At 44.2% G+C, this 56,937-nt stretch carries 60 protein-coding genes and 5 pseudogenes (1 of these 65 only partly in view); 31 read left to right on the plus strand and 34 right to left on the minus strand.

Going from position 1 to position 56,937, the window contains the following annotated elements; all coding sequences use genetic code 11:
* Positions 1-199: hypothetical protein (locus L693_RS31115; RefSeq protein ID WP_231503542.1), on the plus strand; the 199-nt coding region annotated here is incomplete at its 5' end.
* 287 nt (positions 200-486) lie between these two features.
* On the opposite strand, the gene L693_RS0105745 is transcribed toward L693_RS31115, so the two are convergent.
* On the minus strand, positions 487-1,911 hold the full coding sequence (locus L693_RS0105745; protein WP_025716446.1) for an MDR family MFS transporter: 1,425 nt from the start codon (positions 1,909-1,911) through the stop codon (positions 487-489).
* Between the two features lie 106 nt (positions 1,912-2,017).
* Between L693_RS0105745 and L693_RS0105750 the strand changes: the two genes are divergently transcribed.
* From L693_RS0105750 to L693_RS31120, 3 genes and pseudogenes are all read left to right on the plus strand, one after another.
* Positions 2,018-2,596, plus strand: a complete 579-nt coding sequence (locus L693_RS0105750; RefSeq protein WP_025716447.1) for a TetR-like C-terminal domain-containing protein — start codon at positions 2,018-2,020, stop codon at positions 2,594-2,596.
* A gap of 188 nt (positions 2,597-2,784) precedes the next feature.
* Complete coding sequence (locus L693_RS0105755; protein WP_025716448.1) at positions 2,785-4,164, plus strand: FAD-binding oxidoreductase; 1,380 nt, start codon at positions 2,785-2,787, stop codon at positions 4,162-4,164.
* A gap of 56 nt (positions 4,165-4,220) precedes the next feature.
* Positions 4,221-4,427: pseudogene (locus L693_RS31120) on the plus strand (uracil-DNA glycosylase); the annotation flags it as partial.
* A gap of 112 nt (positions 4,428-4,539) precedes the next feature.
* Here L693_RS31120 and L693_RS0105765 read toward each other — a convergent pair.
* A complete protein-coding gene (locus tag L693_RS0105765) occupies positions 4,540-5,109 on the minus strand; it encodes a DUF4062 domain-containing protein (RefSeq protein WP_025716449.1) in 570 nt (189 codons plus the stop codon).
* Between the two features lie 123 nt (positions 5,110-5,232).
* Here L693_RS0105765 and L693_RS0105770 point away from each other — a divergent pair, with 123 nt between their 5' ends.
* The 4 genes from L693_RS0105770 (at position 5,233) to L693_RS0105785 (ending at position 7,228) form a co-directional block, all read left to right on the plus strand.
* Positions 5,233-5,559 carry a hypothetical protein gene (locus L693_RS0105770; RefSeq protein ID WP_025716450.1) on the plus strand — a complete coding sequence of 109 codons (327 nt, stop codon included), beginning with the start codon at positions 5,233-5,235 and terminating at the stop codon, positions 5,557-5,559.
* A gap of 127 nt (positions 5,560-5,686) precedes the next feature.
* Positions 5,687-6,016: an ArsR/SmtB family transcription factor gene (locus L693_RS0105775; RefSeq protein ID WP_025716451.1), complete on the plus strand. Its 330-nt coding sequence runs from the start codon at positions 5,687-5,689 to the stop codon at positions 6,014-6,016.
* Positions 6,013-6,432: an SRPBCC family protein gene (locus tag L693_RS0105780; RefSeq protein ID WP_025716452.1), complete on the plus strand. Its 420-nt coding sequence runs from the start codon at positions 6,013-6,015 to the stop codon at positions 6,430-6,432. Before L693_RS0105775 ends, L693_RS0105780 begins: the two co-directional genes overlap by 4 nt.
* 331 nt (positions 6,433-6,763) lie before the next feature.
* A complete protein-coding gene (locus L693_RS0105785; RefSeq protein WP_025716453.1) occupies positions 6,764-7,228 on the plus strand; it encodes a hypothetical protein in 465 nt (154 codons plus the stop codon).
* Between the two features lie 97 nt (positions 7,229-7,325).
* Here L693_RS0105785 and L693_RS0105790 read toward each other — a convergent pair whose 3' ends face one another.
* From L693_RS0105790 to L693_RS0105820, 8 genes and pseudogenes are all read right to left on the minus strand, one after another.
* The gene (locus tag L693_RS0105790) at positions 7,326-7,670 is read right to left on the minus strand and encodes a hypothetical protein (RefSeq protein ID WP_155983772.1); all 345 of its coding nucleotides are present in this window, start codon (positions 7,668-7,670) and stop codon (positions 7,326-7,328) included.
* Between the two features lie 164 nt (positions 7,671-7,834).
* On the minus strand, positions 7,835-8,413 hold the full coding sequence (locus tag L693_RS0105795; protein ID WP_025716455.1) for an alpha/beta fold hydrolase: 579 nt from the start codon (positions 8,411-8,413) through the stop codon (positions 7,835-7,837).
* 533 nt (positions 8,414-8,946) lie between these two features.
* On the minus strand, positions 8,947-9,123 hold the full coding sequence (locus L693_RS31125) for a hypothetical protein (RefSeq protein WP_231503543.1): 177 nt from the start codon (positions 9,121-9,123) through the stop codon (positions 8,947-8,949).
* A gap of 49 nt (positions 9,124-9,172) precedes the next feature.
* Positions 9,173-9,601, minus strand: a complete 429-nt coding sequence (locus L693_RS0105800; protein ID WP_049825070.1) for a TetR family transcriptional regulator C-terminal domain-containing protein — start codon at positions 9,599-9,601, stop codon at positions 9,173-9,175.
* Between the two features lie 113 nt (positions 9,602-9,714).
* The gene (locus L693_RS0105805; protein WP_025716456.1) at positions 9,715-10,290 is read right to left on the minus strand and encodes an HD domain-containing protein; all 576 of its coding nucleotides are present in this window, start codon (positions 10,288-10,290) and stop codon (positions 9,715-9,717) included.
* A gap of 159 nt (positions 10,291-10,449) precedes the next feature.
* A pseudogene (locus L693_RS31130) lies at positions 10,450-10,848 on the minus strand (IS4 family transposase); the annotation flags it as partial.
* Positions 10,849-11,389: 541 nt separating this feature from the next.
* Complete coding sequence (locus L693_RS0105815) at positions 11,390-11,638, minus strand: hypothetical protein (protein WP_025716457.1); 249 nt, start codon at positions 11,636-11,638, stop codon at positions 11,390-11,392.
* An 88-nt stretch (positions 11,639-11,726) separates the two neighbouring features.
* Positions 11,727-12,260: a TetR/AcrR family transcriptional regulator gene (locus L693_RS0105820; protein WP_025716458.1), complete on the minus strand. Its 534-nt coding sequence runs from the start codon at positions 12,258-12,260 to the stop codon at positions 11,727-11,729.
* Positions 12,261-12,377: 117 nt separating this feature from the next.
* Here L693_RS0105820 and L693_RS0105825 point away from each other — a divergent pair, with 117 nt between their 5' ends.
* Complete coding sequence (locus L693_RS0105825; RefSeq protein WP_025716459.1) at positions 12,378-13,424, plus strand: SDR family oxidoreductase; 1,047 nt, start codon at positions 12,378-12,380, stop codon at positions 13,422-13,424.
* A 616-nt stretch (positions 13,425-14,040) separates the two neighbouring features.
* Here the strand turns inward: L693_RS0105825 and L693_RS0105835 are convergent.
* Positions 14,041-15,084, minus strand: a complete 1,044-nt coding sequence (locus L693_RS0105835) for a zinc-binding alcohol dehydrogenase family protein (RefSeq protein WP_025716461.1) — start codon at positions 15,082-15,084, stop codon at positions 14,041-14,043.
* Positions 15,085-15,210: 126 nt separating this feature from the next.
* On the opposite strand from L693_RS0105835, the gene L693_RS0105840 reads away from it, so the two are divergent.
* The 8 genes from L693_RS0105840 (at position 15,211) to L693_RS0105880 (ending at position 22,621) form a co-directional block, all read left to right on the plus strand.
* Positions 15,211-15,588: a winged helix-turn-helix transcriptional regulator gene (locus L693_RS0105840; RefSeq protein ID WP_025716462.1), complete on the plus strand. Its 378-nt coding sequence runs from the start codon at positions 15,211-15,213 to the stop codon at positions 15,586-15,588.
* 429 nt (positions 15,589-16,017) lie between these two features.
* Entirely contained in the window at positions 16,018-16,602 is a 585-nt protein-coding gene (locus L693_RS0105850) for a TetR/AcrR family transcriptional regulator (protein ID WP_025716464.1), read from the plus strand.
* A 201-nt stretch (positions 16,603-16,803) separates the two neighbouring features.
* A complete protein-coding gene (locus L693_RS0105855) occupies positions 16,804-17,664 on the plus strand; it encodes an NAD-dependent epimerase/dehydratase family protein (protein WP_025716465.1) in 861 nt (286 codons plus the stop codon).
* Between the two features lie 72 nt (positions 17,665-17,736).
* The gene (locus L693_RS0105860) at positions 17,737-18,996 is read left to right on the plus strand and encodes an alpha/beta hydrolase (RefSeq protein WP_025716466.1); all 1,260 of its coding nucleotides are present in this window, start codon (positions 17,737-17,739) and stop codon (positions 18,994-18,996) included.
* Between the two features lie 57 nt (positions 18,997-19,053).
* Positions 19,054-19,521, plus strand: a complete 468-nt coding sequence (locus L693_RS0105865; RefSeq protein WP_025716467.1) for a nuclear transport factor 2 family protein — start codon at positions 19,054-19,056, stop codon at positions 19,519-19,521.
* Positions 19,522-19,782: 261 nt separating this feature from the next.
* On the plus strand, positions 19,783-20,334 hold the full coding sequence (locus tag L693_RS0105870) for a hypothetical protein (RefSeq protein WP_025716468.1): 552 nt from the start codon (positions 19,783-19,785) through the stop codon (positions 20,332-20,334).
* A 19-nt stretch (positions 20,335-20,353) separates the two neighbouring features.
* Entirely contained in the window at positions 20,354-20,611 is a 258-nt protein-coding gene (locus L693_RS0105875; RefSeq protein ID WP_025716469.1) for a hypothetical protein, read from the plus strand.
* Between the two features lie 510 nt (positions 20,612-21,121).
* Positions 21,122-22,621: a malate:quinone oxidoreductase gene (locus L693_RS0105880; protein WP_025716470.1), complete on the plus strand. Its 1,500-nt coding sequence runs from the start codon at positions 21,122-21,124 to the stop codon at positions 22,619-22,621.
* Between the two features lie 310 nt (positions 22,622-22,931).
* On the opposite strand, the gene L693_RS0105885 is transcribed toward L693_RS0105880, so the two are convergent.
* Positions 22,932-24,197, minus strand: coding sequence for a hypothetical protein (locus tag L693_RS0105885; RefSeq protein ID WP_025716471.1), 1,266 nt, complete (start codon positions 24,195-24,197; stop codon positions 22,932-22,934).
* Positions 24,198-24,519: 322 nt separating this feature from the next.
* On the opposite strand from L693_RS0105885, the gene L693_RS0105890 reads away from it, so the two are divergent.
* Both L693_RS0105890 and L693_RS32060 read left to right on the plus strand, forming a co-directional pair.
* A complete protein-coding gene (locus L693_RS0105890) occupies positions 24,520-25,413 on the plus strand; it encodes an SMI1/KNR4 family protein (protein WP_025716472.1) in 894 nt (297 codons plus the stop codon).
* Between the two features lie 164 nt (positions 25,414-25,577).
* A pseudogene (locus L693_RS32060) lies at positions 25,578-25,649 on the plus strand (heme-binding protein); the annotation flags it as partial.
* Between the two features lie 64 nt (positions 25,650-25,713).
* On the opposite strand, the gene nudK reads toward L693_RS32060, so the two are convergent.
* Positions 25,714-26,688: a GDP-mannose pyrophosphatase NudK gene (gene nudK, locus L693_RS0105895; protein ID WP_025716473.1), complete on the minus strand. Its 975-nt coding sequence runs from the start codon at positions 26,686-26,688 to the stop codon at positions 25,714-25,716.
* Between the two features lies 1 nt (position 26,689).
* Positions 26,690-27,874 (minus strand): MerR family transcriptional regulator, encoded by a 1,185-nt coding sequence (locus tag L693_RS0105900; protein ID WP_025716474.1) that lies wholly within the window; start codon positions 27,872-27,874, stop codon positions 26,690-26,692.
* A gap of 565 nt (positions 27,875-28,439) precedes the next feature.
* Between L693_RS0105900 and L693_RS0105905 the strand changes: the two genes are divergently transcribed.
* From L693_RS0105905 to L693_RS0105915, 3 genes are all read left to right on the plus strand, one after another.
* Positions 28,440-28,868, plus strand: coding sequence for a MarR family winged helix-turn-helix transcriptional regulator (locus L693_RS0105905; protein ID WP_025716475.1), 429 nt, complete (start codon positions 28,440-28,442; stop codon positions 28,866-28,868).
* 188 nt (positions 28,869-29,056) lie between these two features.
* Positions 29,057-30,079 (plus strand): NADH:flavin oxidoreductase/NADH oxidase, encoded by a 1,023-nt coding sequence (locus tag L693_RS0105910; RefSeq protein WP_025716476.1) that lies wholly within the window; start codon positions 29,057-29,059, stop codon positions 30,077-30,079.
* A 285-nt stretch (positions 30,080-30,364) separates the two neighbouring features.
* Positions 30,365-30,649 carry an alpha/beta-type small acid-soluble spore protein gene (locus L693_RS0105915; protein ID WP_025716477.1) on the plus strand — a complete coding sequence of 95 codons (285 nt, stop codon included), beginning with the start codon at positions 30,365-30,367 and terminating at the stop codon, positions 30,647-30,649.
* Between the two features lie 151 nt (positions 30,650-30,800).
* On the opposite strand, the pseudogene L693_RS32315 reads toward L693_RS0105915, so the two are convergent.
* Positions 30,801-30,950 (minus strand): annotated as a pseudogene (locus L693_RS32315) (sugar diacid utilization regulator); the annotation flags it as partial.
* Positions 30,951-31,235: 285 nt separating this feature from the next.
* Positions 31,236-32,264, minus strand: a complete 1,029-nt coding sequence (locus tag L693_RS0105920; protein ID WP_231503544.1) for an RDD family protein — start codon at positions 32,262-32,264, stop codon at positions 31,236-31,238.
* A 512-nt stretch (positions 32,265-32,776) separates the two neighbouring features.
* Between L693_RS0105920 and L693_RS0105925 the strand changes: the two are divergent.
* Positions 32,777-34,249 (plus strand): annotated as a pseudogene (locus tag L693_RS0105925) (fructose-specific PTS transporter subunit EIIC); the annotation flags it as partial.
* A 239-nt stretch (positions 34,250-34,488) separates the two neighbouring features.
* On the opposite strand, the gene L693_RS0105930 reads toward L693_RS0105925, so the two are convergent.
* On the minus strand, positions 34,489-35,391 hold the full coding sequence (locus L693_RS0105930) for a DMT family transporter (RefSeq protein ID WP_025716480.1): 903 nt from the start codon (positions 35,389-35,391) through the stop codon (positions 34,489-34,491).
* A 110-nt stretch (positions 35,392-35,501) separates the two neighbouring features.
* Between L693_RS0105930 and pdxR the strand changes: the two genes are divergently transcribed.
* The gene (gene pdxR, locus L693_RS0105935) at positions 35,502-36,881 is read left to right on the plus strand and encodes a MocR-like pyridoxine biosynthesis transcription factor PdxR (RefSeq protein WP_025716481.1); all 1,380 of its coding nucleotides are present in this window, start codon (positions 35,502-35,504) and stop codon (positions 36,879-36,881) included.
* Positions 36,882-36,979: 98 nt separating this feature from the next.
* Here pdxR and L693_RS0105940 read toward each other — a convergent pair whose 3' ends face one another.
* Entirely contained in the window at positions 36,980-37,867 is an 888-nt protein-coding gene (locus tag L693_RS0105940) for a phosphatidate cytidylyltransferase (RefSeq protein WP_025716482.1), read from the minus strand.
* 241 nt (positions 37,868-38,108) lie between these two features.
* On the opposite strand from L693_RS0105940, the gene L693_RS0105945 reads away from it, so the two are divergent.
* Together L693_RS0105945 and L693_RS0105950 are read left to right on the plus strand one after the other, a co-directional pair.
* Positions 38,109-38,975 carry an SDR family oxidoreductase gene (locus L693_RS0105945; RefSeq protein ID WP_025716483.1) on the plus strand — a complete coding sequence of 289 codons (867 nt, stop codon included), beginning with the start codon at positions 38,109-38,111 and terminating at the stop codon, positions 38,973-38,975.
* Positions 38,976-39,226: 251 nt separating this feature from the next.
* On the plus strand, positions 39,227-39,568 hold the full coding sequence (locus tag L693_RS0105950) for a zinc ribbon domain-containing protein YjdM (RefSeq protein ID WP_025716484.1): 342 nt from the start codon (positions 39,227-39,229) through the stop codon (positions 39,566-39,568).
* An 11-nt stretch (positions 39,569-39,579) separates the two neighbouring features.
* On the opposite strand, the gene L693_RS0105955 is transcribed toward L693_RS0105950, so the two are convergent.
* Positions 39,580-40,335 carry an AIM24 family protein gene (locus tag L693_RS0105955; protein ID WP_025716485.1) on the minus strand — a complete coding sequence of 252 codons (756 nt, stop codon included), beginning with the start codon at positions 40,333-40,335 and terminating at the stop codon, positions 39,580-39,582.
* 241 nt (positions 40,336-40,576) lie between these two features.
* Here L693_RS0105955 and L693_RS0105960 point away from each other — a divergent pair, with 241 nt between their 5' ends.
* Positions 40,577-41,629 carry an LLM class flavin-dependent oxidoreductase gene (locus L693_RS0105960; protein ID WP_025716486.1) on the plus strand — a complete coding sequence of 351 codons (1,053 nt, stop codon included), beginning with the start codon at positions 40,577-40,579 and terminating at the stop codon, positions 41,627-41,629.
* A gap of 147 nt (positions 41,630-41,776) precedes the next feature.
* Entirely contained in the window at positions 41,777-42,229 is a 453-nt protein-coding gene (locus L693_RS0105965; RefSeq protein WP_025716487.1) for a VOC family protein, read from the plus strand.
* Positions 42,230-42,397: 168 nt separating this feature from the next.
* On the opposite strand, the gene L693_RS0105970 is transcribed toward L693_RS0105965, so the two are convergent.
* The 5 genes from L693_RS0105970 to L693_RS0105990 form a co-directional block, all read right to left on the minus strand.
* Entirely contained in the window at positions 42,398-42,913 is a 516-nt protein-coding gene (locus L693_RS0105970) for a DUF1036 domain-containing protein (protein WP_025716488.1), read from the minus strand.
* Between the two features lie 81 nt (positions 42,914-42,994).
* Positions 42,995-44,503, minus strand: a complete 1,509-nt coding sequence (locus L693_RS0105975) for an aminotransferase class V-fold PLP-dependent enzyme (RefSeq protein ID WP_025716489.1) — start codon at positions 44,501-44,503, stop codon at positions 42,995-42,997.
* Positions 44,504-44,637: 134 nt separating this feature from the next.
* Positions 44,638-45,114, minus strand: a complete 477-nt coding sequence (locus tag L693_RS0105980) for a DsrE/DsrF/DrsH-like family protein (RefSeq protein ID WP_025716490.1) — start codon at positions 45,112-45,114, stop codon at positions 44,638-44,640.
* Positions 45,115-45,213: 99 nt separating this feature from the next.
* Positions 45,214-46,029, minus strand: coding sequence for an NAD(P)H-binding protein (locus L693_RS0105985; RefSeq protein ID WP_025716491.1), 816 nt, complete (start codon positions 46,027-46,029; stop codon positions 45,214-45,216).
* Positions 46,030-46,096: 67 nt separating this feature from the next.
* A complete protein-coding gene (locus L693_RS0105990) occupies positions 46,097-46,543 on the minus strand; it encodes a MarR family winged helix-turn-helix transcriptional regulator (RefSeq protein ID WP_025716492.1) in 447 nt (148 codons plus the stop codon).
* A gap of 227 nt (positions 46,544-46,770) precedes the next feature.
* Here L693_RS0105990 and L693_RS0105995 point away from each other — a divergent pair, with 227 nt between their 5' ends.
* Positions 46,771-47,730 (plus strand): radical SAM protein, encoded by a 960-nt coding sequence (locus L693_RS0105995; protein ID WP_025716493.1) that lies wholly within the window; start codon positions 46,771-46,773, stop codon positions 47,728-47,730.
* Between the two features lie 206 nt (positions 47,731-47,936).
* Here the strand turns inward: L693_RS0105995 and L693_RS0106000 are convergent, their stop codons facing one another.
* The 4 genes from L693_RS0106000 to L693_RS0106015 form a co-directional block, all read right to left on the minus strand.
* Positions 47,937-49,877: an ABC transporter permease gene (locus L693_RS0106000; RefSeq protein WP_025716494.1), complete on the minus strand. Its 1,941-nt coding sequence runs from the start codon at positions 49,875-49,877 to the stop codon at positions 47,937-47,939.
* Positions 49,867-50,628: an ABC transporter ATP-binding protein gene (locus L693_RS0106005; protein ID WP_025716495.1), complete on the minus strand. Its 762-nt coding sequence runs from the start codon at positions 50,626-50,628 to the stop codon at positions 49,867-49,869. The genes L693_RS0106000 and L693_RS0106005 overlap by 11 nt, the downstream gene beginning before the upstream one ends.
* A 102-nt stretch (positions 50,629-50,730) precedes the next feature.
* The gene (locus L693_RS0106010; protein ID WP_025716496.1) at positions 50,731-51,735 is read right to left on the minus strand and encodes a sensor histidine kinase; all 1,005 of its coding nucleotides are present in this window, start codon (positions 51,733-51,735) and stop codon (positions 50,731-50,733) included.
* Positions 51,728-52,423: a response regulator transcription factor gene (locus L693_RS0106015; RefSeq protein WP_025716497.1), complete on the minus strand. Its 696-nt coding sequence runs from the start codon at positions 52,421-52,423 to the stop codon at positions 51,728-51,730. The genes L693_RS0106010 and L693_RS0106015 overlap by 8 nt, the downstream gene beginning before the upstream one ends.
* 165 nt (positions 52,424-52,588) lie before the next feature.
* On the opposite strand from L693_RS0106015, the gene L693_RS0106020 reads away from it, so the two are divergent.
* Positions 52,589-53,221, plus strand: coding sequence for a YfbR-like 5'-deoxynucleotidase (locus L693_RS0106020; protein ID WP_025716498.1), 633 nt, complete (start codon positions 52,589-52,591; stop codon positions 53,219-53,221).
* Between the two features lie 93 nt (positions 53,222-53,314).
* Here the strand turns inward: L693_RS0106020 and L693_RS0106025 are convergent, their stop codons facing one another.
* Genes L693_RS0106025 through L693_RS0106045 form a run of 5 tightly spaced genes read right to left on the minus strand, consistent with a single transcriptional unit; the run spans position 53,315 to position 55,658 of the window.
* Positions 53,315-53,614 carry a spore coat protein gene (locus L693_RS0106025; RefSeq protein WP_025716499.1) on the minus strand — a complete coding sequence of 100 codons (300 nt, stop codon included), beginning with the start codon at positions 53,612-53,614 and terminating at the stop codon, positions 53,315-53,317.
* Positions 53,611-53,823: a hypothetical protein gene (locus L693_RS0106030; RefSeq protein ID WP_025716500.1), complete on the minus strand. Its 213-nt coding sequence runs from the start codon at positions 53,821-53,823 to the stop codon at positions 53,611-53,613. The genes L693_RS0106025 and L693_RS0106030 overlap by 4 nt, the downstream gene beginning before the upstream one ends.
* A gap of 29 nt (positions 53,824-53,852) precedes the next feature.
* Entirely contained in the window at positions 53,853-54,989 is a 1,137-nt protein-coding gene (locus tag L693_RS0106035; RefSeq protein WP_025716501.1) for a zinc-dependent alcohol dehydrogenase, read from the minus strand.
* Positions 54,986-55,366 (minus strand): spore coat protein, encoded by a 381-nt coding sequence (locus tag L693_RS0106040; RefSeq protein ID WP_049825073.1) that lies wholly within the window; start codon positions 55,364-55,366, stop codon positions 54,986-54,988. Before L693_RS0106040 ends, L693_RS0106035 begins: the two co-directional genes overlap by 4 nt.
* A 40-nt stretch (positions 55,367-55,406) precedes the next feature.
* Entirely contained in the window at positions 55,407-55,658 is a 252-nt protein-coding gene (locus L693_RS0106045) for a hypothetical protein (protein WP_025716503.1), read from the minus strand.
* Positions 55,659-55,848: 190 nt separating this feature from the next.
* On the opposite strand from L693_RS0106045, the gene L693_RS0106050 reads away from it, so the two are divergent.
* Positions 55,849-56,835, plus strand: a complete 987-nt coding sequence (locus tag L693_RS0106050) for an aldo/keto reductase (protein WP_025716504.1) — start codon at positions 55,849-55,851, stop codon at positions 56,833-56,835.
* A 78-nt stretch (positions 56,836-56,913) separates the two neighbouring features.
* On the opposite strand, the gene L693_RS0106055 is transcribed toward L693_RS0106050, so the two are convergent.
* A protein-coding gene (locus tag L693_RS0106055) for an acetate uptake transporter (protein WP_025716505.1) crosses the window boundary here: on the minus strand, positions 56,914-56,937 show its 3' portion. The gene runs 600 nt beyond the window's last position; the window shows 24 of its 624 coding nt (coding positions 601-624); its start codon lies beyond the right edge, outside the window; it ends in the stop codon at positions 56,914-56,916.

Consider the following 56,937-nt stretch of genomic DNA (forward strand, 5'->3'; position numbering starts at 1 on the left):
CGAAAAGCTCGAGGGTTCGAATGATCCGGCGATGTGGGAAAAATTCGGGCTGAAGAACCCTACCTCCACTCGGACTTATATCATCAACGATCAATACTTGGAGTACTTGCAGATTCGCAGTTCATGGACCGCAGGGACGATCATCGCTTATTGGATTCACAAGATGTTGAGGCCGATCTTCGGATGGGCAAAGTTTTGATCGGGACGAATATGAGCGAACGCTCGGGTTTATCCTGAGAGCCATTAAGCCTATCGAAGCGGCTGGCAATGCCGCCGCGCTTCACACTTAAGCGAATTTTTCGCCGATAGCTCCGTTAAGCTGAACCTTATCATAAGTGATGCAAATTTCTTTGCCTAAAGTGGGTAGAAAAACAGCTTGAAGGGAGTCGGCGTTCGTGAATGATCTTTGCACAGGCAATATGAAGTCCTAAAAAAGAGGTCACCCGAAAGTTGGTTGACCCCTTTTTAAAAGAGAAGGTAATGGACTTAACTCTTACTAGATTTTTTATTAGGCAAGAAGGATATAAAGATGAGTGAAATTAAAGTGAAACCGACTGTCCACATAAATGTATGATTAAAAGCAGTGTTCAGCGTCGTTATATTGTTAACAGATGGAGAGGTCATTTGATTTTGTAAGATGACTGCAAGAACTGAAGCACCAAAAGCTCCACCGATTTGCTGTAGAATTCGAGTGGCACTGCTGGCATGCGGGACCTGTTCTTTCCTTAATCCTTCATAAGCTGTTGCCATGATGGGGAGCATAACGCCTCCAAGTCCTCCGCCACGGACAACCAGGGCGATGGCAAGCAGAAGTTCGCTGGTATTGGTCACGCAAAAGGCAAAGGGGAGGGTTCCGAGTATTGTTAGAAGGGTACCGCAGAGCACGATCCATCGAGAGCCGATTGTATCTGTAAGTTTTCCTGCTAATGAACGCGTCATTAACATCCCTACACCTTGAGGAATCAAGAGTAACCCTGAAACGAGAACACTCTCTCCGCGAACTTGTTGATAATAGAGAGGTAATAATAACATGCCACCATAAGAAGATAGACCTGATAAAAACAAAAGACAAGAAGATGCGGTAAAGGGCATGCTTTTAAATATACGTATATCTATTACTGGATTGTGGGATTTTCTTAATACATAAAGGCAGAAGACCATCAGGAATAGAAGTCCAATGACAATAGGGATGATGACTGAACTTTGAAAAAAGCCATGCTCTGAGCTGACTTTGGTAAGCCCATAAATAATCAACACGATACTAGGGGATAACAAGGATAATCCAAGTATATCCAATTTTTGAGATCGATTTGTGGCATCATCTTTTGGTAAACCCCATATGGCTAGGATTGATGCGATGAAACAGATAGGAATATTAACATAAAAAATCCAACGCCAGTTAAGATACGTAATAATAACCCCACCTAATACGGGTCCGAGAATTGGACCGATCAGTATAGGTAAACCAACAATGGCCATTAATTTACCTAATTTCTCCCCGCCAGTTGCCCGCACAACCATGGTCTGCATGATGGGCATCATCAAGCCACCGCCCATTCCTTGAATCACTCGAAAGGCGATGAGACTTCCTACATTCCATGACAAACTTGATAAAACAGAACCCGTTAAAAATAAACTCAAAGCCAATATCCACATGTTTTTACCGCCATAACGATCAAATGTCCATCCAGAAATAGGAATAACAATTCCAATGGCAATTAAATAACTCGTCATTACCCACTGAATCGTTGAAACGGATGCGTGTAAAGCATTTCCAAGGGTATCGAGTGTGACATTCATTATGGTAGTATCGAATAAAGGGGCAAGAAGTCCAATCAACAGAATCCATGCCATTTTCATAACGGCTGGATCTATTTTTTTGTTAGCTGTTTGTTCCATTTGTTTCCCCATGTATTTCCACTCCTCTTTTTGATTAGATACTATTAGTTTCTTATTTGAATCCATGATATAATAAACCAATAAGAAACGCAACGTATTTTATTGGAGGTGTTTTCATATGAATAAGGAAAATGAGGGAGAGTTTACGACAAGAAGAAGAGGAGCAGAACTAGAAGCTGCCATTATACAAGCAGCATGGGATGAGCTGATGGAGGTTGGTTTTCAAAGCCTTACGATAGAAGGGGTTGCTGCCCGTGCTCAAACAAGTAAGCCCGTCATTTATCGGCGTTGGCCTAATCGCGAGGGGCTTGTCTTGGAAGCAATTCGGAGAAATTTACCACCATTATCAGATGAGATACCTGACACTGGGGAACTGCGAAGCGATGTCATCATCGTACTGAATCGATTGAATGAAATGCTCCGTCAAATTGGACAAGAAACGATTCATGGATTAATGTCTGTTCTAACAGGTATACCTTTGTCTGAATTGATCGGTTTCCGAAGAACCAATGCCATGCCAATCGTTCTGAATCGGGCAGTAGAACGAGGAGAAATTAGGCAAGAGAAAATTACTCCACGAATTACAAGACTACCTGCCGATCTTGTTAGACATGAGGTGTTAATGACCTATGAACCTGTGTCACAGGACACAATTGTAGAAATTGTGGATGAGATTTTTTTACCCCTGATAAAGTGAATGGATGCGATGAGTTTTAGAGTTTTTTTGTTCTTTTTAATCAGATAAATGATCATGTCTTAGTTCGTAGTGGTTTGAACTATTTTACGATTCAAACTGGGCGTTTGCCGTTACTAGGACAGGTGTCCCTACATAGAAATAAGCTGATGAGGAAGGCTTATGTCATAAGCAGGGATGGTGTAAAGTAGATGGCACAAAAGTTGATAAAGAAAAGTACACGATTAACCGGAAGGATCGTAATCCCGGGCAATCCGTCATACAATACGGCCAGAATGGAGTTCAATAGGCGCTTTTCCAAATTTCCAAGGGTCATTGTTTTTTGTCAGCGAACCCAGGATGTGATCAACGCAGTCAAATGGGCTCGTGAGCGGGGCATACGGCTGCGAGTGCGCAGCGGACGGCATAGCTATGAAGGCTTCTCAGCTGTAAATGGCGGTATTATTATCGATGTGAGCGAGATGAATAAGGTTAAGGTTGATCGAAAAAATAGAGTGGCCATTGTACAAACGGGAAATCCACTTGCCCGTGTGTACAAAAAGCTGTGGAATAAGCGTGTGGCAATTCCGGCGGGGACTGCGCCCGACGTAGGCGTAGCTGGGCTTACCCTGGGAGGAGGCATTGGACTTCTTTCCCGCAAATATGGACTTACGTGCGATAACTTGAAACAAGTGAAGATGGTCGTAGCTTCGGGGCGGTATGGGGCAAAGACGATTGTGGCGAACAGAAAGAATCATTCCGATCTGTTGTGGGCATCACGAGGCGGAGGGGGAGGGAACTTTGGTGTTGCTACAGAATATACATTTCGGGTTAGACCGATTTCATCGGTTTCTATATACAGTATTACGTGGAAATGGAGTGATCTTGAGAAGGTGTTACCGGCTTGGCAACGCTGGGCTCCGTCTGTCACGAACCGCTTAACCTCAACCATTGAGGTGGCTGCCAAGCAGGTAGGAACCATTGTATCTACCGGGCAATTGCTTGGCGGTGCAGAGGAGCTGCGTCGATTGATTAGACCGCTCTTGCGAGCAGGCACTCCGGTGAAGGTGATGGTGAAGACAGTACCTTTTATTGAAGCAACCAAATTTTTTGCCGAATCGGATCTGAATTTGGAACCGAAGTTTAAAATAACCGGGGCCTATGGGTTCCGACCTTTGCCGCCTGAAGGAGTACGAATTATACGCGACTTTTTATCCAAAGCACCCAACAGGCATTCTAGCGTGTGGAGTCAGAGCTTAGGTGGTGCAGGAAGCGCGGTGAGTCGAGTATCGCCTACTGCAACGGCCTATCCTCATCGGAAGGCTGAGACAATCTACGAACTGTCAGCCCGCTGGAGAAACAACAGGGAGCAGGAGCGGAATATTCAGTGGGTGGAAAGGTTCCGTAGAGCGTTGCGTCCCTTTGTTAAAGGGGATTATGTGAATTTTCCCGATCTGCAGATTAAGAACTGGCCCAAGGCGTATTATGGCGTGAACTTTGGCAGATTGAAGCAGGTGAAACGTAAGTACGATCCTCATAATGTGTTTCGTTTTGCTCAGAGTATTCCAGTGGGTAAACAGGCCCGAAAATGACAATACGCACACCAGATTGAATTAAAACAAGGAGCTGACGGCGGCAGCTCCTTTATGTCGTAGCGGAAACAATATTCACAGATAAGGAGAGTGCCAGTGTCAAGGAATTACGAGGCAGCTGGTATGAGTTACAGGGTACACCCATCAGCTTCACCTATCACCCGCTTGCAGTAAGAAGACGACCCAATCTACTTAGGTTCTTCGTAGAAGATTTGAAAGCTTTGAAGGAGAAGTGGAAGGAGATTCAACTCGGTAGCATATAGATTGACGAATTCTTCTGAGAGCTTGCCGTTACCGTTCGGGGTTTGTTTTTGTCATTAAAGGAGAATATTAAAGGAAGACGAAAGAAAGGGGCTGGTTGTGCCAGCCCCTCTTTCATTCCTTTTTCTCCAGCTCTGCCTTTAATCTTGCATTCTCTTCCAACAGCTTTTGAACGTCCGGGACATCCTTGCCGGAAACCCAACCATACAAATCGTCTCTTGCTGCATACTCCGACAATTGATCACGAAGTACCATTTTAATGTGCCGTACATCTTCAACATAATAGATAGGGATTTGTTCCATGACCGATTGCTTAAACTCTTGAAACTTCTGATAGTATTCAATTGCTGCGAAGTCGTATGGCTTTTGTCTTAATGCTTCATCTGTGACAACAAAAGCAAATCTAGGTTTACCCGCTTCTCCGGCATACTCATACTCCCAATGCGTATAGCTCTTGGATTCATCAGGAAGCGTTAAACCATAGAACCCTCCGAGAATCAGGATATATACATCGGACTCGTCGATCCATCTCTTCCTAATTTTCATTGGACTTTCCTTGAAAAATTGCTCGATTCCAGCAGGGATATGACCGGCTTGAAGTACGGCTTCAACAGCGGTATGTCTTTCCTCAATAAGATCGTAGTAAGTAGACGATATGTAAATTTGTAATTTTTTCCTTCTCATAGGCCCACCCAAATTAAAGAAATAGTATAAATAGAATCTACCACTCTCTCGCTTTATTTGTCAAAATGGACTGGGGTTTTCATGCGGCAAGCTTGCACCAGACGGTAAATAGGAGGCTTATTCGTGCAGAAGAAATGGAAGAGGAAGATTCTGATCAATAATCCTGTTGAGCTGGACCAGACTCAGACCGAACAGGACCTGTGCGGCGGCAACCAAGTGATTGTCCAGTTCTCTCACCCGGATTTTTATGGCTCCATATTGGAGGAAGTAGATGAGCTTTGTGCGCGTTTCGCCGATGGGCTCGTTAAGCTGAACCGTACCATAAGTGACGGCGAAATGGAAGTACAGGGCACAGGCCGAGATTTTTTTGGTAGGACATACGCTGAGTCTCAAACCAGCCGATTGTATCCGACGGGTATTGCCATTGGTTGTTATGGGCGCCAAATTTAAAGATTTCACCGTTTTCATGCGGAATTCAAAACGTTGTTGACACGACACCAAATAGTGTCCTAGAATTAAAGCGACACCAAATGGTGTCTAATTGGGTAAAACAGATAATTGCTTAGGAGAGGGTGTTGTGAGAGAGAACGACCAGTTGAGGGATGTGTTTGACGCGATTGCAGATCCAACTAGGCGCCGACTCATTCGTCTATTATCAGAGGCGAAGGAGATACCGTTACATGAATTAACGGCACAGTTTCAAATGGGTCGTACAGCCGTATCCAAACATTTGACCATACTTAGAGAGGCCGGACTGGTACTTGACCGTAAAGTCGGCAGAGAAACACTATTTAGGCTAAACGCCGCTCCACTCAGAGAAATTCAAGACTGGGTGGCCTTCTACAGCAAGTTCTGGAGTTCAAATTTATTACGCTTGAACCAACTATTAGAGGAGGAAGACGAATGAGTTTAACATTATCCCTGGATTTTGAGTACACGACATCCATCGAGAAGCTTTGGTCCGCTTTGACCGATTCAAGCAAGCTTGCTAAATGGGTGGCCAACATCCATACCGGTGAGGCGATGGAAAACGATTTTAAGCCTGTCGTAGGACACCGTTTTCAGTTTCGAACCCAGCCGACCGAATGGTGGAATGGAATTATCGAGGGTGAAGTACTTATCGTGGACGCACCAAACCGGGTGTCATATACGTGGGTCAGCGGAGGAGAGAAGCACACGATTACCTGGACGCTGCAAGATTTAGGAGAAGGAAAGGTTAACCTTCATCTCGAACAAACTGGAATCTCAAGTGATCAGGCACTCAACGGAGCGAAGTATGGCTGGAGTAACTGGTGTGGCAAGCTTGAACAGGTAGTCGCTTAGACTGCCACAATAGTCGTATTCCTTAGCTTAAAGAAGGGCACCCCTTTGGGAGCCCTTGAATTCCACTGTATAGATGATACGCTGGACCTTACCACAAGTAGTGGTAAAGCAGAGAATGAAGATAAAGATTATCCAAAACGTGAACGATTACCTTGAATTATTTTTGGCATAATATATGGTAGATAAGAGGAAATTGAAGTTGACTATATGCGCAATTCTAGATTTGATCAAAATTTGTATCTCCAAAAGAAATAACTTGAAGAATGGCTTGGTTTTTGGTGAAATGTGAATTCCTGTTGCTTGGAAATAAAGAGAGAAAAGAGGGATGGAAATGTCCTATACCGTTGATTTTAAAGATGTGTCCACGGTTGGTTTAGAGTCCTCACCTGTAGTAGAAGCGCTTGCTGGTTTACGTGCGAATGAAGCTCGTTACTTTATGAACAAATACAAGCATGAATTTACAGTTGTTCCAGCTAGCGAAAGTCAGGAGAGCCTTGATTACGTGAACCGAATTTTGAAAGAAGAACGTGATATTGAGTTTGCGGCCAAACCTTTAGAAACATCGCGTTTTCAAGTGGAAAATATCCAATTTACCTACGTTTTTTATGAGGATGGTCTTGCGGTCAATGTCATGTATACGGTGGATGACCCTAAGAAGCGGGCCGTTGGCTTTAAGCTTTCTGAGGGGATGGAGGTACCACAGGAGTTAGAAGAGAAGTTTAAGTTTGCTAGGCAGAAGTCTAAACTAGCGGGAACGATTCGGGGCTCGTTTTTCGTAATTAAAGGAGAATATTAAAGTAAGCAAAAGTCAAACACGGGTTAGAGGGCTGTGACAGAGTAGGAGCAAGTAGCCTGTCGCAGCCCTCTTTTTATTTGTTTTTTTGTCGCTCCCGTTATACAGATGTCTTGGATTGAAGCGCGTCGCAAGCGAGAATGTCCTCGGTCGCGCGGATTCTGCCAATCCGTGGAAAGATGACCTTGCTCACATGCTCATGTTCTGCACGGCCCTTTGTGCCTCTGGGCAGATTATGGATCCCATCGTTGGAGCCGTTGTGGTTGGAAGGTACGGTTTGCAATTCAGCGTCGCGTGGAGCGATTGGAATCGAACAAAAAGGAGTGAATGAAGCTGTCGAATGTTGGTTATATCGGCTCGGCAACAAGGGAATTCTTCCACTCGGATAATCTTCGGCTTTCTTACTTGATTTTGGCGAGTGATTGCTCTGGATCAACGAGGACACGGTTGGAGCGAGCATCCTCGGCGAACAAAAACTATAAAATAAGGTCTTTGTTCGCTTCTTTTTTGTTGAACTAACGAACCCGTTAGCGTAGTGATCTAGCTATCCTTTATAATACGGTTCTCCTCACTGTCTGTAACCGAAATTCTATATACAGCAGAACTATCCTAAACCTCAACACTTAACGTTCCCATTTTCTCGCGTAAGGGGCGAAAGAAAGCACGAATCTCCTCGGCTAACAACTCAGGCTCTTCGAATGCAGCAAAGTGTCCACCTTGAGGCAGTTCAGTCCACCGCTGGATATTTGTATAGGTGCGCTCAGCCCACTCTCTAGGCGCTTTATTTACTGGTTCAACTGTTAAAGTAACCCCTGTAGGTACTTCAATTAGATGATCTGCCGGGTCATGCTTTCCAAAATGCTTATGATCATAATAAAGTCGTATGGAGGAGTTAATCGTCTCCGTTCCCCAGTAAATCATAAGATTGGTCAACAACTCGTCCTTGCTAAAGCGACGTTCAATGTTTCCTGAACAGTCACTCCACTCCCGCATTTTTTCAATAATCCAGCCTGCCAACCCAACCGACGAATCGTTCAAACCGTACGCCAATGTCTGAGGTCGGGTGGATTGCTGATGGTCATATGCTCGTTCTTCCTGTTCCCAGCGTTCTACTTTGGTTACATACGCTTGTTCCGCCGGTGTTAACGGCGCACCACCTGGACCAAGGTAAGGGTTACCAACAGCCATGATATGGATTCCAATTAGTTGGTCTCGATGATAACGGCCAAGGTTCGAAGTAACGCCAGCACCGATATCGCTCTCGTCATACTAATAACACCTGAATATCCAGAGACGCAGAAAAGGGCAGTCAGCATAACAACTGCCCAATCGTCAATCTGCCCCCCATCTGGAATAATAAGGGACAGCTATCAGTTTATAACATGGTGAAAAAACGCGGCACGTTAGCCGTAACGAAGTTGATGTAGTGATTAATGGTGGTGAAATGTTCGTTGTGATAAACATAATAATGATTATAGTAAAGCGAGTCCTTAGAATTACTTAGGACTCGCTTTACTATTGAATCAAAACGCGGGGAACCGTATCACAAGTGATGGTACACAAGACTAGGAAAGAAATTGTACTTGATAGTTGATAGTAACTATATCAGCAGATTAAGACGATAGTGTTAGTTGTCCGGCGAACAAAGAATATAAAATAAAGCTTTTGTTCGCCGCTGTTTTTGTTGAACTAGCGCTTTCCGTTACTCCAAAGGATTAGCTTTAAGTATTAGTTGTCACTAGTGAAGTTTGAGTTAAAAATCCCTTGGCTTCAGGATCGATAATATAGTTTTTTACAATGACGTAAAGGACCAATAACATACTGATTCCGACCAATAGTCGGTAACGTGATTTGGTGTTATTCAATGGATCGTAACCTTCTGTTTCAATTTTTGACAAGATGCTGTTCTCCCCGGGGTCAGCGCTCTTGTCAACTAAATGCAGAGGCTTAGGCTTCCAATGTCTTCAAAAAAGCAGATACATGATCTTTAATGTAATGAATATGCCGATTATCAGCTTCCAGTTTGCTCAACATAATCCCGCCTTCAAGCGCGGCCATAAGAAAAGAGGCTGCGCCATCTTGATCGATGCTCGATTTGAATTCCCTATTCGTTATGCCCTCATGCAAGATGTTCTTGATAAATGATATAAAGTCTCGCATGCGATTCTGGGTTTTCTCGTGCAGCAATGGATGCCCATCATCGTACTCAATGGCCGCGTTCATCACGGGGCAGCCTCCCACAAATGGAGGAGAGTCAACCACATTGCTGTACAGTTCAAACATACTGATCAGTTTTTCCATAGCGGATTTCCGAGAACTGACAGCTGCTACAAATTGCTCGAATACAGTGTCGGCGGCATATTCAAAGGCTTCCATCGCAATTTCATCCTTATTGACGAAATGTTAATAGATGCCCTCTTTCTGAATTCCCGTAGCATTTATGATTTCGTTGAGAGAGACACCAGCATATCCTTCACCTCCAGTTTGCATCATTCACTGAAATGGGAGTGATGTTTCGCTGCTTCGATAATCGGAATCAATTTCATATCGTTTTTTTTCTGAAGTTGGTAAGTAAAATGCTCGATCATTTTTTGATTAATCCCGAGTCGTGGATAGTCTTCGATGATCTGCTGGAGAAGATCCTTTGGAAAAAGATCGACCCGAAAACCTGCATCAACCATAACCCCTAAATGTACCAGTGCAATCTCAGGTTGTTTTTTTTCTGCTTCGACCGTGGCGTGCAGTTCGACCGCTTTTTGTACGATTTCCGCTTTTTCGATTGGATAACCATGTTGAACCAAGAAATGGCAAGCCGCCTCTCCGCCCTCGATTTCAAAAGTACGCTCTCTGTCTGCAAATGGTTCGGTCAAGCCCAAGTCATGCATGATGGCACCGAGATATAGCAATTCCATGTCAATGTTCAGATCATTCTTCTGAGCGATCATATATCCAAAAGCATATGTTCTCATCAAATGATTGAATAGTGTTTGGGTTGAAAGTTCTCGCACATAATGAGTGGCATCAACCGACAGCTTGCTTTCTGGAACAATAAACAGTGAAGTCATGTATTACTCTCCTTTGTGTTAGAAAAATGTGTGCTTCTATTTCGTTTTCAATAGTTGCTGCCGCTAGCATCAATATTGCCGCCATACGCGTTAACTCTCGCTTACGTAATCATAATTTTCTTGCTGCAGCCAGCTATCATGCAACCATTTCTCAGTAACTCAAACTTCGCAGCTTGAAATAGGCAGATAAGCCTTGAGATAACTTGGCAAACCGGCAATCCATTGTTGAAGTTGACTTTGGATCAGTTTTGTAAGCTTCTTGTTAGCCTTTGTGGTTACTTCATTGATCAATTCAGAAGTTATTGCAAGGCTACCACCCAATCTAAGGCGCTAACTTCATAAAACAAACCTCCGAGTGTACGGTGGTAGATGCTTTGTCGATGCAGCTATGCGAGCAGAATGTATCTGGAAAATACGATTGTCGTATGACTGACGAGCAGATTGTATGAAAGTCCTTGAAACTCCTTTTGCAAGCGTAACAAGAATTTAGCGCACTTAAAGGACTTCTATGTCCCAACGCATGGAGTAGATACGGATGACTTCCTCTATTGTTAAGGTCCCAATACCCTCCCGGATTTGATCGGAAACAGTTTCATGAGTGGTTCAATGCAGAAGCATTATATTTATATTGCAGTCATCAAGCATCTATCTGGTCTTACTGTTACATGCTATGTGGTGAACCGTATCATAAATAACGGCAACGCAGCATTTTGGACAGAAAGTTAAAACATTTATTTATGGTACTTTTAAAGCTTAAAGAAGAGAAAAGGAATAAGTACAAAGTATGACTAACTTACCCAAAATGATATGCTTATATAGAGAAATTTGTTACTTTTATATATGTCATTGCAAGTCGAGAAATAAACAGGAGGATTAATATGCTGAAAATGCTGTTTGTACCGGGAATAAAAGGAACAGAACTCACCTTTGAAGATGATAATGTTTGGTTTCCAAAGAATTAACGTGATATGGAGACTCTCAATTTTAAAAACCAACTAAAATATGGAATATTACTGAGAAGTGTAACCGCGTTTACTTACATTCACGTTGATGTTTATAAGGGCATAATAGATAGCTTCGAACAGCCTTTTTTTGATTTTTACAGATATGATTCGAATGTTCTTTCTTTAGTAATAGAGATTTCTTTAATTAATGCATGTACCAACTGCTTTTTTCGCTCATTGCTCATCTGATCAAACAGCCGTGTGAATTCCCCGAGCATACCCTGAACATGGGCCAAACTCACCGGGTTGTTACTCTCATTACTACGCATGTCTTCAATATCCGCTTTTCGCCTCAACATTGCCGTTTCCTGCTCAGCCAGTTCACCTACTCGTTCCTTAAGCAAATGAACCTCTAGTATATCTTCCTCGGAGATGGCGAAAAGCCAGTTTGCTATGTCCTGTTTTGGACACTCATCGTATTTCCCTGTATTTTTATTTATGAAAAAGTCGGATGAGTGCGGATATTTCTTCTATGGTTTCTTGTTGACCATTCTTTATCCACATCACCCAAATTTCAAAAACACCGGCACTCATAAAATGAATCCAATAATTTCGTTTCGCACCTGTCCAGTCTGGAAAGGGAATGAGCTCATCATAAAATTGGGTAATATGATTTTTGAAGATTTGATAAAGTAGCCCTGTGTAATCACTCTCAATGGCCAATCGAAAATCATCAGAGAATGTTAGAAAAAAGTTGGTCAAATCTGTTATTTTTTGCTCGTGATTCTTTTTGTTCGCAATTTTATTGAAAATATCTGCAAATTTAGGCTCGTAGTACTCCACTAATACCTGTTCAAGACTTTCATAATTTCTATAGAAGGCCATTCGGCTGACGCCGGCTTTTCTAACGAGTTCTGAAATCGTCAGCTCTGATATTCTTTTCGTTCGCAATAGCTCCAGCAATGCAATAGTAATCCATTCTTTGGTGTCTTTTTTAATAATTTGTGCGTGATCCGTTGCTGCCATTACACTTCCTCCATTCTGTCACACATGCTTGTTTCTTGCTTGCTATTGATAATGCCTAGTCCTATTATAGTGTAAAAATCGTTACAAGTGTAACACCACTTGAAGGGAGTATTTAAGATGGCAGACTCTAGCAAACCTGTAGTGCTGGTGACCGGAGGTTCAGGATTTATCGCAGTTCATATCATTGTGAAATTACTGGAGAAGAAGTATCGTGTGCGGGCAACCCTGCGTACAATGAGCAGACAAGATGAAGTGAAAGCTATGATTATGTCAGGTGGAGTGACAAATATGGAGGATTTGTCATTTGTTCAAACGGATTTGACTTCTGATAAAAACTGGAATAATGCGGTTAAAGGAGCGGATTATGTCATCCATGTGGCTTCTCCAACCCCCAATAGAATTTATAAAGATGAGAATGAAATGATTGGGCCGGCACGTGAAGGTGTTTTACGAGTGTTGAGGGCAGCACGTGATGCAGGGGTCAAGCGTGTTGTTTTAACTTCTGCTTTTGGGGCCATTGGTGTGGGACATAAGCATCACATAGGGCCATATACCGAGGATGATTGGTCCAATACAGACGCAAAAATTCATCCATATCAAAAATCCAAGACACTTGCTGAAAAAGCTGCCTGGGAATTTATTCAACAAGAAGGGAAGGGTTTAGAATTTGCAACCGTAAATCCTGTTGGTGTGATGGGACCAATTCTAGGCAATGATTATTCGCATTCAAATGATATTGTCCGCCAAATGTTAGAAGGCAAGCTAAAGTCTGTCCCCAAAATTTATTCTGATTATGTGGATGTTCGAGATGTTGCAGAGCTGCATATCCTGGCAATGGTTCATCCCGAAGCAAGTGGAGAGCGGTTTATAGCTTCTAGTGCAGAAAATCTCTCAACACTTGAGATCGCAAATATTCTGAGAAAAAATTTAGGGGAAGATGCGAAGCACGTGCCTATGAAAGAAATTCCAAATCCTATCGTTCGTGTTGCGGCGGTTTTCAATCCTAAATTAAGAATGATTGCAACACTCTTGGGCCAAGACATGTCAACGAGTAATCAAAAAGCCAAACGTTTACTGGGATGGGCACCACGCCCGGCAGAAGAAGCAATTATAGCCACTGGTAAAAGTATGATGAAAGTTATCAACGGACAGATGAAGGTATAAGTTATTGTGGGGACAATTTGTGTTTAACAACTGTCCCCTTTTATGTTAGATCGCCTGCACAACTCCGGTGTTTTGGCAATCCTTTATTGGTGATCATGTCCTTGAGCTATTTCATTCAAGATAAAAAACAGGTTGTGGTTGACTCTAGTTTTTGGAGCAGGTCGGAAAGAAATGAATATAAGCGGCTTATCGAAAACGCCGGAGGGAAGTGGAGACTCATTTACTTGAAAGTGAATTGCGAAAGTGCTTTAAGATTCGTAGCCAACGCTTTGATGCAGATGCTGCCCTTATGATTACAGAGGAGTTGTTAACGACTTTTCTTAATTGATTTGAAGAGCCAAAAGATGAAGGAGAAATTGTCATAGATAACTAGAAAATCACTGACTGATATTTAAGTGATAAAAGGCAATCCTATAAGAATAGCCCTAGAACTTGCCGTTACGAGCAGCGCGGTGAACTATATCATAAGTGATGGCAATTTTTTTACAAAGTTTGGGATTTTGTCTCACCTGTACCATATCGTTGTACACAAAAAGGCCCCCATATTGGCAAGGGGCCTTAGTCTTGTCTATACACATTACCGCTTTTTGGAACCAAACGCGCCTTCTTCGTAGTATCAGAAGTTTTCTAAAACAATTTTTCCAATGGACCGTCTAGTTTCCAACTTCTCATGCGCTAACCGTAGGTTTGCTGCATTAATGGGTTCTAGTCGTTCATTTAGTGTAGTTTTTAATTTTCCATCATCGATTAAGTCCGCTAGGTCATTCAGCAATTCGTGTTGTTTAATCATGTCTTTGGTATGAAACATGGACCGTGTAAACATGAACTCCCATACAAACGTTACACTTTTAGAAAACAGCAAGTCCATTTTCAGGCTTCCTGCCCAGGTAGCCTTATCTGCAGGTACGATACAGCAAATTATACCTTGAGGGGTAATGACCTCCGCTATATTGGCTAGATGTTGTACAGTGTCATTCAAGCAAAAGATATAATCTACGGTGTCTATACCAAATTCTTTGAGCTGAGGTTGAAAAAGGTTGTTGTGGTTTATTATAAAATCCGCACCTAGACTTTTGACCCATTGAGTTGACTCTGGACGTGAAGCAGTACCGATGACAGTCAAACCTGCTAATTTGGCAAGTTGAATAGCAATCGATCCTACTCCTCCTGCTGCACCGATAATAAGTATACTTTTGTTTTCATTTGCGTTTAGGCTAATTCCTAAACGATCAAATAGGCCCTCCCATGCAGTTATCGAGGTAAGCGGTAATGCGGCTGCGGCTGCGAAATCCAAACTTTTCGGCATATTTCCTACAATTCGTTCATCAACCAAGTGAAATTCACTATTACTACCTGGTCGAGACACACTGCCCGCATAATAGATCTTGTCCCCAGGTTTAAACAATTGACAGTCAGGACCAACTTGTTCTACGATTCCAGCAGCATCCCAACCAAGAATTTTCGGTGATTCGGCTTCGTAGTTATGGTTTTCGCGAACGCCTACGTCTGCAGGGTTGACAGAGATTGCCTTTACATTTACAAGCAAATCACGGCCCGTAGGTTCCGGTTTATCCAAATGCAGATCAATAAGGCTTTCCGGATTGGATATGGGGAGGTATCGGTAAGCACCGACTGCTTTCATCTTTTGGTTGGTATTCATGGGTATCCATCCTCTCAAACAGGAAATGTTGTACAGTTGCATTGTAAATCAATTCGATAACTTTAAGTAAGTACGCATATTTTTATGATATAGTATTAAAAATCAAACCTTTAGGGAGATAAGCTGATGGGAGACCGAAGAAACAAATATGGAGCGAGTCCGGATATGCAAGCATGTCCGGTTGAAACAACGCTGGATGTTATTGGTGGAAAGTGGAAGGGGATCATTCTCTATCAGCTCCTGAACGGAACGAAAAGGTTCAATGAATTCAGGCGCCTCAATCCGGGAATAACGCAGTTTATGCTCACATTGCAATTAAGAGAGCTTGAACGGGATGGCATCATTCATCGCGAAATATATAAAGAGGTTCCGCCAAGAGTGGAATACTCCCTTACTGATTTCGGAAGGACTTTGGGACCAGTCATTATGACAATGCAAGCATGGGGGGAGTCTTATAAAGTGTGGCTTAATGAAAATCGAGCGATACAAGGGGAGGAGAGTTAAAGGCAAGTTGGGTAACAAGGCGGCGGGTACTGGGCCATAGCTACAAGAAGTAAAGAGAATATACAATGCATGTTCTATAATTTTAAGGCCATCCCGCAAAGGATGGCCCTAAAACTTGTCGATACAGACAGCGCTGAGAACCGTATTACAAATAATAGTAAAGCGAAAGCGGGCCATTACTATCTTTTTTCGTCATCCGTGATGTCCTTGGAGATAATCTTAATCTATAACACCAACCTCATGCAGCGAGAAATGTAGCAATACGTATTCTCCAAGGTGTAAACGGCTGATTTGTTTAAACAAAACAAAAAGAGATTTGTTCTTTAACTGAAACAAGTCTCTTTTTTTGATTTGCAATGGACTTATTTTTTTCTTGACTAAACGATCTGGAAAAGATAAGATAGGTGTCAGAAAGGAGGTGTTCAATACATGGGGAGAAGCAAGGAATTCGATACGACGCTTGTGCTGCACAAGGCTATGGAGGTATTTGGCCACTATGGTTATGAGGGCACCTCGCTGCAAAATTTACTCGATGGGTTAGGTATAGCTCGCCAAAGTCTATATGACACGTATGGAACAAAGAGGGATCTCTTTATCTCGGCAGTGAAGCATTATATGAATGATAAAAGCGCTGCTGTCATTTCCTATTTGGAACGCCCCGGTTCGGCGAAGAAAGCTATTACCGATATCATTTATGAGGTTGTAGCCGTTCTGAAGGATGAACAGCGCCGCAAGGAATGCTTCATTATGCACAGTGCCATCGACCAAGTCCCTCACGATCCGGACATCGGAGAGTTCTTCAAACAAGATACGGCACGTTTGGAGCAAGCTTTTTATAAAGCATTAGTGCGCGCACAAAAGCAGGGTGAGCTTAGTGAACGTCTAAACCCCCTTGCCCTTGCCCGATATTTGAATCAGGCGAGATATTCGTTAACCCAAGCTGCTAAATTAACCTCGGATCCGGAAGTTTTGGACGATATTGCAGCTGTTACTCTTACTGCGCTTGACCATTAATGGAGCGGTATGGATGCTCCATTAAATTTTAATCTTATTGGACCATTTGATCCGAAAAATGAAGTGGTAACAAACGTAGTGTTGCGACACATCGCAAGCGGCGAATTGACGCGGTCTGTTTCCGGTTACTGAACCAATATGACTGACTGTTCACAACCATTTTGGACTTATTAGTCTAGAAAAAGAAAGGGAGTAATTGATATGCCTAAAAACGGTAAAATTCTAGTAACAGGTGGAAGAGGTAAAACGGGAAGCCGTATAGCTAAGCGGCTAACCGATTTGGGCTATGCTGTTCGTACGGCCGATCGCGGCACTTCCGCTTCAGAAAGCACTAATGAGCATGTGGCTTTTGATTGGTTCGATGAGACAACGTTTGAACCGGCTTTGAAAAACGTGGATAAGATCTACCTGGTGGGTCCCATTGCAGTCATGGATCCGGCCAAGATGATGGTGCCTTTTTTGGAGAAGGCTTTAAAGGAAGGGGTACGCCGGGTCGTGTTACTTAGCAGCGCTTCCGTTCCTGAGAATGGACCTGTGTTCGGCAAAGTGCATCAGGTAATAAGTCAGCTTGTGCCGGAATGGGCGGTACTGCGTCCTTCTTATTTTATGCAAAATTTCACTGAGGGTCATCATGGAGCGCAAATCAACAGTGACGGGGTAATGATTACGGCTACAGGATCGGGGCGGGTTGGATTCGTTGATGCTGACGATATTGCTGAGGTCGGTGTGAGAGCGCTGATTGATGAGCAACCTCATAATACAGATCATGTCATCACGGGGCCTCAGTCCCTTAGTTACGCGGAAGCTGGAGAAATCATCGGCGCTGTTGCAGGACGAACCATCCAACATGTGAATATTAGCACGGAAGAGCTGGCGGCCGGGATGATGAAGTTCGGGATGGCTGAAGACTATGCTCATTTTCTCGCAGGGCTGGATGAAGCGATCAGGCTTCACGGTACCGAAGATCAGGTTACGGATACAGTTGAGCGTGTGACAGGACGACCGCCTAAATCTCTGAAAGACTTTGCCATCGCGCACGCCTCACATTGGAAACAGAAATGAAAGCCAGTAAATGGAGGTTGAACGGCTTTCAGATTATAAGTACTTAAAAATAAAAATACGGAGGTTAAAAAAATGACACAACGAGCAGTTTCACAAGGATGGATTCTGGATATCGCACTTTCACAAGGGGGATTTGACGCCCTGCATCCCGAAGCAAAGGCAACGTTAGAAGAATGCGGGCATAATCACAGAGACTTTGACAGGGTATTTGAATTGGTTAAAAGCGGCGTCATGATCCCGAAAGCATGGTCGACCGTTGCGGCCCAAGCAGAAGCACGCGCAAAGCACTATGAAAGCGAGGGTTTCCCGGCAACCGCCAAAGATTTGTATCAGCGGGCTGCGGTGATGTGGGGCAGAGCGCAGTATTCATTTTTTAACGATGATCCCAGAAAAACCGTATTTCGCCAGCGCTGTAATGAGTCCGTCGCAGCGATTTCGCGCCTGAGTAATCAAACGATCCAGAGGGTTGAGCTGGATTTTGAAGGCAAAAAAATATTCGGTCTGCTGTTTCTCCCTGAAGGAAACGTATCGAACGCTCCTGCCGTCATTCTAGGTCCGGGCATGGACATGATCAAAGAGGACTATATCCAGATTGCCCAACGCTACTATACGTCCCGGGGCATGATTGCCCTGTCGATTGAAGGACCCGGCCAAGGAGAATCCGGATCATCCGGACTTAAAGTCACCTTGACCAACTACCAGCGCGCCATCAGCCGGTATATTGACTTTCTTGAAGAACTTCCGCAGGTTGACAAGAATCGGATAGGTCTGTTTGGGGTCAGTATGGGCGCGATCTGGGGATTACGGGGAGCTGCACACGACAATCGTCTGAAATCATTAGCCACATTCATGACAGGACCCGGTGAACTGGAGAAGTCTTTCAGCAAAGCTCAACCAAGCTTCAAGGCCAATATGATGTATATGTCCGGGTACACGGATGAAGAGAAGTTTGATAAAGAAATGGCGGCGAATTACAGCATTTGGCATCTGGTTTCGAACATCACTTGCCCGGTACTGATTGGCAACGGTGAATTTGACGAGCTGATCCCTGTTGAAGATGCGATTTCTCTATACGAGCTCATTAAGGCTCCCAAGGAGCTGCGGATCTATGAGAATGAATTCCATCCCCTTGGCGGTGTTGCAGCGGAGATCTTCCGTTACGGTTCGGAATGGAGCCTACGTGCGCTGAATGGCGATTTCGCTCAAAGACCGGATAAACGCTATTATGTGCATACGGATGGACGTGTCGTCGAAGGATCGGCAAATCCGGCATGGTGGCTTGGCGCCCAACCTCCCGAGATTCTTGCGCGGAAACAATCGTCGGAGTCGTAAGCCGGGGCATTCCGGCGATCAGATTCAATATTTTAATTTTGATAAGGAGTGGTAAATATGACGTTCAACCCGGCAGATAACGAAAAGGTGCGGGAAGCTTCACGGGAGATTTTCAGTAAGTTTTGCAAGTCTTTATTAGAGAAAGACATGAACCAATTTATTGAACTTTTTGATGACAATGCGCTGTTCGAGTTTCCTTACGCTCCTAAAGGCTTTACTCAAAAACTTGAAGGGAAGGCTGCCATTTATGAGTATATTAAAGACTTTCCTCAAAGGTTTGATATCTCACAGTTCAGTGAACCCACATTTCACTTCACGTTGAACCCCAACATCATGGTCGTTGAATTCGGAATTGAGGAAGCGCAAGTCCTGACTACCGACAAGCCCTATCTTCAGAAGTATATCTCCGTGATCGAAACAAGGGACCATAAAATCGTACATTACAAAGATTATTGGAATCCATTAGTGGCGCTTACAGCGCTTTTGGATACAGCATCCATACAGAAACTATTAAACGAACAATAATACAACAAAAGAACATCAAAAAAGGGTATCGGTGATAGATCGCTTTATGTCAGGTAAGCCCCCCAATCTCGTTGTTGATTCATTTGGCGAATTTCTACTGAATCTGCATCGGTTTATGCGTTGTGAGGAAGCTTTTGATATTTTACGTAATAACTAGCCCTTTACAACCTTTAACGGAAGCGTGGAGCTTGCATTCCATTATCGTCAGGTCTGGACTTTGATCGATCTGTTGATGCAGCGTCCAGGTGAATTTGCCAGAAGATGGATCAATTATTGCGGTCAACCGAATACACGGAGTATGCCGTGCTGGCATTTGGTGAAGTCGCGAATCAAGTATCGACGCCTGTATTGCTCCAAGTGAAGAATCATTTTGCTCGCCGCCATGAGCCGCGTAATCTGCGTGTCTTTTTCCCAAAAGGAAACGTTGCCAAGGCCTTTTCTGTTCCCCATACGCTCCCGGAGATCAATGAAGCGGTATGCCAAGACCTTGTGCAATTGTGTGAACGAGTGCTTATCGAGCGATTCTCCGTGCTCCCGCCTCTGGGAAAGGCTTATGTCGATGAACGATTGCAGGACTATTATGTGCCGTTCTCACAAAGATCGGCAAGCAAAGCCCTGCATACGATTGTTCGCGGAAGCCATGTACCGATGATGGAAGGGGACACCATTCGTTTCTTCAGTTGGTGGAAAGAGGGGACCGTTCATGGCACGCCCACAGGCCGTACCGTCGAAGGCTCGAATATTTCGCCGGAACCGGGTTTCTTGCGCATCATCCAGCCCACAAAGCACTCCGGCAAGTTACAGTACGGTTGATTGGTGTAGGAATGAAGGGTTGCCACAATATAACGCCCGCCATAATGAACGATCTCATTACTACAATAATGTGGAGGGGAACCAAAAAGGCATGATCTTGATGGGCAAAGCCATGACAGATTTACGTAAACCGGATCTGTACGATTTATTCAACCTCCATGCCAAGGCAAGAGGGGAGTTAGTAGATACAGCCAATCAGGCCGATGCGATATTCTCATTGGAAAGAGGGATTACTCCATTTGATATCGAGCTAATTATGGCTGAATATGTGGTTTGAGTGCAGATACTAATGGATATCGTTCTCAATGAGAAGCAGCCTTGTGCTGCTTTTTTTCTGATGAGTTCTGCATAGAAGATACTTCTTTGTCGATTAATATACGTAGGATAAGGGTGACTATGGATCACCCGATAAGCCTGCTCGCATAATATGGATTTATGTAGATCATAATCCATTCATTATTGTATATCCTGGATGCATCCATTTTCTTAGATTATGCGAAGGCTTCATTTTCGGTTAAAATAGTGCTAACGCAGAAAATAAACAAAATCAAGCCGTAAATCTTGTAAAAAGCTGAGTTCAATCCTTATTTTTGCGGAATGAATTCTCACTTTTTAACATAAATAGTCTATAATTATTATATGGTAGTTAGTTTTATTTTTAATAGACTATAATTTAGTTATAATGGAGACAGAAAAGGTATGTTCCTGAGTGGAGCCTTGCTTCTTGTATCACCTAAGCAGGAGGGCCTGCTCTTTTTTGCAAAAATAAGAGATAAGGAAGGTTTTTATGAGCAGCATTCAGAAAAAAACAGACGTTATCTTAATTGGTGCCGGAGTCATGAGTGCGACTCTGGGATCATTGCTGAAAGAGTTAGCACCGGAATGGGAAATTAAAGTGTTTGAGAAACTCGCAAACGCAGGAGAAGAAAGCTCTAACGAATGGAATAATGCGGGTACGGGCCATGCTGCACTGTGCGAGCTGAACTATACATCCGAGAAGCCTGACGGATCTATAGATATTAGCAAGGCTGTAAACGTTAATGAGCAGTTTCAGCTCTCAAGACAGTTTTGGTCTTTTCTTGTAACTAGCAATCTGATTCGTAATCCGCAGGACTTCATCAGGCCAATACCTCATATGAGTCTGGTCATAGGGGAGAAAGATGTATCCTTTTTGAAAAAGCGATTTAAAGCGCTATCAAAGGTTCCCCTGTTCCAAGGAATGGAATTTTCTGACGACCTTGAAAAGCTAAAGGAATGGATTCCGCTGATCATGGAAGGCCGTACCTCGAATGAACCGATGGCGGCAACCAAAGTCGACTCCGGAACAGATGTGAACTTTGGAGCTTTAACACGCATGTTGTTTGAGCATTTACAAAGTAAAGACGTTGAGATCAAATACAAGCATAATATTAAGGATATTAAACGTATGAGCGACGGCTCGTGGGAAGTCAAAGTGCATAATCTTGAAAACGGTAAAATCGAATACCATACGACCAAGTTCGTCTTTATCGGTGGTGGGGGCGGTAGTCTGCCTTTATTACAAAAAACGGGTATTCCTGAGTCCAAGCATATCGGAGGATTTCCGGTAAGTGGACTATTTATGGTATGTAATAATCCAAAGGTTGTCACGCAGCATCATGCAAAAGTATACGGTAAAGCTAAGCTGGGTGCTCCTCCCATGTCTGTCCCGCATCTGGACACAAGATATATCGGCAACGAAAAAGCACTGCTATTTGGGCCATTTGCCGGCTTTTCACCAAAGTTTTTGAAAACGGGTTCAAATTTCGATTTGATCTGTTCTGTAAAACCCAATAACCTCTTGACGATGCTGGCGGCAGGCGCAAAAGAGATGGCGTTGACCAAATACCTGATCCAGCAGGTGATGTTATCGAATGAAAAGCGCCTGGAAGAATTACGCGAATTTATTCCAAATGCCCAAATCGAGGACTGGGGGATCGTGGTAGCAGGCCAGCGTGTGCAGGTGATCAAAGATACGGCGAGTGGAAGAGGCACACTTCAATTTGGTACGGAAGTGGTTAGTGCTGCTGATGGCTCAGTAGCTGCTTTGCTCGGCGCTTCTCCGGGTGCATCTACTGCTGTTAACGTTATGCTGGAAGTATTAGAAAGATGTTTCCCACAACATATGAAAGATTGGGAACCGAAAATAAAAGAAATGATTCCTTCTTATGGTGTGGCACTAGCGGAAAACTCAGAACTTTTCCAAGAAATTCATGCATCCACAACGCAGACGCTTGGTCTGGGCGAAAAAGAACTGCTGCATCGTTAATTCGTGAATTTAGAAATAAATACAACGCCAAGCGGTGGGAAGTCTCCCCACCGCTAAAGTGCTTGCTTAAGAATACAAAATCTCGTCCAAGTGGTCAGATGTCCCGGTCGAACATTGGGCTTATCGGGACATTGTTGCAGCGACAACTCGGATTCGCTAGGATACATCGATAAGCGAAGCTTATCTGCATTTACTGCTGCGTGTACGGATCACATTCGGTCGGTTTCGGTCGGCGATTCCCCAAAAGACCTGGCCTGTCGCAACAAGAGTATCCGTACATGCAGAATAGTCCAGTTTGAATTTTCCTAATTTATTGGATGGGCGCAAGTACCAATGTCTTAACGATTTCTTCCTGATTTTTGTCCAAACCCAAAAAGATGGCAGTATAGTAAATATCGTTCTGCTTCCATAAGTAATAGGTTTGACTTCTGGTGTCCTTCTTGTTTGTTGTGCCGCGTCCATATTCATTGTAGACGTTATTGTTGTCCTCACCAACGGAAATGTCGATGCCGTTAATATCTAATTTGCGAATTACGGATAGTTTTGCAGCATTAACAATGGGAACCTTGCTCTGATAGAGGGCGAGTTCATCATTTATTTCATATATTTTAGAATTGTATTCTGCATGGTATATATTTTTAATTGAATCCGCGTCTGGCCTAAAATCGTAACCCGTGTTTTGATCTCCTGCCTGGAGCAGTAGCGAGTCAATAAGCTTAAGTTGGTTATTCGACAGGCTAATTGGGAACTTTACCTTAAAACCCAAAATTTTTTTTGCTTCCAGCAAATCCTTTTCGTCATATATAGGAAACGAATTTCCTTTTCCATCGTAGCTGACATTCTGGATTTGTTGGGGGAATGTAAAGGATAGCAACAATTTCTCCAGCTCGTCTTGCGAGATATTCGTCCAAAACTCAGGGTGACCTTCTCTGGAATGATTTTCGCTATAGTAATTCATTGCATACCAGACTCCCTCATCCTGCCAAACAAAGCTTTTTTCCCTTTCCGGTTGATGGTATTCATAATTTTGAATTTGGGTTACTAATGTGCCTTTGATGCCGGCATACGTAACCTCATCTTGTTTGTAGGAACGGACTTGTGCATTCCCCCAAGATGCCGGAGCATTACTTCTGACATCCCCCGCCACCGATCGACTGTATGTTTGGAGTAAATTTCCCTTGGAGACGAGCAACGTGAATTTTTTTTCATCCGATTTTCCAAAGTTTGATACAAAAGTAATAGTAACTTGATTATCGATACGATTGACATAATTCTTAAGAACCTCGACATTTTGAAGTTGATAACCAGGAGGTAGATAATCGGGTACTTTGAACCGAAAACCGGAAAAGTCGTTTGCCCTTGCCAGACTAGGAAACCATTTTACCCAATCATTAAGACGTTCTACCTTCCATGAAGAAAAAGTTCCCTTCATGGAACCTACGTTTGGATCTACAGCTGATTCAGTATTCTTACCGCTCTTTAATGTAATAGCGAGGATTACGCCACTTAAGACAAGAACCAGAATTATTGCGGCGGCAGATAGTCTATACGAACCTTTTCTGAATTTTGCGATCATCCGTGATTCTCCGTTTCATTTCATTATTGTTTTGAAAAAATGCGAAAGATTGATCGGGGAGGGAGAGCCTAGGGGAGAATAATGAAACCTTTTTCCATATACTTTGTTTACATCCGTAAATAATGCCTTAAATTTACTCTTGTACATAAAGCGTGTCAAGCGTAAACGTTTAGCCTCATAAATTAGAAGCATAGGCCAGCCCGATCAAGTACAAAGTCGGAATGGATGATAGTAACTCATTGTACGTGTCTGGCAAGCTGGATAGAGCGGTGCCGGGAATGTTAGAATTAAAAAAAAGGGCGAAAATTAGGAGGCAGAGCTGATGCGGGACAATCTGTTGCCACAGCTGGAAGCGTGGCATGAGGAAGATGAATTCGAAGAAATCGTAAATGCCATTATGGAGATTCCTGTGGAGGACAGGGATTATGTGCTGATCAGTCATTTGGGCAGAGCGCTGAACAATCTTGAGCGTTACGAAGAGGCGGTTGAACAGTTCCTATCCATTGAAGAGGAGGGGAAAGACGATCCACTGTGGAATTACCGCATAGGCTTTGCCTATTACTACCTGGATCAACATGAGGAGGCCTTGCGCGCATTTGAAGCTGCAGATCAGTTAGAACCTGGGGATGAGGATACTTTGGAGTTCCTGAATTTGACTCGGAGCAAAGCCCCTCAGAAAGCAGTGGAAGTGTCCAGTGCCGAGGTTGATACCGTTGTGGATTTCGATTTTACGGACTTTTGGGATGACAGCGAGCATGCGTTAGAACAATATGTTATAGATGATCCGCCCACTGATGAGCTAATCGTCTCCTTAGAAGAAGAATTGGTGTTCAGGCTGCCGACCTTCTATATTCATATGATGAAGCTGCATAACGGGGGAGTTCCTCGTAGCAGATGCTTCCCTATAGGTGAATCGGTCTCCGGGGCGAAAGAGCATATCAGAATTGCAGGCATTCTGGGAATCGGGCGGGAGAAGAGACACTCACTGTGCGGTGAATCAGGCAGCCGCTTCAGAATTGAGCATGGGGGATATCCTGAAATTGGTGTGGTCATTTGTGATTGCCCTTCGGAGTCCGAGGTGGTCATGCTGGATTACCGGGAATCCGGCAATGACGGCGAACCGGAGGTTGTCCATGTGGATAAGGAGAATAACTACAAGATTACTTGGCTTGCGCCCAATTTCGAAGCCTTTATTCGCGGGCTGGCAAAAGAATAAATGAGGAGTCTGATTCGTCAATCTAATTAATAATAGATCCAGGCCATCCTCCTTTTAACCGCGAAAGATTCTTACAGGATAAAATGCTCGGCTTGGATGCTGGTGCGGATTCCAGTCGGATGGCCGAGAGCACATAAGTAGGGAATCTTCTCGTGTGTCATCGGATGGATAGTGCCTGGCTGGCGAGTATCGACATTGCTCAGAATAAGGCTTGGGCTGCGGTTACTGTGAAAATGCCAACTTCAAACTTGACCAAAATGGCTGTGCCGAATGGGGAGCTGCTCGGGATCAACACAACAATCACGGACGTGTGGTTATCAACGGAAGATCGTCCAGTTTTTCGTAAACCAACAATCCTTTCTCTTTCGCAACCCTTACCATTTCATCGGCACCCTGAGATGGTCCTCCGACTCGAAGCACGGCGTTACAGTAATCAAGCAGGCGAATGGAAGATGGATGAAAAATTCGGTTGAAAATCTCGTCTCCCGGACTAGTGGAACCGGCTGTCGCGATAAGGGGCAAAGCATACCACTCCCCCAGCACCGGCATGTGCCCAGCCTCGTAAACTTGAAGAGCGATTTCATTCATGTAGCTGACATTTTCCTCAATTAATACAGGATCATCATTCGTTCCAGAGCGATACGGGCCTGCGATAAGGATATGCAGCGGTTTCGATTTCACTTTCAAGAGACCTTGGATCTGAGCGTATTGGAGCAACATGATCGTCTTGGCATCACGAATTTCGCCGCTTTGGACCATGTCGAGCGCCTGAGCAAACGGAAGTTCCACCACTTCAATGTTTTCCTGTTCTTCCTCAAGCCCTCCACCCCGACCCGTTGTCATATCTTCATTATACTCCGCTACAAAGAAGTGCAGGATTTCGGTAACCGATCCCGGTGACATATAGGCCTCGCCTATTTTCTGTACACGGTCGATACAGTACCCTGTCTCCTCCTCCGTCTCCCGCAGAATACTTTCCTCCGGTGTTTCTTTATCGAGCAGTCCTGCACAGGTTTCGATAAGCATTCCAGTCTCATTGCCGTTCCGATAAGTAGGCATTCGGAACTGTCTGGTTAGTACAATGGTTTGTTTGTGCCGATTATAGAGCAGGATCGTTGCGCCGTTGCCACGGTCGTACACTTCACGGGATTGTGTTTCCCATTGTCCATTTTCTTTTTCGTACTCGAATGTGACTTTCTTTAAGATGTACCAGTTATCCGATAGAAGCTCCTCTTTTACGATCCGTACTTTTGGGTGGTGCTGTTGTGCCTTCATCTCATTTCCTCCCTAGAAAGATCCCGTTCTCTTTAGTCATTTTGAGGGTCCCGTTCTGCTGCAGAAGTCGATTGACGTGGTCTCGAAACTTATCAATAGCCGCTCCGACAAGTCGCTCTCTTGCGTTCATCGGAGTCGAAATCATATATTCGATCAGGGGTTCCGCTTCGTCGACCAACAGACGGTCGTCATAACGAAGCAACCGAAGATCGGAGAAGCAAGAAGACAGCAACTCCCCTCCGTTACCTAGATGGAACCGTTTAATAGCTTGATCCAACACATGAAGATCGGGGTCGAACGAAACTGCCAAGTGCTCAACCTCTTGTAGGTGTTGAATGCTCATCGTAGAGGTGCACACTATACCTCCTCGCTTGAGGACACGGTGCATCTCGCGGATCGCTCCAGGGATGTCCGGCACGTGATACAGCATGTTGTTAGCGATAACCATATCGAATTGTTCATCATGAAATGGGATCTGTTGCGCGTCAACAGATAAAAACTTAAACTGCGAATTGTTGCTTCCTAAGCGGCAACGTGCTTCTTCCACCATCCCGCTTGACACATCGGTAAGCGTGATGCGCCAACTGCTTGGAATTCGTTCTGCGTTTCTTATCCAAAAGGTTCCGTCGCCGCAGCCCAACTCTAGAATGTGGGCTCCCGGATGAACCTCCAGTTGTTCAAAAACCCAACTATGCCAGCCTTGTGGATTCGTGCTAAACTTGTCATAAAGATGTATCCGCGTTTGCAGGCGGTTCGCCGTCCGATACTGCTCGCCCCAATTTTGCTCACTCTGCACGGTTTGAATAACATCCGCCAAGTGGTTCCAATCAGACCCATTGACCGACATTTCCATAGCATCTCGTATTGCATGGACGACGTGCTCCGTATGAGCGATTTTCCTCTGTAGAACATCGAGCTGTGCTTGCAACGAATGTCTGATCTCCCCTATGGATAGCGACTCTGCATCTAAGATGTCCTTTATTTCTTGAAGTGATAGCCCTAAGTACTTCAACGTCTGAATTTGCTGCAATCTTTCCAGGTCTTTCATTTTGTATGATCTTATAGATCCAGTGTGATGCTTTTCTGGAATTAGAAGCCCAATCTGATCGTAATATCGCAATGTCCTGACCGTTATCCCTGTACGCTTGGCAAGCTCCCCTGTCGTCAGATTGTTCTCTTTGTGCATCCTTTACTCACATCCAATCGAATGCTCTAACATGTGGTTCTCAGTAAGTATAGCAGGTGACGTAACGTCACCTTCAAGCAAAAAATTATGCCACAAAGGCGCTATTATTCCATCAACACTGAGTTGCTTTGTTGAAATAGGCTTTGCTAATGGAAGCTCCAGATATAACAAATAGAAAAATACTCAGACTACAAGATCAAGTATTGTGGTCTGAGTATTTTTTGTTTATAAATTGTACTGGTCGAGCTGAAGGATTAACGCTATAATACTCTCTACATAAGAAGATTAAATATTTACTTATAAATTTCATTGGTAATGGAAATTACTGATAAACAGTAATAGTTCTTGTCCCCTCTCATAGCCTCGATATCATCCTTCAATTATCGCGAATAGAAGCCCTAAATATATCTACTGTTAGACTCCAAAATTTTTGACCAATTCATTTTAACTTGGTAAAATTAAAATTAAATTGCTAACAATTTATTTAACAAAATAGATATTGCTTTACATGTCTTATTTTTACCCGGACATTATATTTTATGGAATAGAAACAGGTGAAACTTGTATGGATAACAACACGAAAAATGAGCCTTTAGATAATTGGTTATCTCTTACCAGCCTACAGACAAGTATCAATAATGAATTAGAAAGTGCTTTGCAGGAGAAGTACAGTTTATCCTTAAAGGAGTTCTATGTTCTATATTTCCTGTCTCAAACAAGCGATAAAGAATTGAGATTGCAGCAATTACAAGAAATGGTCGGCTTGAGCCAAAGTGCCATATCAAGGCTGGTAGGTAGGATGGAGGCTAAAAGCTGTGGTGCTTTGCAACGGCATGTATGTGAAGATGATCGCAGAGGAATTTATACCCGTTTGACTGAGCTCGGTGAGGACAAATTACAAAGAGCTCTGGTCACTTTTAATGAAATTTTCCAGTCCGCTCTTTTAAAGGACGATCTCCAGCATGAGTTACAATCCTTAATCAAAAAGCTATAGGACGCAATTACTTATCGTGCAAGTATAATGTTATTTCTGCCCAGAAGAGATACCCTTCTGGGCTATTTTGTATTAAGTAATAGGATAAACGAGAATCATCTAACATGCCTATAAGTTGACATAAGGAAAATAACTATGCTAATATAAATGCGTGCGCATGCATTTATATATAAAAAGGAGTTTTTTCGATGAAGGATTTATTTAACCCTTACAAGTTAAAAGGACTGGAGTTAAAAAACCGTGTTATCATGCCTCCCATGTGTCAGTATTCAGTTGATAAAAAAGATGGAATAGCTACCGATTGGCACTATCTGCATTATGTAAGCCGAGCTGTCGGTGGTGCAGGATTGATTATAATTGAAATGACCGACGTAGAACCGGATGGACGTATTTCAGACTTTGACTTGGGATTGTGGTCTGATGAGCAGATCCCTGCTTTGAAGAAAATTGTTGATGCCTGCCACAGTTATGGTGCAAAAGTGGGGATTCAAATAGCCCATGCCGGACGCAAAGCAGAGGATGCAGAAGTACCTGTTGCTCCTTCCGCTATTCCGTTTGATGAGAATTCCAAAATGCCTAGAGCCCTTTCGACCAACGAAGTTAAAGAAATGGTTGAGAAGTTCCGCAGTGCAGTACAGCGTGCTGTAAAAGCAGGAGTAGATACAGTTGAAATTCATGGGGCTCATGGCTACTTGATACATCAATTTCACTCTCCTCTCACGAATAAAAGAGAGGATGAGTATGGAAAAGATTTGACTAAGTTTGGCCAGGAAATTATTCAGGCTGCCAAAGCCGAGATACCGGAAGACATGCCATTGATTATGCGTATATCTGCTAAAGAATATGTAGAAGGTGGATACGGAATTAAGGAAAGCATCGCTTTTGCCAGAGAATATCAACAAGCAGGAGTGGATATTTTTGATATCTCTTCAGGTGGTGAGGGTCCTATTGCTGCTTGGGGAAGACCTGGTACTCATGCTGCTTATCAAGTCCCGTTAGCCCAAGAAATCAAACAGGCGCTTGATATTCCGGTCATTGCCGTTGGAAGGTTGGATGATCCTATACTGGCCAATGCTGTTATTGGAAATGAGGCTGCCGATCTCGTAGCTGTAGGGAGAGGAATGCTAAGAAATCCTTACTGGGCTCTGGAAGCTGCAGCTAAGCTAAAAAAAGAAACGACAACTCCAAAACAATACACTACAGGTTTTTAATCGACAGCTTCAATGAACGTTAAGCTTCTACTAAGCATAAAAAATTTTCCTAACCACCGATGAGCCTGATCGTAGGTTTTGGTAAAAGTGTACTGATGACTGAAAAGAGCGGCCAAGCTGCTCTTTTTTATTATGCATCAGGCAGGTTCTGAAAAGGTCAAAGCGGGCAGAATAGTTTATATGAGTCGGCGTATAAATACGGCGTCCAATCCGGATTTGCAACCGGAATAAAAATCTTTGACCCCGCACATGCTATGGGAAATGATATCAAGGGAGTGCATCCTGATGACAAGAAGAAAGAGGAGATATGTAGTTCCAGGGGTTGAAAACGAAATGAAGGCTTTCAAAGCAACTGTAATGAAGGGTGAAGGTTATGTCGTTGATCCGAATCAACCTGACGATGTGAAATACGAAGTGGCTAAGGAGCTCGGAGTCCCCCTCCAGCCAGGCTACAATGGCGATCTAAATACCGAATCAGCCGGTCATATTGGCGGCAAAATTGGCGGTGCCATGGTTCGGGAAATGGTTCGTCTGGCTCAAGAGCAACTCACAAACAGGGAGCAATCATAGAACACTCTGATTTTACCACTCAATTCGGAACTGTAAAATGTTTTCACCATCGTACCGCAAGATTGCTCAAGATAACCCATCTGATCGACAAGTAAGCGAATCACTTAACAGCCATTGCCGACGTTCCATGTCGTTGATGGTTGTTTTTACTCACATGTGGCTCCAGTAGCTTGTCTATGGACTCCTGATTTTGGATCAGGATAAGATAGCTGTCTTCCTCCATTCGAAAGGAAGGATGCTGTATGAATATTTTGGACAGCTCGGCTACATGAGCCGGGTCGTCAGGGAGATACTTTACATATTATCTACGAGGTCTTGGGCTTGTTTTTCAGAGATCTGGAGCAGTTCGCGATTCCTCCCTATACATATTGATATAATGGTGTACGCTTGTGAAAGAGTTTTCAGTGTATTGTGCATCTGAACAACATAATAAGGCTTGTTGCCCTACATGTCAGCCTATTTTATCATAGGAATGAAACCGTTTGCTTATATAGCTAGGGAATATTATAGACTATACCAAAAAGAAGGCTGCTCTTAGGAGTACCTGCTTTTTGAGTCTATCGTGTTTATTGCTAGCCAAGCTGCTCTAATGACGGACCTCGCGAAAGCTGTAGGTAATGTCGTGCAGCTCTTTCTTTAAACGACTATATTTAGATGCGGGCGTATATCCGAGCACCTGGTGATAACTCTTTTCGGTCTCAATAATGGCTGCATGGATGACATAATGGTTCACATCTTTCTGTCCTTTAATCGTAAATTCAATGGCAGGATATCCATGAATCGTTGTGTTAGATGAAGGTCCTACAGTAGAAAGGTTAAACTCTTTGGTTAGGTTGTTTTGAATTTTCTTTGCGTAGTGCTGGAGAGTTACATTACCCAATTCCTTCTTCGAATTGGACAGTACCGCAACGGACTTTTGAATGTATGGATTGAATATCGCAATATCCGTCATTTTTTCACTGTCCGGGTCTGTTGACCAGTCCAGCGGGGCTGAGATTTGAAACTGCCCATCTTTACTTACGTAGGTCTGCTCTGCCCTGCTCACTGGAGCTTCGGGAGGTTGATAATGATGTAACCATATATAAATAGCATTAACACCCGAGCCTCCCAAGATCACCATTGCGATAAAAAATATTAACAGCGAACATTTCATTTTCTTTTTGCTAATCGCCTCTAAATCACGTACCTTCACAACATATGTACCTGCGGCTAAATCACCAATTCGTTGTCCTGATGCAGTTACTAACACGCTGATAACAGCAGGTAACGAGCCCATTAGAAAAGGGTTGGTTTCAATCAATCTAAGCAAAGTGCGAATTAGCGATTTAATAAAACCAGGAGGCCTTTCTTCCCCGTTAACGACCTTGATACGAAAAACGAACTTACCCAGCGTATAGCCTGTATAACCTTCCAAAAGCAAATAATAGCAGAAAAACGCTATAAGCAGGATACAACGGGTTGCAATCGCCAAAGGCAAAAACCATCTATCCGTTATTTGAATGACAGAGATAAACAAGCAAATATAACCGATCACAAAGAATATGAAATCAAATACCGTTGCTCCCCACCGCCTAAACAAAATAGACGAACCGTAGGTTTTTGATATTTCTGCCATCCTGTTTGTTTCCCCATAATTTTGACCATGGCGAATGTACATCTGTCTTGATGCTTTCTGCGGATTCTGTAACATGTGCTGGTTTTCCAAAAAATACACCTCTTTTTAATATTCAATCATGTAAAACACGCCCCTTATATTAACGGTCATTTTACAATCCATGTTTAGGAAAACATTCTATAAACAAAGAAAAAGTTTATAAATAACTGTTCATGAGTGATTCCTCTTTCCATCATTTGAATTTGGCGGCCACCATGCTTAAAATCTACTACTTGGAGTATACCTAAAGTCAACTAAAACCGATAAATATAGACTGAGGTGCCCTGAACATCCTTTATTTTGGAAGATGGGAGAATGGAATGAACAAAAGGCAAACAGAGATTTTTCGCAAATTATTGACAGAATCAAACCGATTGTGGCTAGTGCAGGATCTGGCCGATCAAACGGACTGCTCTGAAAAGACGATTCGCAACGATCTGAAGGTAATTGAAGAATATATAGCAAAACATTCACCGGACGGCTCATTTTGGAAGGTGATTCAGAATATCGGCTCGGCTTCGTTTACCTTTATGGTACCGATTCTCGCCGGATTTATCGCGATGAGCATTGCGGATAGACCGGGGCTTGCACCAGGTATGATTGGCGGATTTATTGCTGCGAACGGCAGCTTTTATGGAAGTGAGGCGGGAGCCGGATTTATCGGCGGAATTATCGCCGGTTTCCTGGCAGGTTATGTTGCACTTGGGATTCGGAAGATTAAGGTTGGCCGAGCGTTACAGCCGATTATGCCTATTATTATTATTCCGGTATTGTCATCCTTGATTGTAGGATTAATCTTTGTTTTTGTGATCGGTTCTCCAGTCGCACAATTGTTTGAGGCTTTAACAGGCTGGCTCGCAGGTATGCAAGGTACAAGTTCGATTCTGCTGGCGCTAATTTTAGGGGCAATGATCTCCTTTGATATGAGCGGACCAGTCAATAAAGTCGCATTCTTATTTGGCTCGGCTATGATCGGGGAAGGGAATTACGGAATTATGGGTCCAATCGCCGTTGCAATTTGTATCCCGCCGATTTCGATGGGACTTGCAACGATGATCAACAAACGTAAATTTGCACCGGCTGAACGCGAGGCCGGGAAAGCAACCTTCACGATGGGTCTCTTCGGTATTACCGAAGGTGCGATTCCGTTCGCGGCCCAAGATCCACTGCGTGTAATTCCTAGTATCATGGTTGGATCAATGGTCGGTTCAGTCATCGCCATGATGGGAAATGTGGGAGATAAGGTAGCTCATGGTGGTCCGATTTTAGCCGTGCTTGGTGCGGTTGACAATGTGGTTATGTTCTTCGTCGCCGTTATTGTCGGCGCGGCCGTATCGGTTGTCATGGTGAGTCTACTGAAAAAAGATATTACAACTGTAGAGCCGACTGCTTCTGGAGATGAAATGGCTGGAAATTCTGCTGCAGAGCTATTGGCTTCAACGGCCATTATCAATAACGGGTTAGCTGCTTCTGAACAAGCTGTCCACATTGAGAAGTTGACGGATATTGTAACGATGGATCTGATTAACCTCAATCTGGAAGGAATAACGCAGGATGCTGTGGTTGATGAAATGATCGGGGCGCTTGAGAGAACCGGGGCTGTAAGCTCTGCCAATGACTTTAAACAGGCCATATTGGACCGAGAGAAAGAAAGCTCCACAGGTATCGGAATGAACATTGCCATCCCACATGGCAAATCGGAAGCTGTTTTGAAGCCAAGTGTGGTTTTCGGTATCAAGCGGAGCGGCGTTGACTGGAAAAGCTTGGACGGAAGTGAGGCGAAGCTGATCTTCATGATTGCTGTGCCACGCAATAGTAAGGAAAACGCGCATCTGAAGGTGCTGCAAATGTTGTCCCGTAAGCTGATGGACGATCATTTCAGAGAAGCCCTTCTGGCGGTTACAACCAAGGAAGAAGCATATCAATTGCTGGATCAGGTGCATTAATGGATGTAGCTAAGAACTTGAATCAAAAAAAAGAGGCTCCCTAAGTTACAGTTGGGAGCCTCTTTTTTGTCCAGATGGGGGAGTATAGATGCACATTACTATTTTATTAGAGGAAGTGGCATATACATTCCGTATTGTTCAAGGGTGTCTTTTACAAGACCTGCTTTTTGGATAAAACGTTCAAGAGAGTCATTATAAAAGGATATGTAGCAATCTTGGCGAAAGTCCTCTACCGTGAGTCAGCGGCGTTCACCGCGCGAAATGAGCATGATGCCAAGAAAGACAAACCCTGCACCTGCCAGATGAGTAAATAAAAAAGGTTCCCGGAGGATGATGTAGGACAACAGCAACGTACTAACCGGAATACACCCCGTATATACCGCTGCCGTACTGGCGGGTACCCTTGACACGCCCCGGAACCATAATATGTAGGCTAATGCTGTAACAAAGATACCGTAATATAAGACGAGTCCAATCTCCCCTGCACCAACATGATTGAAGTTGAACCGCCGTGCCTCCCCAAAGGAACAAGCCAGAAACATGAGAAAGGAAAAGAGCGTTATATACATCGTTCCAAGCAGGGAAGAGACATGGCTGGATAGCATCTTGCGTAATACCGTCAGCGCCGCTTCCCCGAACACGGCAGACAAAACAAGCAGCATGCCAATAAATGAGGTTGCATGGGGAGTATTCAACCAGAGCGCCGATATGTGGGGTAATTGCAGGGCCAAAACGCCGAGCAGTGAACAGGCGATCCCGAGTCCGTGGCGCAGCGTAATCTTCTCTCTCAGCAGCACATACGAAAGAAGTGCAACGATAGCTGGGGTCAAGCTTGTCAGAATTCCGCTTTCGGAAGCAGAGGCATAGGCCAGCCCGTATAGCATCAGCACACGGAAGAGAAACATGCCGATCAGGGCCTGAATGAACAGGATTAAGGCATCCCGCTTGCTGATCCTTAGAGAATTTTTGTGCCTGACTAACACAATAGGTACCAGGAACAGAAGGGCAACGGCCAGACTGGCTGATTGCGATAAAAAAACAGGCAGCCGCATTACAACCAGTTTACCGGCCACCACAGAGCTGCCGACAATGACGGTTGCGATCACTAATTCCATGTAAGTCAAAATGGTTGCTTTGTTCATTCCAGTTCACCTCTTGTACAGATATTGATATATACTGTAACAATAGAAATGGGGTCCTTGTAGATCCAGTTGAAGGGATTTTTAACAGTACCGCTTGAGGAGGACAGCGTATGTGGCTATCTATAGATAAAAGTGCGTCAGTTCCGATGCTCCGTCAGGTGTATCAGGCCATCCGGGACCGTATTTTAGTTGGAGAACTGCATGCAGGATATAAACTCCCTTCAACCCGGTTGCTGGCTTCACAATTAAACGTATCCCGGAATGTTATTCTCGAAGCATATGAAATGCTGCTGGCAGAAGGTTTAGCCTCTGCATACCCGGGTTCAGGCACCTATGTAGCCGAAGGAGCCGCTCTTCCAGGCTATGTATCCACACCGCCTATCGCCGTGTCTTCGTCTGCATCGAGTATTCAGTATCCAGATGAAGTGCCAGTGATCTCCTTCCGGACGGGGCTTCCTGCGTTAGAATTGTTCCCGCGCAAATCATGGGCTGACTTGCTTCAAAGCGTATGCAAAGAAGCTCCCGATCTCGCACTGGGTTATGGCGACCCTGCTGGAGAACCCGAGCTGCGAAGGGAGCTGGCTAACTATCTGGCTCACACCAGAGGAGTAAAAGCCAGGCCGGAGCATATTGTGGTTACTAGTGGAGCAGTACAAGCCATTCAGCTTGTCACCCGTCTGCTGCTGTCAGCGGGGGATGAAGTCTTGGTAGAGGAACCGACCAATGAAGACTTAAAAAGCATTCTGTCGGCTACAGGAGCAACACTGCGGAGTATGCCTGTGGATGATTCTGGCGTTATAACAGCGTATCTGCCGCAAAAAAATAACCCTAAGCTGGCATATCTGACGCCCTCGCACCAGTTCCCGCTGGGGGGCATCCTGCCGATCCAAAGGCGGATCGAGCTCATCCAGTATGCCGCCCGGACAGGTTGCCTGCTGCTCGAGGATGATTATGACAGTGAGTTCCGGTATGATGGAGCACCCGTCCACTCTTTGCAGAGTCTGGACCCGGAACGGGTGCTATACGTCGGTACGTTTAGCAAAACTTTATTTCCGGCCCTGCGGATCGGCTACATCGTCCTTCCTCCGTCACATGTTGCTGATTTTATCCGGTTAAAGCAACTGGCAGATTACCAGACGGCGAGCCTGGAGCAAATAGTGCTGAGTCGGTATATCGGGAAGCGACTCCTTCATCAACATGTACATAAAATGAAAAAAGTGTACGCCAAGCGGCGTCAAGTCCTGCTTGATAGTCTGGAGCAGCATTTTACCGGGCAATTCCGGGTATGTGGTCGGCCAGCTGGTTTACATTTGGTAGCAGAGTTCCAATTTCCGCTCCCAGAGAATCTGCCTGAATGTTTCTGTAGCGAAAATGTTTTTGCAGTACAGCTGGAAGGGAACCGACTGCTAATGGGCTATGGGCATCTAAATGAAAGCGAAATTCGTGAAGGGATCAGCCGAATCAGGAATGCCCTGCAACGGCATATATGAACGGATATGAAAAGCAGTTAGTTTTTCTAATGGACAAAGGCTCCTTCAAGTACAGTAGTACTTACCTCAGTTAACTAAAGGGAAAACGATGAGAACTGCTACATAAAGTCAAAAAAATAACGAATCACGTGAAAAAAGACGGGCGAGGTGTAGGTCAAGCTATCTACCCGGCTTAAGTAGCTTTTTTTCAAAGCATCGAACTTTTCGTCATCACCGATTAGTAAATCCCGCTTCAGCACGGAAACCGTTAAGCTGCCGAAGAAACCGCTCAAGCTGATGAGTATCCCGAAAATGAGTCCAAATTTCAGGTCAAACGGTGTCAAGTACGGATAGATCAGATAGGAAGCCCCGATGGTTACGGGAAAAGCGAATGCAAAGCCTTCCCAAGTTAAATTGGGGTTGGAGGTCGGGACGATTTTCCGCTTTCCGAAATAGAGTGATGCCAGGTAGTGTGCGACATCATTGAGCTGCGTCAGTACCACTAGAAAAAGTACAAGTTTCGCCCCATATTGCGGCGTAGCAAACTGAAAATAGGCCAGGTGACTAAGTCCGAAAACCATCAGCATCAGTCCCCATTGGGTCGAGCTGACACTATGCAGAAAACCGACCGTTCCTTTGTTGATCAATCGCGGAAGTGGCAGCAGCAAAAATACATAGATAGGGATAAAGACAATAAACATCCCGTACCACCCGATATAAATCCAATAAAACTGTACAGGAATCGCCAAGTACGCCCATAGAAACAATCTGCGGTCGGCTTTTCTGGATCTGATCATGGAGAAATATTCTTTCAGCGCAAAGAAAGTGAGTACCATCAAGGAAAGCAGTGAAACAATCGGATTGAAGAGAGTTGCCAGGCAAAAAATAAAAAACATACCCCACCACGTCTTGATCCGAAGCCCGATGGCTGCATAGTCTTTGTTGGGCTGTGTCTTGACGATCACAACATAAACATTCGTAGCGGAGATCCTACAGCGATCCGGCATAAAGATATGGAATAAGCTACCCGCACTCATTACCCCAGACGATTTTCGACAAAGTGACCGATTCCATTTGATCTACGAAGGTAAATTGAGCGAGTATGAACCTCAATCCCGAGAATAGCACGTCGCTCAAGCACATTTAGGCTTTAAATTAGACTTCTATCATATTTTTAGTTACTATATAAAAGTAAATGTAGAAAAGCAAATGTAAAAAAGTAAATAAAATCTGAATGGAGGATTTCATATGAAAATCGCATTAACAGGAGCAACAGGGCAACTGGGTTCCATCGTGGTAGATACGTTGCTTGCATCTGTCCCGGCAAAAGACCTTATTGTTAGCGTAAGAAATCCGGAAAAAGCAGAGAGCTTACGTGCTCGTGGCGTTGACGTTCGTCATGGAGATTTTGATAAACCAGAAACGCTGGATCAAGCGTTTGCTGGAGTAGAACGACTGCTGATGATATCTGCAGACGGGGATAATTATACCAGAATCCGCCAGCATAAGGCTGCTGTTGATGCTGCTGTACGTGCGGGAGTAGGCTTCATCGCTTATACCAGCGCTGCCAATGCCGCTGACAGCACTCTGTTCCTAGCACCCGTATATCGTATAACGGAAGAGTTTATTCGGGAGTCCGGTATCCCTTATTCCTTCTTGCGTAATAATTGGTATCTTGAGAATGAAACAGGCACGATCCAATCCGTACTCGCGGGGGCTCCTTGGCTAACCTCGGCAGGGTCCGGTAAAGTAGGGTGGGCCACCCGTGCCGACTATGCACAAGCGGCTGCCACCGTTTTGTCTGGCGAAGGACATGAGAATACAATATACGAGCTTTCCGGCAAGCCGATTACCCAGGAAGAGCTCGCGGCGATACTTGCTGATGTTCTGGGCAAGGACGTTCCTGTACAGCAGGTGGACGATGCTGCGTATGCCGAAATTATGCTCGGTGCGGGAGTGCCAGAAGGTGCCATCCCGATTGTGGTCGGGATTCAACAAGCGATTCGCGAAGGAGCCTTGGATGTTGTAAGCAACGATTTCGAGAAGCTGCTGCAACGCCCCCTTACGCCGCTTAGCCAAGGGCTTAGCGAGCTGATAAAGCAAGCAAAGGCATAATATACGTGCCGTAGAGTACAATTTCAACATAGGATACTGCTTATGATAAAAAACGGATGCTGCCTTAAAAGGTCAGCATCCGTTTTAGTTACATGTTCACTCCCCAGGAATTTTCAGAGACCTAGTTGCCTCCATGAGTGGAATCGCAGCAGATTATCCAATATACTTGTATGGAACTCCAAGGAAGGCTTGGGTTTATATAAGAAAGCTAACACAGTAATAGAATAAAAATGAATGGAGTACATAATATTATGTCTAATTTGCCAAATTGCCCCGAATGTAATTCAGAATACACTTATGAGGATCGCAGTCTTTTTATTTGCCCGGAATGCGCTCATGAGTGGTCTTCCGAGTCAGAAACTGTAAGCAACGAAGACGTGAAAGTCGTCAGAGATGCGAATGGTAACGTCCTGCAGGATGGTGACTCTGTAACTGTCATTAAAGACCTGAAGGTTAAGGGCAGCTCATCCGTGCTGAAAATCGGCACCAAAGTAAAGAACATCCGTCTGGTGGATGGTGATCACGATATTGATTGCAAAATTGATGGTTTTGGAGCGATGAAGTTAAAATCAGAATTCGTAAAAAAGAATTAAAATGTAAGAGGTTATAGGGGGGCCAGCCATACGGTCCCTGTTCCTCTGTATACATTAACCAGCCCTTCGCCGGAAGCGGCAGAGCCCAATTTGGTTTTTCCAGATTTTTCGACGGTGAACTGTAAGGTATTGGACCACATGAGAGCAAAATTGCCATCCACCTTCAGGGTATCATTTTGCAATTCTATGATGACTGCTTCTTCGGAAGGGATCGGCGCTTGCAGTGCCAGAACTCCTTTCCCCCGGGCGCTTAGGTTAAATAATCCCTCTCCACCTAATGCGGCAGAGGAAAGATTACTACGCGCAACGACGGATATGTTCAGCGTAGTATCACAAGCTAAAAACAAGCCGTCTTCGATGGCAATGTCATCATTATCGACATCTATAAGCCAGATATATTGATAAGTAGGCTCCAGCATAATGGTTCCTGTGCCTTTGTAGTGGGGTTTAATGGCACCTGTCCCCGTCACAGCACCGGATACCAAGTTACGCATTAAGCCTCCTACGCTTTTTATGCCGGTAGTCATTTCCATGCTCCCCACAGTATATTGCATGGCTCCCGCCTTCATCATAACTTCGCTATTGTTGATTTCGATCATAAGCTGTTTGCGGCGCATGTTACTTTTACTCATATAGTAACTGTCTTTCGCAGCTGCAACCGAGGTGCAGCTCAAATCTGTTATGTATTCCAGTACCGTAAATCCACCGAGTTGGTCAGTGATGACAACATTGCTGTTATCCTTTAGGTTATTAATGACAAAAGCCATAAATGTATGCGCCTCCTTGTTGTATTCATGTTGTAGAGATGGGAATCCTCTTAAAATATTCGACAAAGAGAATTCTTTTCCTGCGGCGAATATGGACGCTCTCCTGACTGAAACCAGACCCAGAAAAGGAAAGCTTGAAAAAGAAACGAAAAAAGTTCAATATAAAGATATCCACTTTTAAAATGGTTTGCTTTGCAAGCCGCTGAATAAGAGCAAGACATGACAATAGGAGGTAGGACCAATGGAGATAGGGATAAGCACGTTTGTGGAAACAACACCGGACCCCCAAACGGGTGAGGTCATCAGCCACGCACAACGAATACGTGAAGTTGTCGAGGAGATTGTGCTTGCAGATCGGGTAGGGCTGGATGTGTACGGCGTAGGGGAGCATCATCGAAAAGATTATGCGGCATCTGCTCCGGCTGTTATACTGGCTGCGGCGGCAGCACAGACACAGCGAATTCGGCTAACCAGTGCGGTCACGGTGCTATCATCGGATGATCCAGTGCGGGTATTTCAGGATTTTGCTACACTGGATGGCATCTCGAATGGACGGGCTGAGATTATGGCAGGGCGGGGTTCTTTTATTGAATCGTTTCCGCTGTTTGGATATGACTTGGATAACTATGATGAGTTGTTTGATGAAAAGCTGGAACTGTTATTGAAAATACGCGAATCCGAAAAAGTGACCTGGAAAGGCGGACATCGGCCTGCAATCAACCATTTGGGCGTGTACCCACGTCCGGTCCAAAATCCGTTGCCCGTATGGATTGGTAGCGGGGGCAACCAGGAATCTGTAGTCCGTGCCGGATTGCTCGGATTGCCGTTGGTGCTGGCTATTATTGGAGGTAGTCCTGAGCAATTTGCGCCGTTGGTGGAGTTGTACAAAAAGGCAGCTAAGCACGCAGGTCATGACGCATCGCTGCTTCCGGTTGCATCCCACTCGCATGGTTTTATTGCGGAAAGCACCGAGCTTGCAGCGGAAAAATTTTTCCCTTCCACTCAGCAAAGCATGAACGTCCTTGGGCGTGAGCGTGGTTGGGGGCCTTACACCCGTTCCAGCTTCGATGCCGCACGCAGCTTTGAAGGAGCGCTGTATGTAGGCGATCCCGATACAGTTGCCAAGAAAATCATCCACCTGCGTAAACAGGTAGGCATTACACGTTTTCTGCTCCACGTGCCTGTCGGCACGATGCCGCATGAAGATGTCATGAGAGCTATTGAGCTGCTGGGAACAGAGGTAGCGCCACAGGTGCGCGAGGAGATATCCAAGTGGGAATCCGAGAGTAAATAAGTAATTTATTTTTAGGCTATGTTAAACTTTGTTGTTGATATTTGATATATACGAACTAATGTTCATAGGGTGAAGCAGAAGCATAAAGGGGGACTCGTTTACCCGCATTGCAAAAACCAAAATTTGTACACGTAAGGAGATAAAACTATGACAAAAAGCAAATTACTAAGAATGGACAATGTTGGCATCGTTGTAGAATCCCTTGATGATGCAATCGCTTTCTTCGAGGAGATTGGCTTGAAGCTCGAAGGGCGAGCTACTGTCGAAGGTGAATGGGCTGGTCGCGTAACCGGGCTGGGTTCACAGTGTGTAGAGATTGCTATGATGGTTACCCCAGATGGCCACAGCCGACTTGAACTTTCGCGATTTCTCACCCCACCTACTATATCAGATCACCGAGCTGCTCCTGTAAATGCCCTCGGTTATCTACGCGTCATGTTCACCGTTGAAGACATTGACGAAATGGTATCCAGACTCACTAAGTATGGTGCTCAGCTCGTTGGCGAAGTGGTTCAGTACGAGGACTCGTATCGGCTCTGCTACATTCGTGGAAATGAAGGACTTCTAATCGGTTTGGCGGAACAACTCGGTAATAAATAAGTAACGTTTAAAAGAAGACTTAACTGAAATATACATTACTAGAAGATCAACATCAGGATTTAACATAGCCTATTTTTAAAGGGAAGAGAGAAAGGAGCAGCCCCCTGGTGATTAGACCGCTCCTTTTTATATTCAAATACCATATAGTCTAATTCCATGATAATCCAATTATCTGTTTTTAGTCCGTTTTTTATGCGCGATACGTTTCTGCAATAAAGCTTTTCCTTGTTTTAGTCTCTTGGGTGTTGCAGGTACTCTGCGTAAAATGTTTTTTTCTTGTGTTGCTTTTGAAGGCAGTGTCATGCGGAGAGTGGATGATGCAGGTTGTCTTTGACTACTGCTCGTTATAAAGTTGATGGTGTAGTTCAAGACGAACGGGCCAACTGTAATTCTCCGCAGCCCCACGCTTCTACAGGTGGTACAGCCTGTATCCCAGCACCAATTGAAGGCATTCTCGGGAACTTGAGTGAAGTATGAGCCCCGCCATTCGCGTCCAAAATTATCCTCCCCATAATAGAAGAACGTGTTACCGCCTGCGAAGCCGCTCCACACCTGAATGGTCTGACCTGGGTTAACACGGAACCAGCCTGCTTTAGAGTAGTTAACAGGACTACAGCTGAAGTCCGGGTAGGCATAGACTACAAAGATAGCTGCATTAGTGCTGTTGCGAAAATTAAGCCCCATTGTCGTCACTTCTTTCCTCATATAGTAATCTTACAGTGTATGCTATGAGAATTTTGAAAGAAGGAAACGGACAGGAGTCTCTTAATCGCTAAAATTGAACCATTTGTGGATGTCTATTTTTTTAGATGGATTCATAGATTGCCATTCGTTCGTGCCTGGTTGATAGGTATAGTCTTTTTGCCAGGTCATGATGTTTTCTAGAATTGCTCGTATGGAGGATGTGAGATAGGAGACTTCCTGATTCGTCATCATGGGATGGAGGGACAGGCGCACCCAGCCCGGTTTTTGCGATAAATCTCCCGCATGGATTAGGTTTGTCATTTGATTAGAGGTTTGTTGATCAATACCCAGCAAATAGTGTCCGTAGGTTCCTGCACAAGAGCAGCCGCCCCGGACCTGAATTCCAAACCGATCATTCAGTAATGTTGCAATCAGGTTATAGTGAATATTTTCGACAACGAAAGAAACGATTCCCAGGCGATCTTGGCTGCTTCCACCCAAAATATGCAGGCCTGGTATGGTGCTCAAGCCTTTTAGCAATAATGAGGTTAGTTCCTTTTTGCGCTCCAATATACGGTTGAGCCCCATTTGTTCCTTGAGCTGAATGCAGAGCGCCGTTCGAATGGCCTGAAGAAAAGGAGGGGTTCCTCCGTCCTCGCGTGCTTCGATATTATCTTTATACTCATAGCCACCCCAAGGGTTGGTCCAGCTTACCGTACCGCCTCCGGGCTGATCCGGCGCATAATTAAAGCATAGTCTCGAATCCATAATTAAAACGCCGCTTGTACCGGGACCACCAAGAAATTTGTGCGGTGAAAATACAATTCCGTCCAGCTTCTCAAGGGGTTCCAGGGGATGCATGTTGATCTCGGTGTAAGGGGCGCTTGCAGAGAAATCTATAAAACAAACGCCGCCATGCTCATGCATTTTGCGGGATAGCTGGTAAATAGGTGGTTCAAAACCTGTAACATTGGAGCAGGCTGTAAAGGCGCCAATCTTGACAGGCCGATGCCCGAATTGAAGCAGCAGCCGTTCAAGATAAGCTGGATCGACGATCCCGCCGGGTCCCGGCGGGATGCATACGACGTCCCCGATGGTTTCCGCCCAGGAGATATGATTGGAGTGATGCTCCATATGCGTAACAAAAATAACGGGACGTTCTTTTTCAGCGATTGGATAGTGATGCTTTAATTTCTCATGTATTTTCAATCCTAGCAGCCGTTGAAGTTTATTCACCGCACCGGTCATACCGGCCCCGGCAAACATAATGATATCGTGTTCGCTGGCATGAACGTGGTTCTTAATAATTCGTTTCGCTTCTTCATAGGCTTGGGTCATCAGGGTGCCTGTCAAATTAGACTCCGTATGAGTATTCGCCACAAAAGGGCCCACATCATTAGCTATTTTCGACTCGATGGGTCCATACAGACGGCCGCTGGCTGCCCAATCGGCATAAATCAGCTTTTTTTGTCCATATGGAGATTCAAAGGTCTGGTAATATCCGATTGTATTTTCACGATACCTCTGGAAATAAGCCTCGTTAGAAGGCTGATACCTACAATTATTGCTTCCAATTCGAGCCATGAGCATAAGGCGCCTCCCAAGTCGTTCTATCTTCTCAGGGTACGTAGGTAGGCCTGAATAGGTTAAAAGAAATAGGCGAGTGTCATCATTTAGTCAAAAATAAAAGCCTCGTCCATAGGTGGACAAGGCATGAATGTATCTCAGATAAACAGCTGCATATCGGATTCGAGCGCATCCTTTAGATATGTTTTGGCCTCGATAATCTCCAGTTCAGGTATAAATTCTTCCGGTTTAAAACCCATAATATCCACCGATAGCTTACAGGCATAAAATTTAACGTTCTTTTTCCGTGCCCCCTTCAAAAAGTGAATCAGCTTCGGGGCTTCATTATCTTCGATCATTTCCGTCAGCATCAGCTTGCCCAGACCGCTAAAATTCATTTTGGATAATGGAAGCTCCTCGGGTCCTTTCGGAGTCATCCAGCCCATGATTTTTTCGTATATCGTTTTGTCCTCAAGCGTCATTTTCTCGGGATCACGAACAAGAAATAACCCCCAGAACGCAAAAAACATGGTAACCTCTACATCCAGCTCCCGAGCTGTATTTGCCAGAATCAGTCCAGCCATCGCCTTATCATAATCGCCGCTAAACATGAGCAGATTCATCCTTTTGTCCACAATCTTCCGCCTCCATTACCAACAGATATATTCAGTATGGATTTGGAAATGAAAACTATGCCCAGTTCACATATCGTTCACAATTGTAGCGTTGCTTTCTCATATGGAGATAAAGGGCCGGATGCTTTCTTTCAGTGAAGTGAGCGGTCCACCGATTAACTGTTCCAAGTCATTTGAGGCGGAGCGCGTATCTATTTTGCTCAAGAACCCGAATATCCAATTTTTGATTTGGGGGTCCTGACGTAAGGAGACGGATCTGCCTGTAAACTCGGTCAAAGCTGCTGCCAAATTTGTAAAAGTCCAGGGACTGGAGGCAGTGAGTTCATATTTCTTGTTCTTATGGCGACCAGGCTCGGACAGCACTGCCGCGATTCCTCTGGCGAGATCCCAACGTGTAACGGTGTTAAACTTCCATTCACCAGGGTAGATATCGAGTTCGCCCTGCGCTATGGCGGTGTTTAGATCGAGTTTTTCGACAAAATCAGTATACAATGCATTCCGTAGAAAAGTATAAGGAATCCCGGTAGTACGAATGGCATGCTCTGTAGCCAAATGCAGATAGGAGAGGGGAGCAGAGCCGGCTTCAGGAAAGGCAAAGCTGGTATATAGAATGTGCTCCACCTTACATTTTTTGGCCGCTTCTATGATATGGGCGTGTTGACGGATACGAACCGTGTCGTCGAGATGTGAACTTGAAATCAACAGCAGTTGGGTAGCTCCCGCAAATGTTTGCTCAAGTGAATCGGGTTGATCGTAGTCACCCAATCGGACTGTAATCCCCTGTTCCACATAGTGTTTTCCGGTCTCAAGGTGGCGAACACAAGCGATAATTTCATGAGGGGAGACCTTTTGAAGGAGTTGCTGTATGATTAAGCTTCCCAATTTACCATTTGCTCCCGTAATAACAATCGACATTGAATACCATCCTTTATACAAACAAAAATTTAGTTAATGACTTAACCAATTTCGTAAAAGAACTGTACTACGTTCTCTTTAATTTGTTGAGCAGGGAAAGGAGCTGCTTCAATTCCTGATCATTCAACACTTGCATTTTTTCCGTAATCCTCTGCCGGTTTTCGGGTAAATTACGCAGCAGGAGGCTTTGTCCTTCGTTTGTTATAGAAATGACCCATTTTCTCCCGTCCTTGGGATGACTTTCCCGGTGAATGAATCCTTCCTTTTCCAGCGGGCTAAGCAACAGGCTAATATTCGATTTGGTGACGCCGATTCTTTGGGCGAGCACAGATGGAAGAATTGTGCCTCCTTCCTTCATGATTTCAACCAAAATTCGAATTCTGGCTCCATTGGTTCCTTTGGAATGCCAGTATTTTTCTGAGACATCAACTAATCCGGCAGTCGTTTCCACCAGTGAAAAGAAAACCAGAGAATGCAAAGGCAAATCAAGTACGTAATCCTGAAGGTCTTTTATAAGATCACCACCATGTCATAGTTAAGCACTTAACTAATTTCAATTTACTAAAGTTCGAAGTACTTGTCAAAATAAACTTTATATTAAGCGCATTCCAAGGTCGCTACCCGTTGTTTGACCTGATTGGACCGCACAGTTACCAATGTCATATCTCTAAGCTACTCCCATTCTGTATAATCTCAAGGGAATTCAAGACACAAGCCTGAGATCGGGAGGATCATGAGAAAGTGAGTATAGAGAACAAATATAAAGCACTTGAACTGGAAAAGCCGGGCATCTACGAGCTGGAGGGATTGGAAGTCGGGGTCACCTCCAATTGCAACTTCAAGTGTGATTATTGCTGCGCGTATCAGCGAAACGACGGGCAATGCATCAGCAGCAAGGAGGTCATTGGTATAATTGATGACATTCCAACGTTAAAACGTGTACGACTGTCCGGGGGGGAAGTGACCTTAAAGTATGAGGACTGTCTGGACATTGTGGCTCACTGTTCGAGCAAGGGAATCGCTACCCAGCTCAATACCAATGCCAGCCTGCTTAGCCCTGAACGAATTGAGAGACTGCGTGATGCAGGTCTGTCCAACATTCATATCTCCTTTAACTTCACAGACGCCGAAAAATATTCCGCCTATTATCATGTTCAGCCTCGCATGTATGATAAAATTGTGCAGAACATTCGGTTATGTACAGAGGCCAAGCTGGAAACAGTGCTGGAGACTTTGCTGTTTGAGGAAACACAGAACAATATGCAGGCCATTAGCGAAATGGTATATGAACTCGGTGTGCGCATCCATGAAATCCAAAACAGCATCGTGATGGATCATACGAACTGGAGCGCTATTTCCACCAAAGAAGCACTCGTCCGTTCCGTTCATGATCTGATTGCCCATAAAAAGGACGATACCGTGCTGTATTTTACCTGCATGGACCGTTTTGCAGAAGCGCTGGGCTTCAAGGAGCAGCCGGGCGTTTATTTTTCCAACTGTGTTGATGGTAAAAAGCAGCTTCATCTTCATGGAAACGGTGATATTCTGGTCTGTGAGCTATGCCATCCTGTGGTTATCGGCAATATTTATAATGGAACGTCCTTAAAAGATATTTACACCCATAAACCGAAGCCGCTTCAGGAGTTTCTCGACAAGCTGCCTTGTCCTGCTTATGATGCGCTTTTCCCGAATGGGCTCTGAGAGAGGAAAGATGTAAGTAATCGGATTAATCGTCACAATTGTTATTGCATTGAACCAAAACAAAAAGAAATAGACCGCCCTCGGACAAGGTAAACGGTCTATCTTCTCAGATCTAAACCACAGCCGACCGCCCTTAAAAGCGGCTGTTGCTAAAGAGCAGGGCTAGCCCCAGTGCCTTCGCCTGGGACTTTTTTGACTTTTGCCGATTATAATGCAGATTTAATGACCTTTTTATAATACAGAATGGATAGCACCCCAAAAATGGAATATAAGGCGGTGTATAGTACCATAACGATGATCATAGGCATCCAAATTTCTGTTCCAAACAAGAACCAGCCGGATTGGACGGCAAAATAGCTGTGTGATAGGCCAATCACCAATGGAATACCGAAGTTAAAGAGTTGTTTTATTTTAATGCCTCTAAGCAGGTCACTCTGGGTGAACCCTAACTTTCTCAACACGGTATAATTGGCTTTTTCGTCTTCGCTTTCATCCATTTGCTTAAAATAAAGGATGCAGCCTGATGTAATAAGAAAGGTCAGTCCTAAAAAGCCAACAATAAACATGATCACTCCCATATTTCTCTTCTGATTGCCGCTCATTTCAAGGCGTGATGATTGTTGATCATTAAAATTTGCAGCTGCAAAGAGGCGATCAGCTTCTTCAATCTGCTCTGGATTTATCATATCAATCCCAATATATAAGGATGATTTCTTTTGAATCTCAGGATTTTTATCTTTCTTTAACTGCTCAAAGATGGTTTCGTCTACAATGACAGTGGGTAGTCCCCCGGCTGTAAAATAGTACGGAATTACATAATCCTTTTTTAGACCCAAATATTGTTGATGTATGACTTCCGTTTTTCCCTTCAAATCCAATGGTCCAAAGTCTTTCAAGGACATAAACTTCTGTAACAGATCATTATAGCCCGTTAAAATCGTTTGACCTGGAGATACATCTGTACCCTCCACAGATTGATCGCTTATGACAGGCAGCGTCATGGAATCCGTACCAACATTTAATCCTTCCAGAGGAGTCTCCATAATTTGCGCTGTTTTCACACTGACTTGAATAACTTCAATTTTCTTTTCACGATACTTTATATCATGCTCATGAAGTAATGTTTTGAATTTCTCCGCATCTGGTATATTCGTCATCGCAAAATGGGAAGGCACATTATTCTCAGCTGCTTTATCCGCAGAATAATAGGCGATATAGCTTAAGGATAATAAGCCGATAGCAAGTGCCGATACTGTTGTAATAATGGTCAACAACAAAGCATTGGATTTCATGCGGAACATAATGGATGAGAGAGACAGCACCTCATTGATGTTTAAATAGCCGCCTTTGCTTTTTCTGATGATATTGGAAATAAAGCGGATGGACCCTTTATAAAAAAGAAGTGTTCCGATGATGACAGAGCCTAGAATAAATACCATAGCCATAAATAATTCATTCATGGATGTAAAGTCTCCACCGAACAATTTGGAGGAAACATAGTAACCTAAAACGATGAGTGAGACGCCAACGATTCCGATAATTATCTCAAAGATCGTTATTTTCTTGATTTTCCCTTCGGTGGTTGAGGTCACTCGGAACAAAGACAAAATACTTTGTCTTTTGATAAAAGAATAATTCATGAGCATGATCAGCAGATAGATAACAACAAAAACGATGAGTGTTTGAGTCAATGCCTGGTTAGAGAAATATAGAGTGGCAATGGCCTCGACGCCCGTCGTCTTAAATAAGATCATGATCACTAATTTGGAAAAGGAGAATCCAACCACTATACCGATAAATAGGGAACTGAAGTATAAAATTAAATTCTCAGCACTCAGGATGCGAAAGATTTTATTTTTGGTCATTCCGATTAATTGAAACAGGCCAATTTCTTTGCTGCGCCTTTTGATAAAAATATTATTGGCATATAAAAGGAAAATGCAGACAATGGCGACCAGCAGGACGGAGGCTGCACGTATGGAAGCTGCACCTTTAACAGAGCCCTTCACTTCGTCCATAGAGGGATCGTATTGTAATGTGACAAAAGCGAAATAGAGGGCAACACTGAAAATGAGAGCAAAGACATACAGGTAATAATTTTTCAGGTTTTTTTTCAAATTCTTTAGGATAAGTTGATTAATGTTCATATTGGACCCCGCCTAAGACCGCTTGGGTTTTCATGATATCCTGAAAGAAGCTCTGTCTTTCCTGCCCACCTTTATGAAGCTGCGTATACATTTGTCCATCCTTAATAAAAATGACCCGACTGCAATGGCTGGCAGCGACAGGATCATGCGTGACCATAATAATGGTTGCCTTGCGCTTCTGGTTTAAATGGCCCAGCTTGTTTAATAAATCTGAAGCCGATTTGGAATCCAGCGCACCTGTAGGCTCATCGGCAAAAATAATACTAGGCTCATGAATAAACGCTCTAGCCGCAGATGTCCGTTGCTTTTGTCCGCCCGAGATTTCATTGGGATACTTATCTTTTAGCTCATAAATCCCCAGCTCTGTAGCCACCTCCTGAAATCTTCGGTTGGCTTCGTTTTTTGGTGTTCTGGTGATGGATAAGGGGAGAAGGATGTTTTCCTTCACGGTTAGCGTATCCAGCAGGTTATACTCCTGAAAAATAAAACCTAAATGCTTTTTGCGGAATTCAGCCAGTTGCTTTTCCTTCATTTTCGTCATTTCGATGTCATTGATTTTAATGGACCCTTGGCTCACCTGGTCAATGGAGGACAGGACATTCAACAGTGTAGTTTTTCCCGAACCAGAGGCCCCCATAATACTGACAAATTCGCCTTCTTCAATCAGGATATCAATTCCCTTTAATACCTCTTGCATATTTAACTTATTGCCGTAGCTTTTATGAATTTTATGGGCTTCCAATATGTTCACTTTGACGCACTCCTTCATGTTCTTGTAGCTTTATTATAAAAATAGGGACGTTGTTTTTCCCTTGATTGAGCGAACAATACATAGAAGCATGTGACATCTCTGTCACATGCTCATCATACTGACGAAATCATTTCGCTTGGGAAAAATTAAAGTAAAGGTAGTACCAGCGTCCGGCTTGGAGTGGACATCAATATGAATGAGCAGGGGCTTTGCTGCCTTTTTCGTTAAATATAACCCCATACCCGTGGAAGTATGATCAGAATGTTGGGTCGTGGATGTAAAGCCTTTGTCGAAAATGCGGGGGATATCCTTCGGATCAATGCCGCGACCAAAGTCTTGAACCTCAAGCCGTATGCGCTCATTTTGCTCATAGCTGTGAAGGATAACATCGCTGGCATCGCTATATTTGATGGCATTGGTTAAGAGCTGTCTGATGATAAAAGCCAGCCACTTGGCATCACTGAGCACTTCCATTTGCTCAAGCTGGATGTCAAAGCCAATCCCTTTTTGAATGCACCAGGATTGCAGGGTTTTGATCTCCTTATAAACGAGAGATTTTAGATCAACTTGCTCTACATACAAATCATTTTCAATAAAAGATATGCGCTTTTGGTGGAGCTGCTGGTCCAGCAGTAAGTGAATGCGCAGCCATTCATACGTGAGTTGAGCCTTAAGCGATTTGTCTTCCAGTCGCTCGATCATCAAATGCATGGCAGTCAAAGGTGTTTTCACCTCATGAATCCACGATAATAGCTCATCCTTTTCGTGTTCCAGGGTTAATTGATTTTGCGAAATGATCTGTTGTAGTCGTTCAGTCTGTTTGCTGATTTTTTGTTCAACAATTTGTTCAAACGGACTTTCCGGTTCACCCATCCCGGTTAGTTCGAGCGGGCTCTCCCATTCCTCCAGCGTTCTATAGAATTTGGTTTCCTTGGGATAGCGGATGATTAAAAAAATCAAGAAAACCATCGTGGATAAGAAGACGATATATAGAATCGGCATCAACGGGATTGCCGCATCCACATAAGCGATGAGAAGGATGAGCAATTGCTGGCATACAACTAGCAGAATCCAGCTCATCCTTTCCATAAGATATTTTTTAATCATAGCCCGGTACCTCTTCTGTAGCCATGTAGCCTTGACCCACTTTCGTTTCAATGAAACGTCCCAAATCCAGCTCGTCCAGTTTTTTTCGCAGGCGATTCAAGTTGACTGTTAAGGTATTGTCGCTGACAAAACGTTCATCATCCCATAGGCTTTTAATGAGCTCCTCCCGGGCGACAATTTTATTTTTTTGCTCAATGAGCAGCTTTAAAATGAATATTTCGTTCTTGGTTAATTCGATGGAGCCAGCCTCATTGGCCACTACATTTTTTTCATAATCCACCGTAGCTCCACACCATGTTTTCAGGGAGACGGGCTCTGTATTGTAATTATATACGCGGCGAAGAGTCGCCTGTAATTTTGCAATAAGGACATCAAAATGGAATGGCTTTTGGATAAAATCATCCGCTCCAAGCTGCATCGACATAACCATATCCGTAGGGTGATCACGCGATGATAAAAAAAGAATAGGGACATTTGAGTGGGATCGAATCATTCGACACCAATGAAACCCGTCAAATTTCGGCAATTGAATATCAATCACGACCAGATCAGGCTTTAGGGCTGAGAATTCATGAATGACTTTACTAAAGTCCCGGATACCATACACATCATAGGCCCATTGAGTTAGCCGGTCCTTCATTTCTTGGAACAAAGTTTCATCATCTTCAATCAGTAAGATTTTGAACAACGATTTCACCACATTTTTTATTTTTTTATAAAGAGTATAGCAAAAATTGTGTATGTGCTATATGTGAAGATTCAACTTGATATTGCGATAATCTGCTGTTAATAGTTAAGGCTTATAGTTGGTATATATCCACGATCTCATATATTCTAAAGGATGGATGCAATGATGGGAATTCACACGTATTTTCGATCACTCAATGAGCTGGAAAGAATTATTCGTTGTCCAGGCAAGTTTAAATTTGAAGAGCACAGCGTATCTGCTCATTCGTGGAAAGTGGTACAGTACGCCAAAACGCTGGCTGATATCGAGGAGAGAAACGGTGTAAGCATTGACTGGAAAAAGCTTTACGAGATTACGAGCAGTCACGATTACGGGGAGATTTTTATTGGAGACATTAAAACGCCTGTCAAGCATTCCTCTAAGGAACTCCGATTATTAATCCAGCAGGTCGAAGAAGGTATGATTGATTATTTTATTGAAGAGAATATTCCCGAGGATTTTAAAGCCATTTTCCGCAAACAGTTACGGGAAGGTAAAGATGATTCTGTAGAAGGCTTAATCCTTGAAGTGGCAGACAAAATGGATCAGGTGTACGAGGCATTTGCTGAGCTTCAGCGGGGAAATACCGAAAAAGAATTTATAGTGATGTATCGTAATGCGCTTGTGAAAATTAAAAACATCCGATTAAAATGCGTGGATTATTTTTTGGAAAATATCCTGCCGGATATGGTAAAGGAAGAAACTCCTTCATCCATTGATATTAAAAAAATTACGGAAGAAGCCTTAGCAAGCCCATAGCTCTAGCAGCTTAATAACCCTAAAAGCCGTCCTTAACGTGAATCGGCACGAAAGACGGCTCACTGGTTTTACAGTCATTAGGGGAAATCTGTTTTACAAAGTGGGGGCTTGCAATGCAGTCTGGATATTTTGCAAATCCATCGAAAGCTGCTCTTGTATGTTCCATGGGTGATACCAGCCACGTTCAATCATGTATGTGGAAATTCGTTCATGCGTATCAATGGCTTCATCCAGTTGCTTTGTAAGCATAGCTTTAATTTCTGGGGTTCCCGCTTCTGTTACGGCCATGGCGTAATTTCTCACACCGCTTTTGGCAGTGTTCAGAAAATCGGCTGCAATGACCTGATCCGTTAAGGTGTGCAGTCCGGTCAAATGCTCCAGCAGTGTGTTCATTGCTTCACCTCCTGTTGTGACGAGGCTTGATTTAAAACGTTACCCAGCTCTTGCAACTGCCGGGTTGTTAGGTCGACATCCTGCTGCAAAATAGCTTTGAGAGTCGGATCAGAGATCAATGCTTGCATTGTTTTAGACTTGGTCAGACACACTGCTTTGAACGCTGATAGCTCATGAACTTCAAGTATTTCGTGCACGCCGTACACCATATAACGTTAACCTCCTACTCAATATATAGTTAAGGTTTAAGTACAACCTTGATGCAGTTGTCTTGTCTGGTATCGAAAATTTCATATCCGCGTTTGGCATCGCTTAACGGAATCACGTGTGTAACAACGTCCCCGGGGTCGACCTTCCCCGTATCAATCAGCTCATACATATAGGGCATATAATGAATAACAGGCGCTTGTCCTGTACGCAAATTGATATTTCGCTGAAAAATATCCCCCATAGGGAAACCGTTGTACCGTCCGCCGTATACTCCGGTAACTTGAATGGTGCCGCCTTTGCGGACAGCCTGTGTGGCTATAACCAGTCCACCTAAAGCCCCGCCGTGAAGCTTGAGACCGGAAGCCAGCGATTCCAGCGGAGACATTTTACCGCTCATGCCGGAGCAGTCAATGACCACGTCTGCGCCTCCCTTGGTCATTTCCTTCAGGTAGTTGCCGACGTTCTCTTGCGATTCCACATTAACGGTCTCCACGTGGTTGGTACGCTTCGCATGTTGCAGACGATAATCCAGATAGTCCGCTGCAATGACTCGCTTTGCTCCTTTGAACCAGGCGAACTTCTGCGCCAGCAGACCTACCGGACCGCAACCAATGACGATGACCGTGTCTCCGTCCTTCACCCCGGCATTATCGACGCTCCAGAAGGCAGTAGTCATTGCATCAGCGATGAGACAGAGCTTCTCGTCGGGATGCTCGCAGCTCTCGGGAATTTTGAAGTGAGTGAAGTTGGCGAAAGGCACGCGTAAATATTCAGCTTGTCCACCCGGATACCCACCGGTTGTTCCCGAATAGCCAAAAAAACCGCCCATATCTCCGTGCTCGTTAGAATGATCACATTGGCTTTCCAATTGGTTTTTACAGTAAAAGCATTCACCACACGCAACGGTGAACGGAATGATCACGCGATCTCCCTTTTTTAAGTTTGTCACGCCGCTTCCAACCTCTTCTACAACACCCATCGGCTCGTGTCCGATAACATAATTCTCCTGTAGATTCGGAATCATCCCGTGGATGAGATGCAGGTCTGAGCCACAAATGGCAGTTGTCGTCAGTTTGATAATCGCATCGTCGGCTTTTTGAATACTTGGGTCCGGAACCTCTTTGACCACCACGTTTTTGATGCCTTGGTAAGTCACTGCCTTCATGCCTGGTTTCCTCCCATATGCTCGTCCGGCGTGCGATCAAACATGCCCTTGCGGGTGGTATCGTCCGGGAACAGCTTCATATTGCTGATATCCATCGTCTTATTGGCTGACAGCTGGTCCAATTGGTATTGCTGTTGCAGATCATAGGGATGAAACCATTTTTTTCGCACCATAAGATCGGTGATTTCCTGGTGAAGCGCGATGCCTTGATGTAAATGATTACGCAGCAGGGTTCTGGCATCCGTAGAGACCGTTTCCGTCAAAGCTACTGCCGTGTTCCGTACCCCTTCCTTGGCGCGGATCAGAAAATCCATCGCAAACGTCATGTCTGCCATTTCCGGCATATTTAATGAATTTTTAGGATCGACATAATCCATATGAGCGGGCTGAGTCTCATTTAATGTCACATTGGTCACCTCAATTTAAGATTGGTGTTGGGCGAAAGGCCGGAACAGGTGCTTGAAACGGTGCTTTAGCATATACCGCTTGCAAATCGGCAATAGCCTGAATAGACTGCTGAACATCTTTTTCCATTAAATCCTTTAGCTCCTGATCGAATACCAGCCCCTGCATTAATTTGGACTTGGCTAAGCATAACGTTTTAAAGTTAAGCGCTTCGTGAATTTCAAGGGACTCATGCGCCGCTAATATAGGCTGTTGACTTATCATAGGATCACCCTTCTTTTATGATTCTCATGGGGTATGGTGTCCAGCGTAACTATGTTTATTCGGATATTTGATATAGCGTGTAACGCGATACCGCTTGACTTCAAGTTAACTTTAAGTAGTAACATACTGGATGTAACGTGATGGTGATTAGAAAGACCGATGACTATTCTTTGAGATCGGAGTGATTGAAATGAAAAAGAAACAACTGGGTAAAAGTGACCTTCAAGTATCCGCACTGGGTCTGGGCTGCATGGGAATGTCTGAATATTATGGCGAGTTGAATGATCAGGAGTCGATCAAAACGCTTCATCGTGCGCTGGAGCTGGGAATCAACTTCTGGGATACAGCCGATGTTTATGGTATGGGAAAAAATGAGAAACTAATCAGTCAAGTCCTGCGGAGCCACCGGGATGAGGTGGTATTGGCTACCAAATTCTCCATTATGCGCGGAGAGGATGGGGGATTTCTGGGTGTCAGCGGTCGCCCCGAATATGTAAAAGAGGCATGTGACCGCAGTCTGCAAAGACTGGGGGTAGATGTCATTGATTTGTACTACCAGCACCGGGTTGATCCGAATGTACCTATCGAGGAAACGGTTGGCGCGATGAGTGACTTGGTTCAGGCGGGAAAAGTCCGCTATTTGGGGCTGTCCGAAGCTTCTCCTGCACTCATTCGGCGTGCTCACAAGGTTCACCCGATCACGGCCCTGCAAACAGAATACTCCTTATGGAGTCGCGAAGCGGAAGATGAGGTTATACCTACCTGCCAGGAGCTGGGCATTGAATTTGTAGCGTATAGTCCGCTGGGACGCGGCTTTTTGAGCGGGCAAATTCAGAAGTTTGATGATTTTGCAGAAGATGATTTCCGTCGCACCGTGCCACGCTTTCAGCCTGAGAATTTCCAGAAGAATCTTGATCTCGTGCAGCATATTAAGGACCTCGCTGCTCGCAAAGGGGTTAAGCCTTCTCAGCTGGCCTTGGCATGGCTACTGGCACAAGAGGGCATAGTACCGATTCCAGGCACCAAGCGGGTTGCTTATTTGGAGGAAAACGCTGGGGCAGTCGATATCGCTTTATCCGCGGAGGAAATGGAAAATATTAATGAGATCATTCCCAAAGGAATGGCAGCTGGCCTTCGTTATGCGGCAGAGCGGATGCCGAATTGGCAAGCCGAATAATTCCAACTTTATAACCCAAAAAGCCGTCCTTAACGCGGATCGGCGCGAAAGGCGGCTTTGCGGGGCTTACATATACAGCTAAGGGCGCGGTTTGAAAATGCC

The sequence above is a fragment of the Paenibacillus sp. 1-18 genome, assembly GCF_000520755.1.
Classification (GTDB): domain Bacteria; phylum Bacillota; class Bacilli; order Paenibacillales; family Paenibacillaceae; genus Paenibacillus; species Paenibacillus brasilensis.

Bases quoted from the DNA above. Each gene is read 5' to 3' on its own strand.
- L693_RS0106030 (WP_025716500.1), bottom strand. From the start codon at position 53,823: ATGGTGTACGGCGTGCACGAAATACTTGAAGTTCATGAGCTATCAGCG.
- L693_RS0105860 (WP_025716466.1), top strand. From the start codon at position 17,737: ATGACACAACGAGCAGTTTCACAAGGATGGATTCTGGATATCGCACTT.
- L693_RS0105880 (WP_025716470.1), top strand. From the start codon at position 21,122: ATGAGCAGCATTCAGAAAAAAACAGACGTTATCTTAATTGGTGCCGGA.
- L693_RS0105910 (WP_025716476.1), top strand. From the start codon at position 29,057: ATGAAGGATTTATTTAACCCTTACAAGTTAAAAGGACTGGAGTTAAAA.
- L693_RS0105755 (WP_025716448.1), top strand. From the start codon at position 2,785: ATGGCACAAAAGTTGATAAAGAAAAGTACACGATTAACCGGAAGGATC.
- L693_RS0105930 (WP_025716480.1), bottom strand. From the start codon at position 35,391: ATGAACAAAGCAACCATTTTGACTTACATGGAATTAGTGATCGCAACC.
- L693_RS0105840 (WP_025716462.1), top strand. From the start codon at position 15,211: ATGGGAGACCGAAGAAACAAATATGGAGCGAGTCCGGATATGCAAGCA.
- L693_RS0105835 (WP_025716461.1), bottom strand. From the start codon at position 15,084: ATGAATACCAACCAAAAGATGAAAGCAGTCGGTGCTTACCGATACCTC.
- L693_RS0105750 (WP_025716447.1), top strand. From the start codon at position 2,018: ATGAATAAGGAAAATGAGGGAGAGTTTACGACAAGAAGAAGAGGAGCA.
- L693_RS0105870 (WP_025716468.1), top strand. From the start codon at position 19,783: ATGGATCAATTATTGCGGTCAACCGAATACACGGAGTATGCCGTGCTG.
- L693_RS0105965 (WP_025716487.1), top strand. From the start codon at position 41,777: ATGACAAAAAGCAAATTACTAAGAATGGACAATGTTGGCATCGTTGTA.
- L693_RS0105865 (WP_025716467.1), top strand. From the start codon at position 19,054: ATGACGTTCAACCCGGCAGATAACGAAAAGGTGCGGGAAGCTTCACGG.
- L693_RS0105900 (WP_025716474.1), bottom strand. From the start codon at position 27,874: ATGCACAAAGAGAACAATCTGACGACAGGGGAGCTTGCCAAGCGTACA.
- L693_RS0105905 (WP_025716475.1), top strand. From the start codon at position 28,440: ATGGATAACAACACGAAAAATGAGCCTTTAGATAATTGGTTATCTCTT.
- L693_RS0105985 (WP_025716491.1), bottom strand. From the start codon at position 46,029: ATGTCGATTGTTATTACGGGAGCAAATGGTAAATTGGGAAGCTTAATC.
- L693_RS0106045 (WP_025716503.1), bottom strand. From the start codon at position 55,658: ATGATAAGTCAACAGCCTATATTAGCGGCGCATGAGTCCCTTGAAATT.
- L693_RS0105945 (WP_025716483.1), top strand. From the start codon at position 38,109: ATGAAAATCGCATTAACAGGAGCAACAGGGCAACTGGGTTCCATCGTG.
- L693_RS0105890 (WP_025716472.1), top strand. From the start codon at position 24,520: ATGCGGGACAATCTGTTGCCACAGCTGGAAGCGTGGCATGAGGAAGAT.
- L693_RS0105805 (WP_025716456.1), bottom strand. From the start codon at position 10,290: ATGACTTCACTGTTTATTGTTCCAGAAAGCAAGCTGTCGGTTGATGCC.
- L693_RS0105970 (WP_025716488.1), bottom strand. From the start codon at position 42,913: ATGGGGCTTAATTTTCGCAACAGCACTAATGCAGCTATCTTTGTAGTC.
- L693_RS0105795 (WP_025716455.1), bottom strand. From the start codon at position 8,413: ATGGCTGTTGGTAACCCTTACCTTGGTCCAGGTGGTGCGCCGTTAACA.
- L693_RS0105885 (WP_025716471.1), bottom strand. From the start codon at position 24,197: ATGATCGCAAAATTCAGAAAAGGTTCGTATAGACTATCTGCCGCCGCA.
- L693_RS0106000 (WP_025716494.1), bottom strand. From the start codon at position 49,877: ATGAACATTAATCAACTTATCCTAAAGAATTTGAAAAAAAACCTGAAA.
- L693_RS0106010 (WP_025716496.1), bottom strand. From the start codon at position 51,735: ATGATTAAAAAATATCTTATGGAAAGGATGAGCTGGATTCTGCTAGTT.
- nudK (WP_025716473.1), bottom strand. From the start codon at position 26,688: ATGAAGGCACAACAGCACCACCCAAAAGTACGGATCGTAAAAGAGGAG.
- pdxR (WP_025716481.1), top strand. From the start codon at position 35,502: ATGTGGCTATCTATAGATAAAAGTGCGTCAGTTCCGATGCTCCGTCAG.
- L693_RS0105940 (WP_025716482.1), bottom strand. From the start codon at position 37,867: ATGCCGGATCGCTGTAGGATCTCCGCTACGAATGTTTATGTTGTGATC.
- L693_RS0106050 (WP_025716504.1), top strand. From the start codon at position 55,849: ATGAAAAAGAAACAACTGGGTAAAAGTGACCTTCAAGTATCCGCACTG.
- L693_RS0105850 (WP_025716464.1), top strand. From the start codon at position 16,018: ATGGGGAGAAGCAAGGAATTCGATACGACGCTTGTGCTGCACAAGGCT.
- L693_RS0105745 (WP_025716446.1), bottom strand. From the start codon at position 1,911: ATGGGGAAACAAATGGAACAAACAGCTAACAAAAAAATAGATCCAGCC.
- L693_RS0106040 (WP_049825073.1), bottom strand. From the start codon at position 55,366: ATGGATTATGTCGATCCTAAAAATTCATTAAATATGCCGGAAATGGCA.
- L693_RS0106020 (WP_025716498.1), top strand. From the start codon at position 52,589: ATGGGAATTCACACGTATTTTCGATCACTCAATGAGCTGGAAAGAATT.
- L693_RS0105955 (WP_025716485.1), bottom strand. From the start codon at position 40,335: ATGGCTTTTGTCATTAATAACCTAAAGGATAACAGCAATGTTGTCATC.
- L693_RS0105785 (WP_025716453.1), top strand. From the start codon at position 6,764: ATGTCCTATACCGTTGATTTTAAAGATGTGTCCACGGTTGGTTTAGAG.
- L693_RS0105820 (WP_025716458.1), bottom strand. From the start codon at position 12,260: ATGGCAGCAACGGATCACGCACAAATTATTAAAAAAGACACCAAAGAA.
- L693_RS0105950 (WP_025716484.1), top strand. From the start codon at position 39,227: ATGTCTAATTTGCCAAATTGCCCCGAATGTAATTCAGAATACACTTAT.
- L693_RS0105825 (WP_025716459.1), top strand. From the start codon at position 12,378: ATGGCAGACTCTAGCAAACCTGTAGTGCTGGTGACCGGAGGTTCAGGA.
- L693_RS0105920 (WP_231503544.1), bottom strand. From the start codon at position 32,264: ATGGCAGAAATATCAAAAACCTACGGTTCGTCTATTTTGTTTAGGCGG.
- L693_RS0106025 (WP_025716499.1), bottom strand. From the start codon at position 53,614: ATGAACACACTGCTGGAGCATTTGACCGGACTGCACACCTTAACGGAT.
- L693_RS0105780 (WP_025716452.1), top strand. From the start codon at position 6,013: ATGAGTTTAACATTATCCCTGGATTTTGAGTACACGACATCCATCGAG.
- L693_RS0105800 (WP_049825070.1), bottom strand. From the start codon at position 9,601: ATGGAAGCCTTTGAATATGCCGCCGACACTGTATTCGAGCAATTTGTA.
- L693_RS0105855 (WP_025716465.1), top strand. From the start codon at position 16,804: ATGCCTAAAAACGGTAAAATTCTAGTAACAGGTGGAAGAGGTAAAACG.
- L693_RS0105915 (WP_025716477.1), top strand. From the start codon at position 30,365: ATGACAAGAAGAAAGAGGAGATATGTAGTTCCAGGGGTTGAAAACGAA.
- L693_RS0105975 (WP_025716489.1), bottom strand. From the start codon at position 44,503: ATGCTCATGGCTCGAATTGGAAGCAATAATTGTAGGTATCAGCCTTCT.
- L693_RS0105765 (WP_025716449.1), bottom strand. From the start codon at position 5,109: ATGAGAAGGAAAAAATTACAAATTTACATATCGTCTACTTACTACGAT.
- L693_RS0106035 (WP_025716501.1), bottom strand. From the start codon at position 54,989: ATGAAGGCAGTGACTTACCAAGGCATCAAAAACGTGGTGGTCAAAGAG.
- L693_RS0105960 (WP_025716486.1), top strand. From the start codon at position 40,577: ATGGAGATAGGGATAAGCACGTTTGTGGAAACAACACCGGACCCCCAA.